The 57,671-nt window shown below is 56.3% G+C and carries 51 protein-coding genes (2 of these 51 cut by a window edge); 24 read left to right on the forward strand and 27 right to left on the reverse strand.

Annotation, left to right across the window (positions count from 1 at the left end; genetic code table 11):
• The 7 genes from QMZ18_RS34190 to QMZ18_RS34220 form a co-directional block, all read right to left on the reverse strand.
• Window positions 1-147, reverse strand: partial view of an AsnC family transcriptional regulator gene (locus QMZ18_RS34190; RefSeq protein ID WP_282610934.1) — the beginning only. 357 nt of this gene lie to the left of the window's left edge; the window shows 147 of its 504 coding nt (coding positions 1-147); it begins with the start codon at window positions 145-147; its stop codon lies off the left edge, out of view.
• Window positions 144-608, reverse strand: a complete 465-nt coding sequence (locus QMZ18_RS34195) for an Lrp/AsnC family transcriptional regulator (protein WP_282610935.1) — start codon at window positions 606-608, stop codon at window positions 144-146. The genes QMZ18_RS34190 and QMZ18_RS34195 overlap by 4 nt, the downstream gene beginning before the upstream one ends.
• Window positions 605-1,597: an Lrp/AsnC family transcriptional regulator gene (locus QMZ18_RS34200; RefSeq protein ID WP_282610936.1), complete on the reverse strand. Its 993-nt coding sequence runs from the start codon at window positions 1,595-1,597 to the stop codon at window positions 605-607. Before QMZ18_RS34200 ends, QMZ18_RS34195 begins: the two co-directional genes overlap by 4 nt.
• A 3-nt stretch (window positions 1,598-1,600) precedes the next feature.
• Window positions 1,601-2,761: a cytochrome D1 domain-containing protein gene (locus QMZ18_RS34205; RefSeq protein WP_282610937.1), complete on the reverse strand. Its 1,161-nt coding sequence runs from the start codon at window positions 2,759-2,761 to the stop codon at window positions 1,601-1,603.
• The gene (locus tag QMZ18_RS34210; protein ID WP_282610938.1) at window positions 2,758-3,069 is read right to left on the reverse strand and encodes a cytochrome c; all 312 of its coding nucleotides are present in this window, start codon (window positions 3,067-3,069) and stop codon (window positions 2,758-2,760) included. The genes QMZ18_RS34205 and QMZ18_RS34210 overlap by 4 nt, the downstream gene beginning before the upstream one ends.
• Entirely contained in the window at window positions 3,062-3,853 is a 792-nt protein-coding gene (cobA, locus tag QMZ18_RS34215; protein WP_282610939.1) for a uroporphyrinogen-III C-methyltransferase, read from the reverse strand. Before cobA ends, QMZ18_RS34210 begins: the two co-directional genes overlap by 8 nt.
• 61 nt (window positions 3,854-3,914) lie before the next feature.
• Window positions 3,915-5,669, reverse strand: a complete 1,755-nt coding sequence (locus QMZ18_RS34220) for a nitrite reductase (RefSeq protein ID WP_282610940.1) — start codon at window positions 5,667-5,669, stop codon at window positions 3,915-3,917.
• Window positions 5,670-5,805: 136 nt separating this feature from the next.
• Here QMZ18_RS34220 and QMZ18_RS34225 point away from each other — a divergent pair, with 136 nt between their 5' ends.
• From QMZ18_RS34225 to QMZ18_RS34305, 17 genes are all read left to right on the forward strand, one after another.
• Window positions 5,806-7,899 (forward strand): NosR/NirI family protein, encoded by a 2,094-nt coding sequence (locus QMZ18_RS34225; RefSeq protein ID WP_282610941.1) that lies wholly within the window; start codon window positions 5,806-5,808, stop codon window positions 7,897-7,899.
• A complete protein-coding gene (locus tag QMZ18_RS34230; RefSeq protein WP_282610942.1) occupies window positions 7,896-9,080 on the forward strand; it encodes an NnrS family protein in 1,185 nt (394 codons plus the stop codon). The genes QMZ18_RS34225 and QMZ18_RS34230 overlap by 4 nt, the downstream gene beginning before the upstream one ends.
• Before the next feature lie 93 nt (window positions 9,081-9,173).
• A complete protein-coding gene (locus QMZ18_RS34235; protein ID WP_282610943.1) occupies window positions 9,174-11,363 on the forward strand; it encodes a NosR/NirI family protein in 2,190 nt (729 codons plus the stop codon).
• Complete coding sequence (gene nosZ / locus QMZ18_RS34240) at window positions 11,356-13,260, forward strand: TAT-dependent nitrous-oxide reductase (protein WP_282610944.1); 1,905 nt, start codon at window positions 11,356-11,358, stop codon at window positions 13,258-13,260. The genes QMZ18_RS34235 and nosZ overlap by 8 nt, the downstream gene beginning before the upstream one ends.
• A gap of 2 nt (window positions 13,261-13,262) precedes the next feature.
• Window positions 13,263-14,525 (forward strand): nitrous oxide reductase family maturation protein NosD, encoded by a 1,263-nt coding sequence (locus QMZ18_RS34245; RefSeq protein ID WP_282610945.1) that lies wholly within the window; start codon window positions 13,263-13,265, stop codon window positions 14,523-14,525.
• Complete coding sequence (locus tag QMZ18_RS34250; protein WP_282610946.1) at window positions 14,522-15,424, forward strand: ABC transporter ATP-binding protein; 903 nt, start codon at window positions 14,522-14,524, stop codon at window positions 15,422-15,424. Before QMZ18_RS34245 ends, QMZ18_RS34250 begins: the two co-directional genes overlap by 4 nt.
• Window positions 15,421-16,245, forward strand: coding sequence for an ABC transporter permease (locus QMZ18_RS34255; protein ID WP_282610947.1), 825 nt, complete (start codon window positions 15,421-15,423; stop codon window positions 16,243-16,245). The genes QMZ18_RS34250 and QMZ18_RS34255 overlap by 4 nt, the downstream gene beginning before the upstream one ends.
• Window positions 16,242-16,787 (forward strand): nitrous oxide reductase accessory protein NosL, encoded by a 546-nt coding sequence (locus QMZ18_RS34260; RefSeq protein ID WP_282610948.1) that lies wholly within the window; start codon window positions 16,242-16,244, stop codon window positions 16,785-16,787. Before QMZ18_RS34255 ends, QMZ18_RS34260 begins: the two co-directional genes overlap by 4 nt.
• Window positions 16,784-17,719 (forward strand): FAD:protein FMN transferase, encoded by a 936-nt coding sequence (locus QMZ18_RS34265; protein WP_282610949.1) that lies wholly within the window; start codon window positions 16,784-16,786, stop codon window positions 17,717-17,719. The genes QMZ18_RS34260 and QMZ18_RS34265 overlap by 4 nt, the downstream gene beginning before the upstream one ends.
• 25 nt (window positions 17,720-17,744) lie before the next feature.
• Entirely contained in the window at window positions 17,745-18,128 is a 384-nt protein-coding gene (locus QMZ18_RS34270; protein WP_282610950.1) for a cytochrome c family protein, read from the forward strand.
• Window positions 18,097-18,612, forward strand: coding sequence for a hypothetical protein (locus QMZ18_RS34275; protein WP_282610951.1), 516 nt, complete (start codon window positions 18,097-18,099; stop codon window positions 18,610-18,612). Before QMZ18_RS34270 ends, QMZ18_RS34275 begins: the two co-directional genes overlap by 32 nt.
• Window positions 18,613-18,738: 126 nt before the next feature.
• Entirely contained in the window at window positions 18,739-19,191 is a 453-nt protein-coding gene (locus tag QMZ18_RS34280; protein ID WP_282610952.1) for a cytochrome c, read from the forward strand.
• Between the two features lie 13 nt (window positions 19,192-19,204).
• The gene (locus tag QMZ18_RS34285) at window positions 19,205-20,575 is read left to right on the forward strand and encodes a cbb3-type cytochrome c oxidase subunit I (protein WP_282610953.1); all 1,371 of its coding nucleotides are present in this window, start codon (window positions 19,205-19,207) and stop codon (window positions 20,573-20,575) included.
• Window positions 20,576-20,580: 5 nt separating this feature from the next.
• Window positions 20,581-21,402, forward strand: coding sequence for a CbbQ/NirQ/NorQ/GpvN family protein (locus QMZ18_RS34290; protein ID WP_282610954.1), 822 nt, complete (start codon window positions 20,581-20,583; stop codon window positions 21,400-21,402).
• Between the two features lie 8 nt (window positions 21,403-21,410).
• Window positions 21,411-23,354, forward strand: coding sequence for a nitric oxide reductase activation protein NorD (locus QMZ18_RS34295; protein ID WP_282610955.1), 1,944 nt, complete (start codon window positions 21,411-21,413; stop codon window positions 23,352-23,354).
• The gene (locus QMZ18_RS34300; protein ID WP_282610956.1) at window positions 23,351-23,908 is read left to right on the forward strand and encodes a cytochrome c oxidase subunit 3; all 558 of its coding nucleotides are present in this window, start codon (window positions 23,351-23,353) and stop codon (window positions 23,906-23,908) included. The genes QMZ18_RS34295 and QMZ18_RS34300 overlap by 4 nt, the downstream gene beginning before the upstream one ends.
• Window positions 23,909-23,961: 53 nt before the next feature.
• Entirely contained in the window at window positions 23,962-24,183 is a 222-nt protein-coding gene (locus QMZ18_RS34305; RefSeq protein ID WP_282610957.1) for a hypothetical protein, read from the forward strand.
• Window positions 24,184-24,188: 5 nt separating this feature from the next.
• Here QMZ18_RS34305 and QMZ18_RS34310 read toward each other — a convergent pair whose 3' ends face one another.
• The 4 genes from QMZ18_RS34310 to QMZ18_RS34325 all read right to left on the reverse strand — a co-directional run bounded on the left by QMZ18_RS34310 (window position 24,189) and on the right by QMZ18_RS34325 (window position 28,920).
• A complete protein-coding gene (locus tag QMZ18_RS34310; protein ID WP_282610958.1) occupies window positions 24,189-24,764 on the reverse strand; it encodes a DUF4202 domain-containing protein in 576 nt (191 codons plus the stop codon).
• Window positions 24,761-25,468 (reverse strand): Crp/Fnr family transcriptional regulator, encoded by a 708-nt coding sequence (locus tag QMZ18_RS34315; protein ID WP_282610959.1) that lies wholly within the window; start codon window positions 25,466-25,468, stop codon window positions 24,761-24,763. The genes QMZ18_RS34310 and QMZ18_RS34315 overlap by 4 nt, the downstream gene beginning before the upstream one ends.
• 379 nt (window positions 25,469-25,847) lie before the next feature.
• Window positions 25,848-27,440, reverse strand: coding sequence for a solute:sodium symporter family transporter (locus QMZ18_RS34320; protein WP_282610960.1), 1,593 nt, complete (start codon window positions 27,438-27,440; stop codon window positions 25,848-25,850).
• A 664-nt stretch (window positions 27,441-28,104) separates the two neighbouring features.
• Window positions 28,105-28,920 (reverse strand): HAD family phosphatase, encoded by an 816-nt coding sequence (locus QMZ18_RS34325; protein WP_282610961.1) that lies wholly within the window; start codon window positions 28,918-28,920, stop codon window positions 28,105-28,107.
• A 42-nt stretch (window positions 28,921-28,962) separates the two neighbouring features.
• On the opposite strand from QMZ18_RS34325, the gene QMZ18_RS34330 reads away from it, so the two are divergent.
• Window positions 28,963-30,114 (forward strand): sugar-binding domain-containing protein, encoded by a 1,152-nt coding sequence (locus QMZ18_RS34330; protein ID WP_282610962.1) that lies wholly within the window; start codon window positions 28,963-28,965, stop codon window positions 30,112-30,114.
• A 27-nt stretch (window positions 30,115-30,141) separates the two neighbouring features.
• On the opposite strand, the gene QMZ18_RS34335 is transcribed toward QMZ18_RS34330, so the two are convergent.
• From QMZ18_RS34335 to QMZ18_RS34405, 15 genes are all read right to left on the reverse strand, one after another.
• A complete protein-coding gene (locus QMZ18_RS34335; RefSeq protein ID WP_282610963.1) occupies window positions 30,142-32,481 on the reverse strand; it encodes a glycoside hydrolase family 65 protein in 2,340 nt (779 codons plus the stop codon).
• A gap of 16 nt (window positions 32,482-32,497) precedes the next feature.
• Window positions 32,498-33,481: a carbohydrate kinase family protein gene (locus tag QMZ18_RS34340; RefSeq protein WP_282610964.1), complete on the reverse strand. Its 984-nt coding sequence runs from the start codon at window positions 33,479-33,481 to the stop codon at window positions 32,498-32,500.
• An 828-nt stretch (window positions 33,482-34,309) separates the two neighbouring features.
• Entirely contained in the window at window positions 34,310-34,942 is a 633-nt protein-coding gene (locus tag QMZ18_RS34345) for a tyrosine-type recombinase/integrase (RefSeq protein WP_282610965.1), read from the reverse strand.
• A 401-nt stretch (window positions 34,943-35,343) separates the two neighbouring features.
• Window positions 35,344-36,003 (reverse strand): phosphoglycolate phosphatase, encoded by a 660-nt coding sequence (gph, locus tag QMZ18_RS34350; protein WP_282610966.1) that lies wholly within the window; start codon window positions 36,001-36,003, stop codon window positions 35,344-35,346.
• Between the two features lie 79 nt (window positions 36,004-36,082).
• Window positions 36,083-36,994, reverse strand: a complete 912-nt coding sequence (locus tag QMZ18_RS34355) for an NAD(P)-dependent oxidoreductase (protein ID WP_282610967.1) — start codon at window positions 36,992-36,994, stop codon at window positions 36,083-36,085.
• A gap of 33 nt (window positions 36,995-37,027) precedes the next feature.
• On the reverse strand, window positions 37,028-37,741 hold the full coding sequence (locus QMZ18_RS34360; RefSeq protein ID WP_282610968.1) for an HAD-IA family hydrolase: 714 nt from the start codon (window positions 37,739-37,741) through the stop codon (window positions 37,028-37,030).
• Window positions 37,741-38,598, reverse strand: a complete 858-nt coding sequence (locus QMZ18_RS34365; protein ID WP_282610969.1) for a class II fructose-bisphosphate aldolase — start codon at window positions 38,596-38,598, stop codon at window positions 37,741-37,743. Before QMZ18_RS34365 ends, QMZ18_RS34360 begins: the two co-directional genes overlap by 1 nt.
• A gap of 118 nt (window positions 38,599-38,716) precedes the next feature.
• A complete protein-coding gene (locus QMZ18_RS34370; protein WP_282610970.1) occupies window positions 38,717-39,271 on the reverse strand; it encodes a VOC family protein in 555 nt (184 codons plus the stop codon).
• A gap of 32 nt (window positions 39,272-39,303) precedes the next feature.
• A complete protein-coding gene (locus tag QMZ18_RS34375) occupies window positions 39,304-40,863 on the reverse strand; it encodes an FGGY-family carbohydrate kinase (RefSeq protein WP_282610971.1) in 1,560 nt (519 codons plus the stop codon).
• The gene (locus tag QMZ18_RS34380) at window positions 40,860-41,486 is read right to left on the reverse strand and encodes a hypothetical protein (protein ID WP_282610972.1); all 627 of its coding nucleotides are present in this window, start codon (window positions 41,484-41,486) and stop codon (window positions 40,860-40,862) included. The genes QMZ18_RS34375 and QMZ18_RS34380 overlap by 4 nt, the downstream gene beginning before the upstream one ends.
• Window positions 41,483-42,577: an ABC transporter ATP-binding protein gene (locus tag QMZ18_RS34385; protein WP_282610973.1), complete on the reverse strand. Its 1,095-nt coding sequence runs from the start codon at window positions 42,575-42,577 to the stop codon at window positions 41,483-41,485. The genes QMZ18_RS34380 and QMZ18_RS34385 overlap by 4 nt, the downstream gene beginning before the upstream one ends.
• A gap of 22 nt (window positions 42,578-42,599) precedes the next feature.
• Complete coding sequence (locus tag QMZ18_RS34390) at window positions 42,600-43,481, reverse strand: carbohydrate ABC transporter permease (protein WP_282610974.1); 882 nt, start codon at window positions 43,479-43,481, stop codon at window positions 42,600-42,602.
• A gap of 19 nt (window positions 43,482-43,500) precedes the next feature.
• A complete protein-coding gene (locus tag QMZ18_RS34395; RefSeq protein WP_282610975.1) occupies window positions 43,501-44,562 on the reverse strand; it encodes a carbohydrate ABC transporter permease in 1,062 nt (353 codons plus the stop codon).
• Between the two features lie 85 nt (window positions 44,563-44,647).
• Window positions 44,648-46,168 carry an extracellular solute-binding protein gene (locus tag QMZ18_RS34400; RefSeq protein WP_282610976.1) on the reverse strand — a complete coding sequence of 507 codons (1,521 nt, stop codon included), beginning with the start codon at window positions 46,166-46,168 and terminating at the stop codon, window positions 44,648-44,650.
• 306 nt (window positions 46,169-46,474) lie between these two features.
• The gene (locus QMZ18_RS34405) at window positions 46,475-47,344 is read right to left on the reverse strand and encodes a MurR/RpiR family transcriptional regulator (RefSeq protein ID WP_282610977.1); all 870 of its coding nucleotides are present in this window, start codon (window positions 47,342-47,344) and stop codon (window positions 46,475-46,477) included.
• A 495-nt stretch (window positions 47,345-47,839) separates the two neighbouring features.
• On the opposite strand from QMZ18_RS34405, the gene QMZ18_RS34410 reads away from it, so the two are divergent.
• Genes QMZ18_RS34410 through lpdA form a run of 6 tightly spaced genes read left to right on the forward strand, consistent with a single transcriptional unit; the run spans window position 47,840 to window position 55,822 of the window.
• Window positions 47,840-48,823, forward strand: coding sequence for a thiamine pyrophosphate-dependent dehydrogenase E1 component subunit alpha (locus tag QMZ18_RS34410; RefSeq protein ID WP_282610978.1), 984 nt, complete (start codon window positions 47,840-47,842; stop codon window positions 48,821-48,823).
• On the forward strand, window positions 48,744-49,862 hold the full coding sequence (locus QMZ18_RS34415) for an alpha-ketoacid dehydrogenase subunit beta (protein WP_322097608.1): 1,119 nt from the start codon (window positions 48,744-48,746) through the stop codon (window positions 49,860-49,862). Before QMZ18_RS34410 ends, QMZ18_RS34415 begins: the two co-directional genes overlap by 80 nt.
• A gap of 14 nt (window positions 49,863-49,876) precedes the next feature.
• Window positions 49,877-51,097, forward strand: a complete 1,221-nt coding sequence (locus QMZ18_RS34420; protein WP_282610979.1) for a transaldolase family protein — start codon at window positions 49,877-49,879, stop codon at window positions 51,095-51,097.
• Between the two features lie 11 nt (window positions 51,098-51,108).
• On the forward strand, window positions 51,109-52,332 hold the full coding sequence (locus tag QMZ18_RS34425) for a dihydrolipoamide acetyltransferase family protein (protein WP_282610980.1): 1,224 nt from the start codon (window positions 51,109-51,111) through the stop codon (window positions 52,330-52,332).
• 36 nt (window positions 52,333-52,368) lie between these two features.
• A complete protein-coding gene (gene tkt, locus QMZ18_RS34430; protein ID WP_282610981.1) occupies window positions 52,369-54,375 on the forward strand; it encodes a transketolase in 2,007 nt (668 codons plus the stop codon).
• 1 nt (window position 54,376) lies between these two features.
• Window positions 54,377-55,822, forward strand: a complete 1,446-nt coding sequence (lpdA, locus tag QMZ18_RS34435) for a dihydrolipoyl dehydrogenase (protein ID WP_282610982.1) — start codon at window positions 54,377-54,379, stop codon at window positions 55,820-55,822.
• A 427-nt stretch (window positions 55,823-56,249) separates the two neighbouring features.
• Here lpdA and QMZ18_RS34440 read toward each other — a convergent pair whose 3' ends face one another.
• On the reverse strand, window positions 56,250-57,671 hold the 3' portion of the coding sequence (locus QMZ18_RS34440) for an IS66 family transposase (RefSeq protein ID WP_282610983.1). The gene runs 90 nt beyond the window's last position; only the last 1,422 of its 1,512 coding nucleotides appear in the window; its start codon lies off the right edge, out of view — the gene reads right to left on this strand; it ends in the stop codon at window positions 56,250-56,252.

The raw sequence follows: 57,671 nt of genomic DNA on the forward strand, positions 1-57,671 counted from the left end.
ACGCATCTGAAGCGCCGTCAGGCGATCAATGACCTCGGCCTCATCAAGGCCGAGACGGGTCGCGATTTCTCCATAAGGCTCGGCAACGAAGGGCAATCCCGACTGTGTCGCCTCGACGATCTTACGATCAATTGTGTCCAGGCTCATGCGACCATCCTAAATCCGATATAAAACTCTTCGAGTTTGGGAAAACGCAGAACGGAGAGTCCGCTTGCCTGTTCGATCGCACGCGCCGCTGCATCAATCCCCTCAGGCGTCTCCGTCGCCAGCACGAACCACATGTTCAATCGGTGTGCACGTTCGTAGTTATGGGCGACTTCGGGGCGCGCGTTGACCTGCGCCGTCACTGCTTCGAAGCGCACACTTGGAACTTCCATCGCGCAGAGACAAAAGGCGCCGCCCATGGCTGCTGCGTCGAAAAAGGGTCCAAAACGTGTAATGACGCCAGCCTTGCGAAGACGCGCGAGGCGCTCAATCAATTCATATTCATCCAAATCCAACGCAGCAGCAGCCTCGGCGTAGGGCCGGGTGCAAATAGGAAAGCCCTCCTGCAATGCATTGATGATCCGCCGGTCGGTATCATCTGGCTTGTGATCCGGAGATTTCACGCCGCGGCTCCCTTATCACGTAACACTCTCGCACCGGTCTGTTTGAAACAGCGAACACTGAACAACACCTGGTGCGGTACCGAACGAAGGCCGACTTCGTCACAGGCCCGGTCGAGCACGGCCATAGCCTCCGGGCGGCTGCGCGCGTGGATCATGCAGTAGAGACTGAAGGGCCAGGTATTTGGAACTGGTCTGCGTTGATAACAAAGCGTAATGCCAGGCACCGCGGTCAGTGCAGGTCCGACATGCGCAACCTGTTCTTCCGGCAGCTCCCAAACCACCATGGCATTGGAACTCCACCCAAGCGCCCGATGACGCACAATCACACCGATCCTGGACAAAACGCCTGCCGCGGCGAGGGCGCGGATACGTGCCAGTATCTCACCTTCAGTTCTATCAAGTACCTTGCCTACCGCGGCAAAGGGTTGGGCTACGAGATCCAGACCGTTCGACAAGACCTGCATGATTTCTCGGTCACCATGAGTCAGCGCTGCGCTATCAATTCTATCTGGTAATGGCGGAAGGCGGCCTGAACCGTCGAGGGCGAAACCAAGGTTGATGTTGAACGGGCGCACGAGCGGAAGATCGAGCACTTCCAGGCCAGTGGCCTTGCGAACGTTATTGAGGATCGCATCCACGTACGCCCGGTCCGGCCCTGTCGCCACGAACCAGATGTTCCAATGATGCTCACGCAAATAGGAATGATTGACCCCCGGTTCTGCCCCGATCATCGCGGCGACCTGTTCAATCCGATCCTCGGGCACTGCAATCGCGGCAAGGGTGCTGGCGCCAACGGTATTCGGGCGGCAGGTTGCGCCTATCCGGCTGATTGCGCCTGCAGCAGACAGCTTTCGCAAGCGGTCGAGAACATCCGCCTCTGAGATTTCAAGTTGCCCTGCAATCTCGGCAAAGGGTTGCGGAATCAGGGGAAAGTCGTTCTGCCAGCGATCGAGCAGTTGATGGTTGAGGGACTCAAGATGAATATTCATGCCTCACAGTCCCGTTCGGTGCGCACGTGCGGTGAAGAAGATACCCGAAGGACTCTCGGCCGAAATCTCACCGAGTTTCTTGAAACTGGCCGTATCGTAGACATCTATACGCCCGGCATCGCGAACCGAGACCCAAACTTCATGGCCGCGCGGCGTGAACTCCATATGCAGAACCGCTGGGCCGGGCTTGAGACTTTTAATGACTTCCCCTGATTGCGTATCAATGATTTGGACGGTGTCGTTAAGAGGGTGTGCGAAATTCACCCAGACTTGACGCCCGTCAGGTCGGGCCACCGCAAAGACCGGTTGCCCGTAGGTATTGGTTCGCCCAACTTCCTCCAGAGAGCGTGCGTCGATCCAAAGAACCTCTTTGCGTCCGACGGCGGGCAGAACAAATCGTTCGCCCGCTAATGCCCAACCTTCCAGATGCGGCATCTTATATACGGGAAGTGCTTTTTCACCTTTTCCGTAGCCTTGCAAGATGCGCCGTGGCATCGGTGACGACTCCCAAAGGTCGAGAGCCGTCAGGCCGTCCTCTCCAAAAAGCCCCGCGATGTAACGCCGGCCATCGGCCGTAATTAGAGCGTCATAAGGGTTTTTGCCGATGTTTTTTATCCGGGTGATTTCGGGTTCGTCCCCTGTGGAGAAATCGGCGATCCAGGTTTCCCCTTCATCCCAGAGTGTGAAGACAAAGCGCTTTCCAGGCGCATCAACCAAACCAATCGTCTTCGAGCCGGTGGGAATGTCGGCAATGAGGTCCATAGTTTCGACGTCAAATACCCGCACGCCACCCGGTTCATAATTCGAAACTGCGACCAGTCGTCCATCGTCTGAAATGGCACCACCAATCGCGTTTCCCGACTGCACCACACGCCCGACAAGAGATTGGGTCAGGAGGTCAATCTTGCTCAGGCCGCCGTCGCGTCCGAATACAAACGCAAAGCGCTGATCCGGCGAAAAAACCACCGATGCATGGGAGAGGTCGCCGAGCCCTTCAATCCGACCGATCCTTGCGCGTTCGGACTGATCGACGATCAAGAGAGAACCGCTTGCCCGCTCAATCACAACGCCCAGATCCCCAGTCGCACGCAAAGAGTCGGCCTTCGCTGGCGCCAAGCCAGCAGCTAGAATTAGGAGCAGAAAGAGAGAGAAGACTCTTGTCATTCGGCGTTTCCTTTAAGTAAGAACTCCGCAATCCACCGCGCTTCCGGTTCGCTGAGTAATGGTCGCCACGGCGGCATCGCCGTTCCGGGCACACCATCAAGCACAATGTCGGTCAATACTTCTGCAGACCTGCCGGCCAGTGTCTCGGCGCGGAGATCGGGACCGAGACCGCCCTTCAAGGTCAGTCCGTGACAGGATCCGCAATCCTGCAGTACAAGCCGTTCCAGCTCGGATGCACGCTCCGGCGTGAGGTCGCCCGCCACAGCCGGTGCGGTCATCATTAGAATAAGAATGGCCGTTTTAGGCATTGACCGCCTCTCGAAGCGGTCCATAGGAAAACACAGACATGACCTCGGCTGGGCAGGACCGATAGAGCGAAACCACAGAGCCGATCACAAACAGCATCGGGCCTTCAAGTCGTGCCGCGGCAATCTCCACGGCGATCGTTTCCAAGCGGGAAAAAATCCGCGACTCTCTGGGCGTTGTCGCATTTGCGATAGCCATCACTGGCAATGACGTGGGCAAGCCCTGTTCCAGTAACTTTGTTGCGATTTCACGGATGTTTGCCGCCCCCATGTAAACCACCAGCGTGGTTTGAGGATCTGCGAGTCCGGCCCAATCCAGATCGAGCGGAGAATCGCCACGGCAATGCCCGGTAACGTAACGTACGCCGGTGGCCAGACCGCGATGAGTCAGAGGCACTCCGGTAACCGCCGCAGCCCCTTGTGCCGCGGTAATACCGGGAATGATCTCGACCGGAATGCCGGCGGCGTGAAGCGCTGCAGCTTCCTCAGATCCGCGGCCGAAAATAGAGGGGTCGCCTCCCTTTAGGCGGACGACTGTCTGTCCCGCTTGCGCCAGCTCGACAAGGATTTCATTGATTCGTTCCTGCGGCACGGGATGGGACTTGGGCGCCTTACCGACGGGGATGGCGTGCGCCGACGTAGGGATCAAAGCCAGAATTTCATCGGAAACCAAACGGTCGTACACTACGGCATGGGCCAGTCCCATCGTACGAACCGCTTTCAGAGTCAGTAACTCAGGATCGCCCGGACCTGCACCGACCAGATAAACCCGCCCTTGATTCTTCATTGCGCCCTCCCTGACAGCCGTCAGACGGAAGGGTGACCGAAGCCACCCTTCCATTAACCGATCAGTAAACGTCTTGACGTGTGTTGAAGACGTTGAACTTGCCGGTTGGTGTGACCAGACGCGGGTCCTTGATCACGTGCTTGAGTTCAAGCGTCTTGTCATCGACGACGACGAGTGCCGATTCGAGATCGCGGCCGTTCCATACAGAGAACCAGATCTCGTTCCCTTCCTTATTGAACTCACCTTGAACGACACGCGGCTGACCTTCGGCGATGCCGGCCCACTCAACGATCGGAAGGACCTTGTATTCAGGCTCTTCCTGGTCGAGTTCATCGACCTTGAAGACCGCAACCGAAGCGGAAATCTCGGCGTCCGGATTCAAGGGCGCATCGACGTAGAGGTGATTCGAGGTCGGATGGGATTTCACGAACAGCGACCCGCCACCGAGGGCAAAGAGCTGTTGAACCATCTTCCAGGCATTATCCGGATGTCCTTCCGGATCGGTTCCAATCAAGGCGACCGTCTCGTCACCCAGATGAGAGGTTGCCCAAACCGGCCCGTAAACCGGATGATTGAGGTTCGCGCCACGTCCCGGATGCGGCGTCTCACCCTCACTTTCGACCAGAGCCGTCAGCGCGCCTTCCTTGGTGTCGATCACCGCGATCTTGCCGCGTGCGTTTGCCGCCGTCAGGAAGTAACGTTTACTCGAATCGAGCCCGCCATCGTGAAGGAAGCGTTCCGCCTCGATTTCCGTGACCTTCAGGTTTTTGATGTCGGAATAGTCAACCAGCAGAATTTTGCCGGTTTCCTTTACGTTCACAATGAACTCGGGCCGATAGTGCGAAGCAATAATCGCTGCCACCCGGGGCTCCGGATGATACTCTTGGGTGTCGTAAATCATGCCGCGGGTGGAAACGACTTTTTTGGGCTCCAGCGTATCGCCATCCATGATCACGTACTGCGGCGGCCAGTAGCTGCCGGCGATCGCATACTTGTCTTCCCAACCCTTCATTTTAGAAGTTTCGACCGAACGCGCCTCGGCACCGACTTTGATCTGAGCGACCGTAGCAGGCTCTTCCATCCAAAGATCGATCATGTTGATCAGGGCATCGCGGCCGATTACGAAGAGATAACGTCCTGACGCCGAGATACGCGAGATATGCACCGCGTAGCCGGTTTCAATGATCGAATGAATTTCATAGCTTTTACCGTCGATCAAAGCGATCTGGCCGGCATCCCGCAACGTCACCGAGAAAAGGTTATCGATGTCGATATCGTTCATCTTCTTGGTGGGTCGGTCCTCGGGCTTTACCAGAACCTTCCAGGTCTCGAGCATCTGCGGCATGCCGAACTCAGGCGGAGCCGGAGGCTCGATCAGCAGATAGCGCGCCATGAGATCGATCTGATCTTCATTCAACTCACCCGAGGTGCCCCAGTTCGGCATACCACCCGGTGAGCCGTATTTGATGAAGTCGTGCAGGTATTCGTAGCCGTTCTCACGCGTGATATCGGTGGTTAAGGGTTTACCCGTGGCCCCCTTGCGCAGAACGCCGTGGCAGCCCGCACAACGTTCGAAGTACATTTTGTTGGCGGACTGAAACTCGGATGGCGTGATCACAGGGTCGCCAGGCTTGCGTCCCGGAATCTCCACATTGATCTGGCCGAGGGTGGTCATACTTGGCTGGTATGCCGATGCCGGGGTGTCTCCGTGCCCTTTAGGTTTTTCCTGAGCCGAAATCCCGGTCGCGGTAACCGCCATCGGAAGCGCGACACTGGCGAGGAGTGCGAACCTCCGGATTTCGCGAAAGCTATTCATGCCGGTTTTCTCCGTTGCGCTGGTGAGGCGATTTGGAGCTTGCCCAGTGCAGCCGCAAGCCGCCTTGACTTTCGTTAAGGCAATCCGGCCGGCGCAGCGACAGTGTCTGGACGAACAAAAAATATCGGAGTGTCAGATGCAGCGCCCTCTGGTCCGGCTGTCTCTTTTCCTTACGCTCCTCGCAGCCGCGTCCTTCTCATTCGGGTCTAAGGCCGTTGCGCTTGGCGGGCTGTTGGGTGAGGACACCATCTCGGTGACGGCGCCTGACGCGGCGCAGGCTGCCCAGCTCTTCGACAGCACGGCGCCGCTGCGGCTGTTGCGCGAGGAAGATGCCATACCCGGCTGGTCGGTCACGTCGTCCAGCGGTCCGGTTGGTTACATCGCCTCAACCTGGGAGATTGCACGTTCAGTCGGATACTCCGGCCGCCCGATCGATATCCTGGTCGGGGTCACTGCAGACGGCCGGATCGCAGGTGCGGAGTTGGTGCGTCACAACGAACCGATTCTGACACTGGGCATTTCAACCGGAGACATCGCCCGTTACGTCGACGCCTTTTCCGGTGTCGATCTAACCGCGAGTCAAAGCACAGATTTTGATACTCGCGTTGATCTTCCGGACATTATTTCGAGAGCAACCGTCTCCACGGGTGTTATCAGGGACGCGATCCTGCGCACCGCACGCACCGTCGCCCTGCAACGCGGTTTTGTTGGTGGAAACGGCACAGCGATCGACCGCGTCAACTTTAAAGAACAATCCTGGAAGGCACTGCAAGCAAGCGGTGCCCTATCTCATACCAGGGTCACGCTGGACGAAGCCCGCGCAACATTAGCGACCGCCAAGGTTCCCCTGCCGGAAGGCGAGGCCGCCTTCCTCGATCTGTGGATCACGATCCTGGACCCTCCGAGCATCGGGCGCAGTCTTCTGGGACAACGCCCCTTTACACGGACAATGGCCGCAATCCCACCTGGCGATGCCGCACTCTTCATCGCGTCTCGTGGCCTGCATTCCCATAGAGGCACGGCCTGGCGCCGTTCCAGTATCTTCGAACGCGTTCAGGTTATCCAGGGCAACGATGTCATTCCACTGCGCGCGGACGGCTACCTACGGCTTGACCGTTTGGAGACCGAAGGCGCACCGAACTTCAAGGAGCTCAGCGTCTTCTCCCTGCCCGCCGACCGGTTCGATCCAACTCGTCCCTTCAGGATCGAAGTCACAGCCAGCCGCAAGACCACCGACGGCGGCGAAGTCGAGATGCGAATTCCACTGGACTATCAATTACCCGCACGTTTTCTGCTCAAAAGCGCAGTCTTGCCGGAAAGCGAACCGCTGTGGGTGTCCGCTTGGCAGCGCAAGCGCTTCCAGGTCGCCGGGGTGGTTCTGATGTTGGCTACGCTGGCCGCAATCCTGTTCTTTCAATCCGCCTTCGTACGCCGCCCCGCCCTCTGGCGATGGGGGCGGATCAGCTTTCTCACGGTCACCTTAGTGTGGCTTGGATGGATTGCCGGGGGACAGCTCTCGGTCGTTCAGGTTGTTGCCTTTCTTCATTCGCTTTTAACCGGGTTCCGCTGGGAAACCTTTTTGATCGAACCGGTGATCTTCATTCTCTGGGGCTTCGTCGCGCTCGGTCTGCTGTTCTGGGGGCGCGGCGTTTACTGCGGGTGGCTCTGTCCCTTCGGTGCATTGCAGGAGCTCACAAACGAAATTGCCCAGCGCCTGCAAGTGCCGCAGATCGAAGTACCCTTTGTCGTGCAGGAACGGCTCTGGGCAATCAAGTACACGCTCTTCGTCGCTATCCTCGGTCTCTCATTTTATTCAATGGAGCAGGCCCTGATTGTCGCCGAGGTCGAGCCCTTCAAGACCGCCATGTCCATGCGGTTCCTCCGCGCCTGGCCGTTCGTGCTGTTCGTAGTTGTCCTTCTGACGGCCGGCCTCTTTATCGAACGCTTCTACTGCCGCTATCTCTGCCCGCTTGGGGCGGCACTGGCGATACCTGCCAAGCTGAAACTCTTCGACTGGCTGCGGCGCCGTTCGCAGTGTGGCAGGGAGTGCCGACTCTGCGAGCATAAATGCACTGTCGGCGCGATCGACCCGATCGGACGGATCAATCCGAATGAATGCGTTCTCTGCTTGCGTTGTCAGATGATCTATCACGACCCCAAGAGCTGCACGATCCTGAAGCGGCGCGCCGCGCGGACCTCACGCACAACATCTCCTGAAAGCCCTGTATGATCACGGTTCTGCGTACGCTCTTCGGCGAAGGTTTTCGTGTTTTCTTTCTCTCCGCCGGTCTTTTCGCCGTCATCTCGATCGGACTCTGGTTGGGCTGGCTGGGTATTCATGCGGCGGGCGGCATGGTCACTGCCATGCCTTTCGCTGCCGCACCGCATCTTTGGCATGCCCATGAAATGATCTTCGGTTACGCAGGTGCGGCGCTCGGCGGCTTTTTCCTAACCGCCGTGCCCAACTGGACTGGCGCAAAGGCGGCACGGCACCTTTTCATTCTCACCGCATCAGGCCTTTGGTTCGCAGGCCGCCTCGCGATCTGGTGGTCCGGGAGTCTCGATCCTTTCGTCGTCGCTATGGTCGATCTCTCCTTCCTACCTCTGCTCGCCAGCAAAATCGCGACCCAGTTGATCCGGCGCCCGAAACCGCAGAACCTGTTGTTTCTTTTGCTGCTCGCGATCGTCTGGAGCGGCAACCTGATGATCCATCTGGAATGGATCGGCCTGCTCGATGACAGTGTCTGGCCGGGCTTGCGCCTGGGATTGCTGGGCACGACCGCCATGATCACGGTGATCGGCGGCCGCGTTACCCCTGCCTTCACGCGCAATGCCATGACCAAAGCGGGGATTGAAACCGGGTTACCACGCGCGCACCGGATTGCGGATTTTACCGGGATCGTTACCGCAATCCTGTTGCCGCTGCTGCTTGCCTTTGACGCGCCTGACACCGTCGTTGCCGTATCCGCTCTTCTTGCCGGACTTGCACAGGCCATACGCCTGGCTGGATGGCGCAGCAGTTGGGCTCTTACCCGGCCAATACTCTGGAGCCTCCACTTGGGTTTCGCCATGCTCGCCGCCGGTTACATCGCGTTGGGTCTGGCCTACCTCGATCTCTTCAGCGAAGTCGCGGCATTGCATCTACTCGGTATTGGCGCAGTCGGCGGGATGACGCTCGCGGTCATGAGCCGAGCTATCCTCGGTCATGCCGGAATGCCGCTGATTTCGCCGCGCCCAATCACCCTCGCCTATGGACTGATCGCGGCTGCGGCCATTCTGCGCGCCGCTGGATCTCTCGGCGGGCTCGCCTGGTATAACGCCGCGCTGTTGATATCAGGAGCCCTCTGGATCGCGGCCTTCACCCTCTTCATTGCGGTCTTTCTGCCAATCATAATCGAACCGCGCGCCTAAGGCGAAAAACAAGTCTGTCGAGCTCTTGACGCAAGTCAAGGCATGTTGAGACATAAACAGACAGAGTGCGGGCGTTTTAATGGAGAAAGCTCCATGCGTTTGCGTGCCTGTCTGATTGCTGTTCTTTCCTTCGCGGCATTATTGCTTGCGGAGTCTGCCGGCGCGACGGCGGCGGGACAGGCAGAGGTCTCTCGTTTCCTCCCGACGTTGGAGCCCGATACGCTGCTGCCCGGCGCAACGGCGTTCGGCACCCTGCGCAATGACGTGCCGGTCGTTCCGATCCTGAAGGATGGTGACACTGCCGGTTGGGCGTTCCTGACTTCAGATTTTGTCGGCACGACCGGCTATTCGGGCAAGCCCATCCATGTGGTCGTCGCGGTATCGCCGGACGCCGTGGTCACCGGCGTACGGCTGGTCGAGCACTCTGAGCCAATTGTGCTCATCGGCATTCCCGAAGCCAAAGTTCAGCGTCTGACCGAAAGTTACGCAGGGTTGGACCTGAAAGCCGAAGCCGCTGCCGGCGGATCAGCCCACGATCTCGACATTATCTCGGGTGCGACCGTCACCATCATGGTGATCGACGATTCAATCGTGCGGTCCGGACTCAAGGTGGCCCGCGCACTCGGTCTCGGCGGCCTCGCGCCGGAAGTGACCGGCCCGCGGCGCACGGTCGACACTGATCTGCTGGAACTCCAAGACTGGACAACGCTTGAGGGTGACGGCTCGATCCGCTCGCTGACATTGGATGTCGGACAGATCAATGCAGCCTTCGTAGCATCAGGTGACGAACGGGCAATCTCCAGGCCGGAAAAAGCGCCGGAAACCGATAGTTTCATTAGTATGAAGGCGGCCCTTGTCAGCGTACCTTCGATCGGTCGCAGTCTCTTAGGCGATGCGGAATACTCCAATCTCACAAAGTGGTTGAATGACGGCGAGCAAGCCATTCTGATCGCGGCGCACGGCCGTTACTCCTTTAAGGGGTTCGGATATGTCCGTGGAGGAATCTTCGATCGAATTCAGCTCATTCAGGGTGACAATTCCGTCCGCTTTTTCGACCGCCAACACCGTCGCCTGGGCGCCATCGCCGCCGCCGGCGCACCCAGCTTCACAGAACTCGATCTCTTCAAAATTCCAGCCGAGTCGGAATTCGATCCAGCGGCCCCCTGGCGCCTGCAGCTTTTGGCCCAACGAGCAATTGGGCCGGTCGAAAAGAGCTTCCTGACCTTCGATCTCAGCTACCGCCTGCCGGAAAAGTATCTCGTCCCCCTCGCTCCCGTAACCCTCGAGGCACCCGAAGAGGAAGCCGCCGCGAAAGCGGCACTGTGGCAGCGTATCTGGCGTGACCGGCAAATCGAGATCGTAGGGCTGGCGCTCATGTTGCTGGTTCTGACCGCCGTGTTCTTCTTTCAATTGCAGGCAACACGCAACGAGCGAACGCTCTTCTGGTTCCGCATGGGTTACCTGACGGTGACCCTCGTCTTCCTCGGTTGGTACGCGAATGCGCAGCTTTCGGTGGTCAACCTCATGGCCTTGGCAGGTGCGCTGAAAGCCGGCTTTACCTGGGACGCTTTTCTGCTCGACCCCATGATCTTCATTCTGTGGTTCTCGGTCGCAGCCTCATTGGTTTTTTGGGGGCGTGGTGCCTACTGTGGCTGGCTTTGTCCTTTCGGCGCGTTGCAGGAGCTGTCCAACCGGATCGGGCGCCTGTTCAAGATTCCCCAGTGGGAAGTGCCGTGGGGTCTGCACGAGCGTCTTTGGCCGATCAAATACGTCATCTTCCTCGGGCTGTTCGGTGTATCCCTTGCCTCGATCCCGCTGGCTGAGACCTACGCTGAGGTCGAGCCCTTTAAGACCGCGATCATCTTAAAGTTTGCCCGTGAATGGCCCTTCGTGATCTTTGCCGTCGGCCTACTGGTGGTCGGGCTTTTCGTCGAACGCTTTTACTGCCGTTATCTCTGCCCGCTCGGCGCTGCCCTCGCGATTCCGGCCAGGGTCCGCATGTTCGACTGGCTGAAGCGTTATCACGACTGCGGGAACCCCTGTAAAACCTGTGCCAATGAGTGTCCCGTGCAGGCGATCCATCCGACCGGCGAGATCAATCCGAACGAATGCGTCAACTGCCTGCATTGCCAGGTTCTCTATCAGTCCGGGACCAAGTGTCCGGTCGTCATCAAGAAACTGAAACGTCACGCGACAATGGTCGCGCGCAACAAAGAGAGTGCCGCAGCGCTGGACCGCGCCTTCGGCTCTCCTGTTCCGAAGAAGGAGGGAACCAATGTCTGATACAACGAAATCCTGGTCCATCAATCGGCGTCATCTGCTTGGCGCCAGCGCAGGAGGCGCCCTGTTGGCCGCGGCCGGCAGCAGTGCCATGGTGGCAAATAGCGGCCCGGCCCGCGCGGCGGGCGGTAAGTTCGCGCTCGCACCCGGCGAGCTCGATGAATACTACGGCTTCTGGTCCTCTGGTCAGAGCGGCGAGCTGCGTATCCTCGGTGTTCCCTCCATGCGCGAATTCATGCGCGTTCCGGTCTTTAACCGCTGCTCTGCGACCGGTTGGGGCCAAACCAACGAGTCCCTCAAGGTTTTGACCGAAGGGCTTCTGCCCGAGAGCAAGGCCTTTTTGAAGGCACAGGGGAAGGTCACCTACGACAATGGCGACCTGCACCATCCGCACATGTCCTTCACCGACGGGACCTACGACGGGCGTTTCATTTTTGCCAACGACAAGGCAAACACGCGGGTCGCCCGCATCCGCTGCGACGTCATGAAATGTGACAAGATCATCGAGATCCCGAATGCCAAAGACATCCACGGCCTGCGGCCGCAAAAGTTCCCGCGCACGGGTTACGTCTTTGCCAACGGAGAGCATGAAGCCCCGCTGATCAACGACGGTATGATCCTCGACAAGCCCGAAGAGTACGTGAACATCTTTTCCGCCATTGACGGCGATGAGATGAAGGTCGCCTGGCAGGTGATCGTCAGTGGTAATCTCGACAACTGCGATTCCGACTATCAGGGCAAATACGCTTTCTCGACCAGCTACAATTCGGAAATGGGTATGAACCTTGCCGAGATGACGGCGAGCGAGACCGACCACACAGTGATCTTCAACATCAAGCGCATCGAAGAAGGCGTCGCCGCAGGCGATTTCCAGATGTTGAACGGTGTCCCGGTGCTCGACGGGCGCAAGGGTTCGAAGTACACCCGATACGTCCCGATCCCGAACAGCCCGCACGGCTGCAACGCGGCCCCTGACAAAAAGCATGTTGTGATCAACGGCAAGCTTTCGCCGACTGTCTCGGTCATCGATGTCACCAAAGTCGACGCCTTGTTCGAAAACGACGCCGACCCCCGCTCCTGTATCGTCGCCGAACCGCAACTGGGTCTTGGCCCTCTGCACACGGCCTTCGACGGGCAGGGTAACGCCTTTACGACTCTGTTCCTCGACAGCCAGGTGGCCAAGTGGAACATCGAAAAGGCCATCCAGGCCTATGCGGGAGACGATGTCGATCCGATCATCTCCAAGGTCGATGTCCACTATCAGCCGGGCCATAACTCCACGTCCATGGGCGAGACTGCCGAAGCCGATGGCAAGTGGCTGATTTCGATGAACAAGTTCTCAAAGGACCGCTTTCTAAACGTTGGCCCCCTGAAGCCCGAGAACGAGCAGTTGATCGATATCTCAGGCGATGAGATGAAGGTAGTACACGATGGCCCGACCTTCGCCGAACCTCACGACAGCATCATCGTCCACCGCTCTAAGGTGAACCCGGCGATCGTCTGGAACCGGGACGACCCGGTGTTTGAAGACGCCCGCAAGCAAGCCGAGGCCGACGGCATCGATCTGGAAGAGGGTGCTGAGGAACCGATCCGTGACGGAAACAAAGTGCGGGTCTACATGACTTCAGTTGCGCCCAACTTCAGCCTGGAGAAGTTCACAGTCAAGCAAGGCGACGAGGTCACGGTCTACGTCACCAACCTGGACGACATCGACGATCTGACCCACGGCTTCTGCCTCTCCAACTTCGGGGTTGCGATGGAGGTTGCTCCACAGGCAACCGCATCGGTCACCTTCGTCGCCGAACGTCCCGGTGTGCATTGGTATTACTGCCAATGGTTCTGCCACGCCCTGCACATGGAAATGCGCGGACGCATGCTCGTGGAACCACGGGGAGTCTGACCATGAAACGCCTCGAGCTCATCCTCGCACTGTCGTTTTGCCTGCTGTCGCCCCTAGAGGCAGCGGAGCGATTGGTGCCGGCTGAGCCCGGAGCTCTGACGCGGGAACTGGCGCGGGCTGAGGACGGCGACGTCCTCCGGCTTGCGCCAGGCCTGCATTCGGGATCCATCGTCATTGAACGCCCCCTTACTCTGGAAGGCAGCGGTCAAGCGGTGATTGATGGCGAAGGTCAAGGCAGCGTTATAGTTATCACCGCACCCGATGCGGTCGTGCGCGGCTTGGTCATCCAAGGTTCCGGCTCCTCGCACGAAACTATTGATGCGGGCGTGAGTCTCGGAAAAACTGCTCTGCGTGCCGTGGTCGAAGGCAACCGCTTACTGGGCAATCTCTACGGCGTTGACATCCACGGCGCACAAGATGCCCTGGTCGCGAACAACGTAATCGAAGGCCGCCGGGATCACCGGGTCAACGATCGCGGCAACGGCGTCTATGTGTGGAACGCTCCTGGCGCCAGGGTCGAAGGCAACGATGTCCGCTGGGGCCGAGACGGCATCTTTGTCAATACTTCGCGCGAAAATATCTTCAAAAACAACCGCTTCCGCGAACTGCGCTTCGCGATCCACTACATGCATGCCAACGACAGCGAAGTCACCGGCAATATCTCGATCGGGAACGATCTCGGTTATGCGGTGATGTTCTCCAAACGTGTGAAGATCATAGACAACATCTCCATTGGAGACGCCGAGCACGGTGTCATGCTGAACTACGCCAATAGTTCTGAAGTCAGAGGAAACTTAGTTCGCGACGGCGGCAATCGCTGCGCTTTTCTCTACAACGCCCATAAGAACCGGATTGTCGGCAACCGCTTTGAGCGTTGTGCGACCGGCATTCATTTCACTGCAGGCTCCGAGCGCAATGAGATCACCGGGAATGCTTTCATCGGCAACCGCACACAGGTGAAATATGTCGGCTCCCGCTGGCTCGACTGGTCAGCAGGTGGGCGCGGCAATCACTGGAGCGATTTTGCCGCCTACGATCTCAACAGTGACGGCATCGCGGATACCCCCTATCGGCCTAACGACCGTATGGACCATATCCTCTGGACCCAACCGGCAGCAAAACTCCTGCTGGGCACGCCTGCGGTACAGCTTGTGCGTTGGTCGCAATCGGCCTTCCCTGCACTGCTGCCCGGCGGAGTCGTGGACAGCCGCCCCCAGATGCAGCCTGTAGAGATCCCAATTCCCGCATTCAGAGGTGCGTCATGAGTAAAGACGCTGTCCTGCAGGTCGAAAAACTCTGCAAACGCTATGGCAATAGCGATGTGCTCAAAGCCATTAGTCTCAGTGTCAGACCAGGCGAGCGGGTCGCACTACTGGGCCATAACGGTGCAGGCAAGACGACGCTGATGAAACTGATTTTGGGACTAACTACCGCCAGCTCCGGCGAAATATCCGTGGCCGGTTTGGCACCAGGTTCGGTGGAAGCAAGAAGAGCTGTTGCCTACCTGCCTGAAGCCGTCGCTTTCCACCCTGCACTCAATGGCCGGGAGCAACTTAAGCTGTTTGCACGGCTCGCCGGCGAACCAACCCACGTCGTCAACGCACTGCTGGAGCGGGTCGGACTTGACGAAGCAGCGGACCGTCGCATTGGCACCTGGTCGAAGGGCATGCGCCAACGCCTGGGCCTTGCCCAAGTCCTGTTGGGGCGCCCACGCCTCGCCTTGCTTGACGAACCTGCGAGCGGGCTGGATCCAATTTCCCGCCATGATCTCTACAGCATCATCGACGAGATGGCGGCTCAGGGAACGGCGCTGCTGATATCGTCTCATGCCTTGACCGAGGTCGAAGCCCGGACCGACCGCATTGCGATCCTGCGCAAAGGAGAGCTGGTCGCCGATGACACACTGGCGCATTTGAGCCGGCGGGCAGAACTGCCAATCCGGTTGCGGCTGACAGCGAAAGGTGATGCCGCAGCTGAAATTCACGCACGCCTTGGCGGCGCGCGAGTTAACGGCGCTTCGGTTGAGCTGATTTGCCATCCCGATGAAAAGATGGACCGCCTGACGAGAATTGCCGCTCTCGGCGGCCTCGTCGGGGACCTCGAGATGACTCCGCCAAGCCTTGAAGATCTCTATCGGCATTTTTCAGGGAAGGATCGGCCGTGATTAACCGCATTCTAGCAGTGTCGGCAACCGAACTCCGCATCTCCCGACGCAATCTCTGGGTCCTAACGGCCAGCATGATCATGACGTTATTCGCACTGGCGCTGACCTTTGCCGGGGCCGCACCGACCGGTGCGCTAGGGGTTGACTTGCTTACCGTCTCTGTCGCCTCCATGACCACGCTCTCGGTATATCTGGCGCCCCTGCTGGCATTGATGATGGCATTTGATGCCATCGCCGGTGACGTCGAGCGCGGCGGGCTCGCTTTGATGCTGACCTATCCCGTATCCCGCGGCGAGCTGTTGATAGGCAAGTTCTTGGCGCACCTGGGCACGCTTGCCTTTGCAATGACGACTGGCTTCGGTATCGCCGGCATCGCCGCAGCGCTTAGCGGAGGTGCCGGAATCGAGAGCATCGTTGCATTGATTAGGCTGATCGGAACGTCCGTCCTGCTGGGCGGCGCCTTTCTCGCGCTGGGCTACATGGTATCGGCCCTGGCCGGCAGCGCCGCCGGCGCGGCGGGCCTGGCAGCGGGACTTTGGCTCATCTTTGTGGTGCTCTACGACCTCAGTCTTCTGGGCGCGATTGTCTACGATGATGGAGGTTTCTTCACCCGCTCGGTTTTTCCCTGGCTGCTCGCCCTCAACCCCGCCGATGCCTTCCGCCTTTGGAATGTCGCCGCTGCTGAGGGCGTGGCCCTTGCAACCGGTATGACCGGCGCCGCAAACGCGCTCCCCGCCTGGGTCGCACCGGCATCGCTTATTTTATGGCCGCCGCTGGCCCTGGCTTTGGCCCGCGGTGCCTTTGGGAGAGTCGAACCATGAGACGTCGTTTCCTTCTCTCTGTCCTCCTAGCGCCAATCGCACTGGCGGCCTGCCGTGAAGAAGTTGCGGTGATTCCCGACCCGGTCGCGCTGACCGAGAATGCACTCAGCCATTACTGCCAGATGTGGGTGGCGGACCATGGAGGTCCTAAGGCTCAGATACACCTGGAAGGCCTCTCTGAACCCATCTTCTTCGCCCAGGTTCGCGATGCGCTGGCGTATCTGCACAGTCCCGAACGCGACGCCCCTATCACGATCGTCTACGTCAGCGATATGGCGAAGGCGGAAAGCTGGGAAAAACCCGGCTCGGCCAATTGGGTTGCAGCGCGATCAGCCGCCTTTGTGGTCGGCGCGGATATCAAGGGCGGAATGGGCGCGCCCGAAATTGCCCCCTTCGGCAGCGTTACGGCTGCCAAGGATTTTGCAGAGCACCGTGGAGGAACTGTCATGTCGCTGGATGAAATTCCAAGCGAAGCAGTTTTGAACGCCGTCGATTTCGCTCTGCCCGGCGAGAATGAGGCCCAAAGGGAGAGAGTGGAATGAAACCAAAGCTATCCCGTCGCCGCTTCCTGAGCATTTCTGCCGCAGCAGTTGCCTTGCCGCCCTCCGCGCTTGCCGAAATTCCAACAGCAAAGTGGCGCGGAACGGCCCTCGGCGCGAAGGCATCGATGACTCTGGCAGGCTTGGAAGCTGCCGCCGCCCAAGATATTTTTTCGGCTGTACAGTCGGAGGTCGCACGCCTGGAAAGCATTTTCAGCCTCTACCAGGAAGAGTCAGCATTGGTTCGCTTGAATCGTACCGGCGTGCTTGAGGCACCACCCGCCGAGCTGCTTGAGGTCTTGAGTCAGTCGGACACTCTGTATCGGGTCACAGAAAGAGCGTTCGATCCTACCGTGCAGCCGTTATGGCATCTCTATGCGCAACGTGCAGCAGAGGGGAAAAAGCCCAGCCAGAAAGAGCTTTCCCAAGTTCAGCAACGCACCGGCTGGGCCCGGCTTCGCTACAGCGCAAAATCAATAAGTTTCGAGCGCGCCGGCATGGGACTTACCTTTAACGGGATTGCCCAAGGTTACATCGCCGACAAGGTGGCAGCCTTGTTGCGCGCGCAAGGCCTACGCCAGGTGCTGATCGATATGGGGGAAATTGCCGCGGTGGGCAGGCATCCCGACGGACGCCCCTGGCAGGTAGGAATTGCAGCACCAGGCAATGAGGTCCTGCGCCAGCTTCCCTTGGAAGATCGCGCCCTTGCCACCTCCGCACCGCGAGGCACTCTGCTCGATCGCAAAGGGCGTGTCGGACACATTCTTGACCCGCGAAACGGCCAGATCGCCGATAGCTGGAATCTCGTCTCGGTGTCCGCCGAACGTGCAGCAATCGCAGATGGGCTCTCGACCGCTTGCTGCCTGTTGTCTCGCGCAAGCATTGAACGGGTGCTGGCTACACAGCCCGGCGCCAAACTTGAAGCTCTTGTCTGATCTGAAGACCTGAATGGGAGATGTCATGATGATCTTGAAAACCGCTGCCCTGACCGCTCTGCTGGCCGTCCTGGCGGCTCCTGCCTTCGCCGAACCCGACCTTGCGAAAGGCAAAAAGGTGTTTAACAAATGCAAGGCCTGTCACGCGGTGGGCGAAGGCGCAAAGAATAAGGTCGGGCCACCGCTCAACGGAATAATCGACGCCGAGATCGCCTCGGTCGAAGGTTTCAAGTACTCCAAGGCCTTTATTGCGAAAAAAGGCGAAGGCCTGGTTTGGAGCGAAGCCGAACTGGACGCCTACCTGATCAAACCCAAGAAGCACACACCGGGCACTAAGATGAGCTTTGCCGGCCTGCGCAAGGAAGCGGATCGCATAAATGTCATCGCCTACCTCAAGACGTTCGAGTAACACCCTGAAAACACTTTGCGGTGCCGTGCTGCTGTCGCTCATCTTTATGAACCCAGTGGCCGGCGCCGATTTTCACGAGATCTTCGAAACGCGGTGCATGGAATGCCATAACCATGCCGGCGATTTTGCACGCGAGCAGTTGACCATTGTGGATGGCGTTCTGCGTGGGGCAAGCGGACGGGACATAGCGCCCTTTCTTAAGAAGCACGCCGGTGGCCTGTCGCCCGAGGAGACCCTGCTCTTTATCGAAGTGTTCATGCGCCAGATCGAATCCGAAGGCGCGTATCAGGAACGCTGTCTCTTCTGCCACGACACGGCTCGCAAGCTCGCTCTCTCACAGCTTATTCTTCGAGACGGACGGCTGACCGGGCGCTACTCCGAAATTGACATCGCATCATTCCTTCAGGGCCACGCGCGCCTGAGTGAAGGCGAAGCTGCAGAGATGACCGACGCATTGGGCGCCATCCTGCAAGGCGCACGCTGAACGCTGCTTTTGTAAAGTTTACGCAAATACGAAGAGAGTCTCGCCTGCTTGACTTTCGTTAAGGTCGGAACAGAGCTCTCCCGTCATGCTCCCGACACTGGAAACGACTCTCAGAGGGAGAGCGCGATGCGCGAAGTCATGACCAAGTCTATGGCCCGGAATATCTTTTACGGCGGGTCGTTATTTTTTATCGTCATCTTCGTGGGCCTCTCGATCCACAGCCACATTTATATCGTCGAAACCTCGACCAACAAAGCGACCCTGAGCGATAGCGTAGCTATGGGGAAACACGTCTGGGAAGAGAAAGCCTGCATCAACTGCCACACCATTCTCGGTGAGGGTGCCTACTTCGCACCTGAGGTCGGCAACGTGATGACACGCTGGGGCGTGCAGGATGACCCCGAGGCTGCGTTCGAGACGCTGAAGGCCTGGATGGACGGACAGCCCACCGGCATCGAAGGGCGGCGTCAGATGCCGCAATTTAACCTGACAGATGACGAGGTCCGCAACCTGGCAGATTTCCTGCTTTGGACCAATACGATCCGCACGCAGGACTGGCCACCGAACGACGCGGGTTAAGGAGACTCACCCAATGAAATATCAAACGCAAAAAATTGCGCAAGCGTACTTCCTGGTCGCAATGGCGCTCTTCGCGGTGCAAGTTTCCGGCGGCCTTCTTGCCGGCTGGATCTATGTTGCCCCCAACACATTGAGCGAACTCCTGCCCTTCAACATCGTGCGCATGCTGCACACCAACAGCTTGGTCGTCTGGCTGCTTCTTGGCTTCATGGGCGGCGCGTACTTCCTGATCCCGGAAGAGTCCGAACAGGAGATTCACTCGCCCCTGCTGGCTTATCTGACGCTGATAATTATGGTCGTCGGTACTCTGGGCGTCGTCGTGACCTACATTTTCAACCTCTTCGAGGGCAACTTTCTGCTCGGCAAGGAGGGACGCGAGTTTCTCGAGCAGCCGGTCTGGGTCAAAGTCGGCATCGTCGTTGCCGCGCTGATCTTCCTTTACAACATCAGCATGACGATTTTGAAGGGTAAGAAGACCGCCATCACCAACGTATTGCTGATCGGTCTCTGGGGCCTGGCGCTTCTGTTCCTCTTTGCCTTCTACAATCCATCGAACCTTGCGCTCGACAAGCAGTACTGGTGGTACGTGATCCATCTTTGGGTCGAAGGCGTTTGGGAACTGATCATGGCCTCCATCCTGGCCTTCCTGATGCTGAAACTCACCGGCGTGGACCGCGAGATCGTCGAGAAATGGCTCTACGTCATCGTCGCGACAGCGCTTTTCAGCGGCATTCTGGGAACCGGCCACCACTACTACTGGATCGGAACTCCCGGGTACTGGCAATGGATCGGTTCGATCTTCTCGTCGCTCGAAGTCATTCCTTTCTTCGGCATGATGGCCTTTGCCTTCGTCATGGTCTGGAAAGGACGGCGCGATCATCCTAACAAAGCGGCGCTCTTGTGGGCACTCGGCTGTGCGGTGCTGGCCTTCTTCGGTGCCGGTGTCTGGGGCTTCCTGCATACGCTGCACGGGGTGAATTACTACACCCACGGCACACAGATCACAGCGGCTCATGGCCATCTTGCCTTCTTTGGAGCCTATGTCTCCCTGAACCTGGCTGTCTTCACCTACGCCTTCCCGATCCTGAAGAACCGGGATCCCTACAATCAGGTTCTCAATATGGCGTCTTTCTGGCTTATGGCCGGGGGCATGACCTTCATGACCTTTGTGCTGACCTTCGCCGGAATCATTCAGACCCACCTGCAACGGGTCATGGGTGAGAACTTCATGGATGTTCAGGATCAGGTCGCGATCTTCTACATGATGCGCTTCGGTTCAGGTATCGCCGTGGTACTCGGGGCCTTGATCTTCATCTACGCGGTGCTGGTGCCCCGTAAAGAAGTGATCGAACCCGGTCATGTTCAACAGGCTGCCGCGGAGTAAGGGCCATGGAAGGATCCAAAATGATTGACGGATCCACGAAAAAGGAGGGGGCAGCCGCCCCCTTCTACCTGCCTCAAAGCGACGAATGCGAAATTTTCGCGGCGGCGCACAACAACGGCCTGCCTCTGCTGCTTAAAGGACCGACCGGCTGCGGCAAAACCCGATTCGTGGCGTATATGGCCGCGCAGCTCAAGCGGCCGCTTTATACGGTCGCCTGTCATGACGATCTCTCGGCTGCCGATCTGATCGGGCGCTATCTGCTTAAAGGTGGTGAGACGGTCTGGGTCGACGGGCCCCTCACACGTGCCGTTCGCGCCGGTGCCATCTGCTACCTCGACGAGGTGGTGGAAGCCCGCAAGGATGTGACGGTTGTGCTTCATCCGCTGACCGACGACCGGCGGATTCTGCCGATCGATCGTACCGGCGAGGAGTTGGAAGCCGCCTCGGGCTTTATGCTTGTGGCCTCCTATAACCCCGGCTATCAGAACATTCTGAAGACACTGAAGCCTTCCACACGGCAGCGTTTTCTGTCGGTCGAATTCGATTTCCCGGCACCGGAGCAGGAAATCGCGATTGTCGCGGCGGAGAGCGGTCTGAGCGCCGAGCGGGTTGCACCGCTGGTGCGCCTTGCCGGGAAGCTGCGTGGACTGAGAGGTCAGGACCTGGAGGAAGGTGTCTCCACGCGCCTGCTGGTCTACTGCGCGACTCTCATTCATCAGGGTATGCCGGTTGAGCGGGCAATTCTGGCAGCCATGATCGAACCCTTAACGGACGACGAGGATGTAAAACGCGGGCTCCTGGATCTGGTCACCGCCGTCTTTGGGTGAGGTACGCGATGACCGGAATCGCCTTCGAGCCATGGGAACCCGAGGAATCGGTCGGGAAACTGTGGCACGCATTCGCCAGCCGCCTGGATGCGCCGGAGGTGCATGAGGGAGCCGCGGTCGGCCTCGACGAGGTCGGCGGGCGGCTGGCAGTATTTTTTCGTGGACTGGGCGGAGCAAACTCAGTCGAGATCAAGCCGGTTGCGCCGGAATCCAGCCGGCACCGGCTTTCTTTGCGCCGCCGCTTCGGCGCCACTGAAGACCGGGTCTTCAGGTCCAGCTTCGATGGTGAAGCCCTGCGCCTGCCCGCCCGGATCGCCGATTTTCCCCAACGCGAAGCCAACCTCTCCCTCTATTTCTGGCTGACCGCCTGCGCCGCCCATGCGCCTGCCCCCATTACCGAACAAGATCCGCTGTGCACGGATCTTCGGTCTCTGGCCGCTGCCCAAAAGATGACGCGCGACACCCTGGCGGATTGCGACGGGCTGCGCCCCCTTTACAATGATCTGGCGCGGGCCTGCCTGAGTCTGCGCAAAGACCGGAACCTGCCGCCCTGGGAAGCAGCAGTGGAAGCGGTCATCGAGGCCTTGCTCGGCGGCGAAGTAGACCTCGACGCGCGGGCCGCGCAACTGCTGCCGGCGCTGCGTCAGGCTGATGCGGACCTCTCGGGTTATCAGGCCCCGCGCGGTTACCGCCCCTACATGCCGGTCCCGCTCTGGCCCGATCTTCGTCCGCTGGTTCGTTCCGAACGCACGGAGTTGGTGACACCTGAGACGGAAGGTCCGCCGCAGGAAGGCCGCGAAGGTACTTTCCGCGCCCGCCGCAAAAAAGCCGATCAGGCCGAGCGCCGGGACAGCCTTATCCTACACCGCTTTGAAGCCGTTCTGGCTTGGGCCGAGTTTCTTAATCTCAATCGCCGGGTCGAAGACGACGACCTGGACAGCGCGAAAAAAGCCCTCGACGACCAGGATGAGATTGGCCTCGGTCAGATTTCCAAGGCGCCCGCGACACGGCTGAAGCTGCATCTCGATCTGGCCCCTGAAGACGTGAACATTGAACGCCTTTCGGGCAAGTTCATCTATCCGGAATGGGACACGCGCAGCGGCAGTTACCTGGCAGATCATTGCCGTGTTCTGGCCAGCGATGCGCCACCTAGCAGCGAGCCCGCATCCTTTGCCGAGGACCCCCGCGCGCAACGGCGTATCCGCGCGGTCAAGCGCCAGTTCGAAGCTCTGCGCCCGCGCCGCATCGTTTTACCTGCCCAGCCGGATGGCGACGACCTGGACCTCGAGGCGGCGGTGCGCGCGCAGGTCGAGCTGCGCGCCACGGGCCGGGGTTCGAACCGGATCTGGCGCGCCACCCGCCCGGAAGCCCGGGATCTGGCCGTCTCAATTCTGCTCGATGTTTCCCGCTCCACCGAAAGCGCTGTCACCGGACGCGCGGTCATCGATATTGAGCGCGAGGCTCTGACCGCCCTCGCCTGGGGCCTGACGGCCTGCGGCGACGACTGCGCGATCCACGCCTTTTCCTCGCTGCGCCGGGACAGGGTCTATCTGCGGCGCTGCAAGGATTTCAGCGATCCCATGAGTGCGAATATCGAAGCGCGGATTGCGGGCCTGCGGCCGGGTTTCTACACGCGGCTCGGCGCAGCCGTCCGCCATGTCTCGGCGGATCTTGCCAAACAATCCCGCCAGCGCCGGTTGCTGCTGGTAATCACCGACGGCAAGCCCAATGACCTGGACCACTACGAAGGACAGCACGGCATTGAAGATAGCCGTATGGCGATCCGTGAAGCGCGCCGCGCCGGGCAGGCGGTGTTCGGCGTGACCGTGGATGCCAAGGGCAAGTCCTGGTTTTCGCGGATCTTCGGGCGAGGCGGTTTCGCCGTCATTCCTGATCCAGACCGGCTGACATCGGCTCTACCGGAAGTCTACCGGCATCTGGTCGGGGCATGACCGAAACGCACGAAGACGATCTCCTGGCTGAGTTGCCGGGCGATCTGATGATGTGGGTGCTAATCGTCAGCGAACTGCTGGTTTTCGGTGCCGGTCTCGCCGCCTTTCTGGCCGTACGCATCGGCGACTCACCAGGTTTCGCCGCAGCGCAAGATCACCTGGACCGTGCTGCGGGCGGACTCAACACAGCTGTCTTGGTAACCAGCGGGCTTTGCGCAGCGCTGGCCAATCGGCAACGCCGTGCAGGCGAACGCCGGGCAGCCCGGCTCTGGCTCGCGGCAGCCGGGGCCCTCGGTTGCCTCTTTCTTTGGGTCAAAGCGATTGAATACATCGATAAGGTGGCCGCCGGGATCGGCACCGAAACTCATCCCTTCTTCACCTTCTACTACCTGCTAACGGGATTTCATGCGGCGCATGTCGTGGCCGGCATCGTAATTTTGGGTCTGATCGCCTGGCAGGACAGCCCACGCAATTTGGAAACCGGCACGGCCTTTTGGCACATGGTCGATCTGATCTGGATTCTGCTGTTTCCCGTAATCTATCTGTTGAGGTGACGATGTCGCTATTGCACGACAGACTCATAAGGAGTTGGGCTTGGCTCTTGATCATGAGCCTTGCCAGCACGGTTGCCGCCTTCTCGGTTTCTGCCGGGCTGGCCGGTCCTTTCGCTGGCAGCGTGATTCTTCTCCTGGCGTACCTGAAAGCGAGGGTCGTTCTCGCTCAATATCTGGGTCTGTCCGCAGCGCCGTTTTGGTATCGCGGTTTCAAGCTCGTGATCGGCGGCTACATGCTGCTGCTCCTGTCCCTTTACGTAATCCCCAACCTGTGATGCGGTCAGACGGCCAGCGCCGGCGCCAGCTCCTCAGGTAAATCGAATTCCGCTGCAACGCGTGCCCGTCCTTCAGCCGACATCTTGCGGGCCGTCTTTGAAACAATACGGAAAATTTGCTCGGATTCCCGGCCTTCAGCGAAAGCGGCGAAGTACCAGCGCAGGAACACCAAGCAGATCACGTCTTCGAGCATTTGAACCTCGGAATCGCCCTTAAGATTCTCCTTTTTTAGCAGGCTTACGACCCGGGCGCGTTCATCGCCATGGTATCCGGCCGCAGCCATAAGTCCGGCCAGGCGGGCACCATGACCAGCAGCTTGTGCCTTACGCCAGGCAAAATAACCCGCGCGGCCCTCTGGATAGGCGTCACGCGGTGTTTTCCAGCGTTCGATGTGCTGACCACGTGCGGCAACTTGCAAGACTTCCGAGGCTTGTGGGCAGATCCGCCCCAACTCCGAAGACATCCGACGGCCGTAGAGAAGCGCTGCTGGCCGCAGGTCTGCTCCGTCTTCTTCCAGAGTGGGGTCGGCCGAGTTTGCATCGTCAATGGCACTGAAAACTGCTGTGAGTCGTTTCGTCACTGTGCACGGCTCCAGGCCGTTGCACGATCTTCCTCGACGTAGGCGCGAAGGCGCGCCACATCTGAAATGGCGGCATGGTTCTGAGTGATCTTCACACCTGTTCCTCGCAAACGGGCAAAAGCACGCGACAAGCTTTCCGGTTTCATGCCAAGCCGGCCGGCTATCAGCACCTTGTCGTAGGGTAGTGTGACCGCACAAGGCCCCTCCGGTACTGGGCACAGTTCGAGCAGGAATTCCGCCACCCTCTGCGCACCGGTTTGCGCGGTCAGTTGCTCGATCTGACCGACGAGGGCATGAAGGTGCTTGAAGGTCGAAGCCAAAATTGCGGTGCAAACCTCTGGCCGCGATCTCATCATATCCAGGATGATGGAAGCGCGGACCTGCATCACACGACAGTCGGTCACAGCCTCGGCGGCCACCGGGTAAACGTCATTTCGGAACGCGACGGCCTCGCCGAAACTCCGCCCCTTTGTAAAGACGCCAACCACCGCTTCGGCACCATTTTGAGACACTCTGAAGAGCTTTACCCAACCCTCCAGAACAATGAAGACATGATCCGCGGGCTCGCCCTGCAAAAATATCGTGGCGCCGCGATCATAGTTCCTGATCTCTGAGCGCGACAGAATCGTCTCGGCAACATCCTCTGGAACGCTGGCTAAAAGTACGGATCCCCTTGCGATCCGGCCATCATCGTATCGCTGCATAACTCACCCCGTATGTCAGTGTGAGACAATCCTATCTTAAGGCACAGCTTACCTCATTGAGGTGTGTCAACTGAGCGTCGAAAAAACATTGGAGTTACGGGCGAAATTCGGTATTACGGGCGAAATTTATGTGGCTCTCCAGTCTGAGTACTGCTGTTTGAGCTGCCACGGACCCTTTCCGCGCGTTCGCGATCATTTTACCTCCCAGAGCAGTGTTTTTTTGCATTATCGCGAAATCAAAGCCGTGCGTGAAATGATGCCATTTATTCTCGGCCGAGGATAAAATCGCACGAGCAGGGACTGGCTGGGCAATTCGACCCATTCTATTTCGAGGTCTACCAATCCGCAAAACCCCTTGAGTGCAGTCCGCAGCCTTACATCATACGAACACAATGTAGGTCGAAACGACCACAACGACGATAACCATACCGGCGGGCTTCGCGAGCGACCATCCGGCCAGGTCAACCGCGCCCGTATCTTTCAGCACGAAGGGTTCCTCGCGCGGGCTTGAGCGGCCGATCGCCAGCATGATCAGCGTGTTCAGCACGAACAGTATCGCCATGACGTGCAGAAAATGCGGGTATCCGTCGGCGCCGATCAGAGGTTTCAAAATAAACTGGCTGAAGATGTAGAGGCCAACGCCCGAAGCGAGAGCTATCTTCGCCGCCCGCGCCGGGACGTACTTGGTGAGATAACCCACGACAACGATCGTCAGGATCGGGATCGAGTAGGCACCGTTGACCTCTTGAAGATACCCAAACAAACCACTCGGCGCGTTGGCGATGAAAGGCGCGACGAACATCGAGAGAAGCGCAAGCAAAACTCCGAACTTCTTGCCGGCACGCACCGTCTCAGTGTCGGTGGCATCGTGCTTGATATGCGCTCGATAGATATCGACACCAAAGAGTGTGACCGAGCTGTTGAGCGCGGAATTGAACGAACTGAGGATCGCACCGAACAAAACCGCGGCAAAGAACCCGAGCAGCCAATTTGGGAGAACCGTCGAAACCAGTTTTGGGTAAGCGGTATCGGCGACCTCAAGTCCTCCTTCGAAGATCTGGTAGGCAATGATGCCGGGCAGGACGACAATCAAAGGACCGGCAATTTTCAGGCATGCTGCAAGTAGCAGACCCTTCTGCCCCTCCTTCAGGTTGGTCGCAGCAAAAGCGCGCTGAATGATCGCCTGGTTGGTCCCCCAATAGAACAGCTGTACGAGCATCATTCCTGTGAAAATGGTCGCCAGAGGGATCGACGATTGAGATCCGCCTGCTGCTATGAACTTGTCTGGGTTGTTTTCGACCAGCGACGAAAGACCGTCGAGAATACTACCGTCGCCGATATAGGCGAGACCGAAGGCGGGCACCAGCAGTCCGCCGGTGAAAAGGCCAACGGCATTGATCGTGTCGGATACGGCGACAGCCTTGAGTCCGCCGAAAATGGCGTAGATTGAGCCAATGATCCCAACCGCCCAAACCGTCAACCATAGCGCCGTGGTATCACTTACGCCGAGTGCTTCCGGCACGTTGAATATCGAACTGAGCGCCAGCGAGCCTGAATAGAGAACTATGGGCAAAAGCACGATCACGTACCCCGAGAGAAACAATGCTGAGGTAATGGTCCTGACTTGCCGGTCGTAACGGTCGTGCAAAAATTGCGGAATGGTCGAAATGCCGCCTTTAAGGTATCTCGGAAGCAAAAACAGGGCGGTAACCACCATCGCGATCGCAGCCAGCGTTTCCCAGGCCATCACGACAAGGCCCTCGTTGTAGGCTTGACCGGTCAAGCCTACAATTTGCTCGGTCGAGAGATTCGTGAGAAGCAGGGACCCCGCGATCACCGGCGCTGTCAACGATCGGCCGCCAAGGAAGTAGCCATCCGAATGCTCTTCGTCAGTACCTTTCGTCCAAAAATACGATAAAATACCAACCAGCGCCGTAAATCCGACGAACGTTACTACCGTGAGAACACTCATGGCGTGATCACTCCCCTCGACATTTTTTATCTCCCATACGGGATTTCTTTAATCGTATTGGATCGCAACCGCATTAATGTCCATATGAATGTTGATGCAGCATAAGTATGCAGCCGATGTACTTATGCCGCCGCTCGCTTAACCGCGTCGGACGGCGTGGTTTTTGGAAGAAAAACTCAATCTGTCTCAATCGGTTGAATTCTAATTCACGCTTGAACGACAGCGCCGGCTGGACAAAGACATTGATTGTCGAATGCCTTCACCGTCATGAACCGAGCAAGAGAAAACTGGTCGCTCACAACGAGCGATTTCAGATCGGGTTCGCTCGTCGATGGCCTCTTCAGAGCACAGACAGTTTAGCGCCACTGCCGCGCTGGTTTCTTTGTGCCGGCTCCAGCAGGGAAGCAAACTTCCGTTAAACGTAATGAGTCTCCGGATGCGATCCGGATCTCTCCGGTCACAGCATTCAGTATCGGAATCGGAAGTTCGAACCTGACGCGGCATGTAGACTCCATCAACATTGGCGCACAATTTGCGCATACGAAACCCTCAACATCCCGCGCACCTCAATACGCGAGATATCACACGTCCTGGACGCACATCGATAATGTCGCTGTCTTAAACAGTCAGAGCTGAAATGCCTCATTCATGGTCGGGTATCGCGTCAATTCCGCGGTACAGAAAGCCGGTCAATGCGGTTTTGGAAGCTGTCAATATCGATCATTCCTAGGTCCGTGACGATTTCATCGGCGAGCTCCAAATTGCCCGAGTCACGATTGTCGTCAACGCCGACACAGTAGAAACCCCCACGCTTCGCAGCTAGAACGCCGGAAGCCGCGTCCTCGAAAACAACGCATTCTGGAACCGATAGACCAAGCTTTTCGGCGGCACTGAGAAATATTTCCGCGTCCGGTTTACCTTTTTTAACATCGTCACCTCCGATGACCACGGCGAACGCATCCGAGATTCCCGCCTTTTTCAAAATGTAGCGGACGTTCACGCTACTTGATGCCGCTGCGAGCAAAAGGCCACGTGCTTCGCACTGCCGAATGAACCGAACCGACGTTTCAAAGGTTTTGAAACACCCTTGTTCGATGAGCTCAAGATAATACTGATTTTTGAGTTCCGCAGCCTGGGTCACCTTTTCCGGGGGCGCATCGCGCATGACAGCCTGCGCTCCCTCCAACCTTCGAAGCCCGTCAACCTGCTCGCGATATTCCCTCGGCCCGAACGGATAACCGTACTCTTCAAACATACGTTGCCAAGCCGAGAAATGTGCCGGCACAGTGTCAACGAGGACACCATCCAGATCAAAGATAAGACCTTTGAGAGCCATTTGGCATAAACCTTCTCTGAGGGGGAAATCAGCCGCTGGTTCGCATCCCAACGCCATACAAAAAATACCGGCGCCGCAACAAGCCGTCAAAGAAACAGAATATGCATAAAAATCTCGCATAAATATTTTGATGAAGCTATCCAATTGAGATAGGTTGATTTTTCCGACTCGGTGATCGAGAGAGCGATGAAAATCAAAGATCTATCCCTAGACGAGCGCGCCCAGCGGGTCGCCTATCTGCGCGCGCGACATAACATGTCTCAGACGGAGATCGGCCGTGCGCTGGGCGGCTTATCGCAGTCGCATGTCTCGCGACTGCTCACGCACGCGGAAAAGAAACGCTACCTGGTCATCGAACAGCATCTCGATGAGGACAAGATCCCGCCCGAAACGCTCCGGGAGATGAGCGAGTTGTTGTCGCCGCCAGGCTTGAGTCGCGCGCTGGAAGACTTCGCAAGCGCTACCGGTGTGCGTATTCCCAGCGTCCGGGTATTCGACAGCGGTCCGGGTACCACGCCGGACGCCATGCGCATTCGCCGCAATCGCTTTGCGCGTACCGCGTCCGGACGGCTTGACGAGCTCCTACAGGGGGCACAGGTGGTCGGCGTCGCGTGGGGGCGGACGATCCGGGCGCTGGTGGATGGGCTCGCATCGATGCGTAGAGTCAATCATGATGACAATAGCGTTCAGTTTGTTCCGGTGTGCGCTGAATTGGTGGCCCTGATCCAAAAGGGCTATTCGTCGAGTCGTCTCGCGGAACTGCTTGACGACGCTTATAACCACGGACGCGGCGATCCAATCCAGATGACGGGCTTTCCGGCTTACATCCCGCGCCACTACGACGAAGAAGCGCAAGCCTCGATCAGGCGGTTCGTTTCGGACTCTCCCAATTACGGCAGGGTCTTCACGGGTTCCGAACCACTGGTGGATCAGATGGATACCCTGATCACAAGCGTCGGGTCCTCTCGGGCACCTGTTCTTGGCAGTACCGCTGAACTCGTACTGGCAGGCGGAATCGCAGAAAAACGTTTACGCGAATTGGTGGTTGGCGATCTTGGTGGCATTCTCATTCCGAAACCAACATTGCGGGAAAACGAAACGCGCCTGGTGACCGAACTCAATGCGATGTGGACAGGTATAAAAATCGAGCATGTCAAAGCAATCGCTGAACGTGCGGCGGGCGCCTCGTCGCATACTGGCGTGATCGTGGTGGCGCTTGGCGCACAGAGGGGCGAGATGCTCTTTGAGGTCGTTCGCAACGAGTTGACCAACGAATTGATCCTCGACACCGACGCCGCCGACAAGCTGGAACAGCTTATTACCAACGAGCTGGCATAGGTCGCGGTCAAGCATCCATTCGACAGATCAAAGAGACACGACTCTTTCCTGTCCCCCTATCAGCGTCATAGTCTGACTTGAAACCTCAATTGTTTCTTTGTGATCCGGGCTTGACGCAAGGAGGAACCGGGCCTGTTCATGAGCGATCGAGACCTTGAGCCGGTGGCCTTTCCATCGGATTTTGAAGCAAAGCTCCTTCCAATGCTTTGGAAGCCAGGGCTTGAAAGTCATTCTCCCCTGATGCACACGGAACCCGCCGAACCCGCACACCAATGACTGCCATGTTCCACCTGCCGAAGCGATATGGATTCCATCCTGCGTGTTCCCCTGATTGTTCACGAGGTCCACGAAAGCCGAGCGGGCGAAGTAGCGGTGAGCCGACGACATGTCGCCAACCTCGATTCCCATGATCGCATGTATCGCTGGGCTTAAGGATGACTTGTGCATTGTCCTGGCCTCATAGAATTCGAAGTTCGCTCGTTTTTCTTCGGCGGTGAATTCATCCGGCAACAGATAAGTGAGCATGACCACATCCGGTTGCTTCAACAGCATCGTGTTATTCAGCGTGAAATGGTCATGGCCGGCTGGATAGCGCGGCATCCCGTTCTCGTCCCATTCTGCAATCGGGAGATCTTCGAGTTGGAAGTACCCGGCAAACTGCTCAATGAGATTTCGAGCTGGATCGAAAGGGATGCGAATCAATCCCGCAACCTTGCACCAATGATCGACCTCTGACTTGCACAGACCGAGTTTCGCTACCAGGGCAGAAAAGGCTTCCGTGTTTCGAACCAAGAGCTTCGAATAGGTCTCTGCCGCCTGCATAAGATGCCACTGCGCCATCCGGTTGGTGAAGGTGTTGTCGTCGACATGCTCGTGGAATTCGTCCGGGCCGATTACACGATTTAATTCGTAACAGCCATCAGCATCGTTGAACTCCAGACGGCTAACCCAGAAGCGGCTTGTCTGAAAGAGAATTTCAGCCCCGTACCTGCACATGAAATCCCAATCGCCGGTCGCAGCAACGTAAGTCAGAACACCGTAAGCAACGTCGGCGGTAACGTGGATCTCCTCTTCACCTGTCCAGATACGGTGCGCACCCTCGGCAGTCCACTTCGGCGTAGTTTCTGCACCAGTGTCTGCTGACTCCCAGGCGTACTGTGCGCCTGCGAAGCCGTTATCCCGGGCATTTTGTATCGCACCGGGCAGAGTGTGATAGCGGTATCCTAGGAGGGCTTTTGCGGTCTCGGGTTGTGTGTAGATGTAAAAGGGCAGGAGAAATATCTCGGTATCCCAGAAGACGTGCCCTTTATAACCTTCTCCTGACATCGACTTCGCGCCGATGTTGACTCGCGGGTCCTTTTCATTGGCAGCGATCAGCAGGTGATAGATGTTAAAACGCGCAGCCCGGGTTGCCTCGACATCACCAACGATGACGCAGTCGCTATCATCCCATTTCCAGAGCCAAGCTTTGACGCTGTCGTTTAGACAATCGTCGAAGCCTTTTCCCCGCGCCGTTTCCAGCTTGGCCAAACAAGCGCCCTGTAGCTTCGTTCTGCTTAGATCGCGGGAGGTAAAAATAGCGGCTAACTTGTCAAACCTGCATATCTGGCCGCGCTTGCCTTCGACCTCAAGAGTCTGCGCCACATACTCATATTTGCGCAAACCGCGACCAGGTGTGCCGTCTCCCGAAAAGTCCAGAGCGGCAGCGCATCCGATCGAAATTTCGCTATCAAGGGTCACCGTCTCAAGATAAGCCAGCTCTTGGTTGGCAATTCCGGCCATGACCTTTTGGTGGCGACTCTTGGCCCATTTTTCCCACTTCACTTCACTGTGGAAATCCATCGCCTCCGTGTAGACCGGCAAGCGATCCAGATTGTATCTCTCGCCCTCGATCGCACTCTCGACTGAGAGAGTTGCATCATAGTTCTCAAGGGTAATCTCAAGCCGAATGCCACAGAGATGCTGATCGGCGAAACTACAGAACCGCAAGCTCTCTAACCGGGTACGTCGGCCTTCACCATCTTCCAGAAGCGTATTTCGGTAGAGCAGGCCTTGCCGCAGGTCCAAGGCGCGGCTGTGCTCGACAACTTTGCAGTTCCGAACATCGAGGTGACAGCCGTCCACAGTTACGGATAACGGCAACCAGGAGGGAGCGTTTACGAGGTCGATCACCGATGAGTCGTGATGATCGTAGACACCGGCGAGATAGGTTCCGGACAATTCGCCCTTATGCCCTTCTTCCAGCGAGCCGCGTGTTCCCTGATACCCATTTCCGATCGTAAAGATCGTCTCGTGAAAGTTGGCTTTTTCGGGATCGAACCCCGTTTCCTCTACCAGCCAGTCGTCACTGCTCAATTGCGCTCGCATGGCTTGGTCCCGTTTCTTACTTGCCGTAGGTTTCGGCAATCTGGCGTTCGGTTTCTTCGAGGTTCCGATAGACGGCCAACTCATTACTGCTGCAGCGCTGAGCGCCCGCGGCATTGCCGTATTGGCAGGCCTGCACATAATCGCTGGTCTTGAGGTATCCAAAGGCAAGGCCGCCGGCAAAGGAGTCACCACACCCGGTCGTGTCGACGACATGCTCGACAGGGACGCGTTTAACCAGGTGCTCCTGCATTCGGCCGTTATTGTCTTTGAAGTAAACCACACAACCATGCTGATCGAGCGTGACGTAAAGTGCCTTCACGCCACCATCGAGGCAGTGCCGGGCGAACTTAGGCAATTCGTCCATCGTCAACTCGCCGACGGCCTCCAGACGACCGGGTTCATACTCGCCGGAAAACCAACTGCAGCTCGCCTCTTCCAGGTTCATTTTGAGCAGATCGATGTAGGGCAACCAGCGATCTCGGTCGACCCAGAACTTATGAAACCGGTCACCATGTTGCGAACAGCCACTCGTCGGGCCGTGGGCGTCGAAAACAATCACACCACCGCTGTTCGTCTTAATGTACCGGAGTGTTTCGAGTGGAACTTCGAAATCAGTGATGGGAACGAAGACGAAGGCGTCGCAGTGCATCAGCCCCTGGAGGTCCTCCGGCAGAACCGGGTTCATGAAACCGGTCTGTTTCTCGATACGCTTGTTTTGATCCACATAGGTCAGATTGATGACGTCTCCCTGGTCGGCCTCAGCCGTAACACGACTGACATCCATATGCGGAAACCCGGATAGCAGACTTCGGATTTTCTCGAGATCCACGTATCGCACATGACTTATGGGCGTGATCGTCGAACCAATGGGCGCAAGCGTCGAGAGAACGGCAGCCGTATAAAGGGCACAGCCATATTTCTCTACAGTTTCTCCATGATGAGTCGTGATCCGGTCACGCGGGATTGGGCCGACAACGGCTACATTCATTTTTTCCAGCATGTCTTTGCCTGTCCTGCAATCGGCCCTTTGCGGACGCATTTTTCTGCCACGGAGTTGTGTAGATCGCGTTTCGTCACACCCTCCCCGTGCCGGCACATCTATCTAGAGCTTTTCCCTGATTTTGCATCGCGGCGATATTTCAGATCCGTTTTGCAGAACGATACTTTCCGCCCTGGCTCATATCCATAAAAATATCAATTCAGCATATTCATGCCGAACCCGCGCAGAGGTGGAATGATGAAGAGTGCGCTTTCAGCAAACGATCGATCCCGACTTGAAACAGAGGCGATCTCAACCACCTGATCCGACCGGTCATGCTGTGAGCATACGGTTATTTGGCCTGACCTGCACGGCGATCGCCCCGCGTTTATGCGGGGTTTGTGTATTTATTGATTTTGCTTGTGTTTGGTTGCGGGGGCAGGATACCAACGATACTTACGAAACCTGTTTTCTGCGATTGCCTGAATTCCAACGTCATCATGCACCTTTGGTCTCGGAGCCCTTCCCCAAGCTCGCCTTTGCTCCCAGCAATGCTCATCGCCGAAGCGGAACTACTTCACCACTGACACTCCAACAACGGCCGTAGAGTTCTCAAACCACGACAAGCGGTCGTTCGTTGACGCTGCAGCGAACGACCACTTTGAGCCCCTTCAAGTCCTCCGGTGCGGTGCGCTGATCTCGAAACTCGGGCGGGAAGCGGAAGTTCGCTACATGTGCGAGCCAGTCATACAGTAAAGTTGAAAGCGGACATTCAGACGTCCCCAAAACTGGTCTTTCTCCGCGCCGCCGCATTACCGCTACGGGGCGACTTAAGGTCGGCCCGTCAACTCAGATCTCGACAGCATCCGCGATTGCGAGTGCGTCCTCAAGTTCGACGCCAAGATATCTCACAGTGCTGTCCATCTTCGTGTGGCCGAGTAACAACTGGACGGCTCGAAGATTCTCCGTCTTTCGATAGATCTGGGCGACCTTAGTTCTGCGCATCGAATGCGTACCGTAAGCACTTGGGCCAAGGCCGATCGATTGAACCCAGTCTCGCACCCGCCGGGCGTACTGCCGTGTCGAGATATGTAGAGTGTCATGAAATCGGCCCGGCCACAGATGCTCCTGTCCAATCATCCTTTGGTCATCCAACCAGTCCTCGAGGGACTTTCTAGTACCTTCCGTAAGCTCGAAGCGCACAGGCTTCTGCGTCTTATATTGCAGAATCGACGTTCGCTCTTTGACTTGGCCAGCGGCGTAAACATCGGTGACCTTGAGACGAACGAGATCGCAACCCCTTAACTTGCTGTCGATGGCGGTGTTAAAGAGGGCAAGGTCTCGTCGGTTTTCTGCGATCTCCAGACGCACACGGATGGCCCAAACGTGCTTTTGCAGGAGTGGGCGTTTCTGGCCGACGATGCGGCCTCTGTTCCAGGCTGGTCGTTGCGGGCGAATTGCAGGCAGATTTGTAATTTGCATGGCGTATCCTACATTCCGCCACGCCCTGCCACATCGCTAACCCGAGGTTGCGAGCTGACTATAGTGCATTTTAGAGTAATCCATCCGCGGACAACCTGGATGATGGACGGAATCTCGTTCCAGAATGGCGATCCATCAGGTGCGGCGAAGAGGCGCCAAGCAGTTTTTGACGTAAGACTGCACTTGGTCTTTTGGGCCGCTGCTTTTACCTGGAAAGCAGCAGGGGTATCCCTGATGTCTCGCAGATATTCGCGGTATTCTACCAGTAAGAGAGGCGATCAGAATGAGTTCGCGCGTTTTCATTATGGCACCAGATCGCCGTACCGGAATCGTTCGCTTGGGCGCTTTCAAAAACCCCGAACAATAGCGGTTTCATTGGCCCCTCCGGCCTGCCGCGGCAATCAGGATTGGTCTTGTGCGACCTGCATATCAATCAGACTCGGCAACTTCTCAAAATGATCAAATGAAGCAGCGTGGGTGAGCTGATCGATCGGCGTCTTGCGATAGCCGTTGGCGAATAATAGAAATGGAATCGATGCGCGTTCTGCCGTTTCCGCGTCGACCTCGCTATCTCCCACGTAAAGCGCTGGTTTACCGCCAAGCCGTTCGATCGCAAATTCAAGGGGCTCGGGGTGTGGCTTGCGATTTTTCAGACTGTCCCCGGCAACAATCGTGTTGAAGTCGTCGTATAGCTTCAGGTGTTGAAGGACCGCGATACAGGGTCCCATCGGCTTGTTTGTGCAGACAGCCAAACCGTAGCCTCTTTCTTTCAGTGCATGAAGTGCCCCGGTCACACCCGCATAAACCTCGGTGAACTCATAGGCGCTCTGATAGGCCGCCATGAAAGTCGCTAGATGGGCGGCCTGATCTTGGACCGGTATATTGCGCGCCACGCACATCTTTTCGACAAACACACTTGCCCCGTTACCGATAAAGGAGCGTGTTTCTTCGATCGAGAGAAGCGGACAGCCGGCTGCTGTGAGGATCTGGTTAGCGATATGCTGCAAGTCCGGCGCGCTGTCGATCAAGGTCCCATCAAGGTCGAAGACGACTGATACCATTCTCCAGGGCCTTTTGCTGTTTAGCGCAGACATAGACGGAACAAGATCATCGTCTCCAGGCGGATTGCATTTGATTTGCTCATTCCCGTTTTGACCCCGACATTGTTTGAGAAGACGGACCGGACAGGTCACCGTACAAGTGCAGCATCGCGGTACAATCTTGCTCGGCACGTCCCCAGGGAAAAGACAGTGCGAAAATCTGCTGAGCAGCCGATCCAAGTGGTGTCGGCGCCCCAGCCGACTGGGCAAGGGCGAGACCAAGCCCAATGTCTTTCAATCCAAGGCGGAGAGGGAAATCAGGGCTGACATCTCCCTTCAAAACCTTTTTGGGGAAATTGGTGTTGATCTGTCCGCGTCCTGCCGGTGTGCTTTGTAAGACATGAACGGTCTGTGTCAGGTCCAGATCCAACATACGTGCAAGGTTCAGCGCCTCGGCCGTCATGACCATGCCCACCATGCTCATATAATTGTTGACCAGTTTCAGCTTCAGGCCGGCGCCCAAAGGCCCGGCATGAATGACTTCTTGTCCAAGGCATTCCAAAACACACGAGACTTCTGCGATGTCTTCCTTGCTGCCCCCGGCCATCACCAAAAGCTGGCCGGCTTGAGCTTCTTTCGGCGAGCGGCCTACCGGCGCATCCATCAAACGGACCTCATGGGCTGCGAGGTCGGAGGCAAGGTCAAGCAAGGCCGGTACCGACCCGGTACTCATATCGATAACGATCGTACCGGGCCGTAGAGTTTCTATCGCGCTCTGCGAACCAAAAATCGCGTCCCGGACATGGCGGCTTTCTGGGAGCATGGTGATAATGGCCGTTGCACCTTGCGCTGCATCCGCAGGTGAACTCGCTACCCGGCAATTGGAAACCGCGTCAAAACGAGCGCAGGCCTTAGAGCTGATATCATAGACCGCCAGGTCGAAACCGGCCAAGGCGAGCCTCAGCGCCATGGGCGCACCCATCGTCCCTAAGCCAATAAATGCAAGTTTCATAGTTTTTCCTGCAGCAACTTTCGCGTCGCCAGGTCAAATCAAAAGACTCTCCAGGTCCGGCAATTCAAGAGCGGACGCCCCTTCACCCAATTCGGAAACGACCTTGGTTGCCGCGCGGAAATCCTCCTGTTCGGTATAAGAGGATTTTGTCACAAGACATCGAATGCCGGCGGCATCGGCCGCAGTGAGGCCGATATGACTGTCCTCGACGACGAGGCATTTCGCAGGGTCGAGTTGAAGCCGGTTCACGGCCATGAGGTAAATTTCCGGATCAGGCTTCTTTGCCTTGACCATGTCGCCGGCAAAGACGGTGACATGGGGCGCAACATCGGCCCCGAGCAGGACGTCAACGATGCTTTGGACCGCGCGCTCGTTGGAAGTTGAGCACACCGCGATGGTGACGCCTGCATCAATGGCCTCGCGCATGATGCGTGCAATTCCTGGCCTAAGGGGCAGTTTGCCGTCCGCGATCAAGGCCATGAACAAATCTGTCTTCAGCTTATGGAGGTCCTTGATGAAGCCATCACGATCGCGCTCGGCAACCGGCCAGCCGGTCTCATCGAAGTGGCGCCGCATCCGTTCCTTACCGCCGGCCGTGTGGAGTAATTCGCCATAGCGTTCAGGAGACCAGGAAACCTTAAGGTCTTTTTTGGCAAAGGCTTCATTGAAGGCGACCCGGTGTCCGTCTCGTTCGGTATCGACCAGAACGCCGTCACAATCAAAGAGCAGGGCCTGCAGCCGTCCCATCAGGCTTTTCCTTGCGAGCCGAAGAGCGCAATCATTTCTTTGACGCCCTTTTTCATGAGCTCGTACTGAGCTTCAATGAAGGGAATTGGCTCTCCCAGGTCAGGCTTCTGCTTTCTAAGATCGGCGAAACCGTCGATGAATTGCAGCTTGTGCATCGTTGAAATATTCACCTTCGCGCAACCGGACTGGATGCATCGGCTGAACTGCTCGGTGCTTAACCCGGTACCGCCATGCAGTGCGATTGGAATGTCGACCGATGAAGTAATTTCTGCCAGCCTGTCGTAGGCAATCTTCGGCTTACCCTTGTACACACCATGGGCTGTACCGATAGCCGGAGCGAACACCGCCAGGTCCGGGAAGTGCTGACAGAACTCTACACACTCGTCGACGGCGGCAAGAATCGCCTCGTCTTCCGCCACGAACTTGTCATCCTCCGTGCCACCAATCGCTCCAATTTCGGCTTCAAGGCCGACACCTGCCGCCATCGTCAGTTCATAAGCCAATTTTGTTTGGCTGATGTTCTCTTGAAATGGCAAGGCGGAGCCGTCAAACATGACGGACGTCCATCCGGCATCGATACAGCGCCGAATGACACCCAGGTCCTTGCAATGATCAAGGTGGAGTGCAACAGGTACGTCGACGCTGTCAGAAAGGCTTCTCACCCAATCCGCGATGGGCTTAAACCCCCACAGTCTGATCGTTTTCACGGACAGTTGGACAATGATCGGCGCGCTCATCTCCTGCGCCCCGTCCACCACGGCACGCGCACTATTATAGTCAATTACATTGAAGGCCGCGATGCCATACTTCTCGGACCGGGCTTGTTTCAGCATCGGTTTCATCGGCGAAATCGCCATTTTGTGCCTCCGTCAACAGGTCATGGTCTCGGCCCCAACTGACGAGGCCAATCCTGGATTTGCATTAACGACTCGGTGAGCATGTGGGCCGGTAAACCTCTACCGGCCCACAGCAGCTTCAGATCAGCGTTTCGGACCCGAGCGCCGGGTTGAAGAGGCGCATTTCGCCATTGGCCTTGGCAGCATTATCGAAGTCAGTACCGTTTGGTGCTGAGACGATCTCTAGCTGAAGCCCCCAGGGCGCCATGAAGTAACACCAGGTCAGACCGATATTTGGCCCTTCTTCATAGGAGGTAGGCTCGCCCAGGACTTCGACATCGTTTTCCTTCAGGAAGGCGATTGCGGCATCCATGTCATCGACATAAAACGCCAGGTGATGGCCTCCGACATCGCTGTTCTTGGGGGGTGTGTCGTTCTGATCCGGTGAGACATATTCGAAAATCTCGAGATTGGTGCCGTTACCAATCCGCATGTAGCGAAACTCGGTGATAACCGAGCGTGGGTGCACGCGCAGGTGCTCCGTCATCCAGTCGCTGTCATCAACGCGAAAATTGGTAGCTGCGGTATAGAGTGTGACGCCTCCAAGAATTCTCTCGAAAAAGTCACAAGCTTCGTTGATATCCGGCACTGTGAAGCCGATGTGCTCCATCCCGCGCATTCCTGGCATAGGCATTTTCTTGTTCTCCCTGTTTGGTTTGCTATTCGTTAGAAATACTTTGCCGAGAAATCGGCCAATTTTTGGTACTGACCACCGGCTGCGATCGCCTCGTACATACCTCGCCAGATTTCGTGCTGTTCTCCATAGAGGCCGCTCAGGCGTTCGTTTGGAAGGAACTCCGCTTCCACTTCGACCAACTGATCCACGGCTTCTTCGATCGAGGAAAACGCACCGGATCCGAATGCGCCGAGAATAGCCGCACCCAAAACGGTGCACTCCCGCTCGGTTGTGACACGGGTCGGCATCCCGATGATGTCTGTCATGATTTGCACAAAGCCGGCACTTTTCGTGCCGCCTCCAGTCAGGCGCAGCTCAGAAATGCCACCCTCGACATCGCTTTGAAAGGCATCGACGACCATCCGCATCTCGTTGGCACAGCCTTCGAGAAGCGCACGGATCATGTCATGGCGTGTGTGATAGAGGCCAATTCCCAGAAAGCCTCCGCGAGAGGCGGCATCGTAGTAGGGCGTTACCTGACTGCTCAGGAATGAATGGAACAACAATCCCCGCGCGCCGGGCGGTGAGGCTGTTGCACCATCCACCATCAGGGCAAAGGGGCTGCGGCCAAGTGCGTTACCAGCCTCGACCTCGCGCCGCCCCATATTGTCGCGCCACCATTTCAGGCAGGCACCCAGGCTGAAAGCAGCGCCTTCGATATCCCACGCGCCTGGCACCCCGTGGCCGCCCCACCAAAGGTTTTTTCCTTTGATCCGGTCAAGCGAATCAAGATGACCAACCATCACCCCCGAGGTGCCTACGGTAAATTCCGCCATGCCTTGCTTGATGATGCCCGCGCCGATCGCAGCACATTGCTGGTCCCCAGCTCCGCGGCAGAGCGGCAGACCTTCGGGCAGTCCCGTGAGCGCGGCGGCATCTTTGGAAAGTTTTCCGGCCATACCCGACGGGATACCTACTTTCGGCAGACGATCCCGGGTGATGCCGCACAGGCCGAGAATCTGATCACTCCAATCGAGATTGGCAATGTCCATCATTCCGTTGAGTGTCAAAGACGCCGGATCGGTGACCCAGTCCTCTGCACCCAGCTTGTGAAGGAAATACTCCTGCCCGTTTGCAAACCACCGCGTGCGTTCAAAGAGACTCGGTTGGTTGTCGCGGAACCAGGCAATCTTCGCCGCAGACCACAATGGACTAAGCTGCATGCCGGTCAGTTTTTGATGCGCGTCGGGAGATATCTCTTTTTCGAAGCTTACCTGGTAATCGGTCGCGCGCGCGCAATTCCAGACATAACTGTTGCAGAGCGGCTCCTTGTTTTCATCCAGCATCGCAATCGTACCGCGTTGGCTAGACAGGCCCAAAGAAATGTAGGCATCTGGAGGCAAATTTGCCGCCGCTGTCGCCTGAGAACTTGCAGCGCATATTCCCTCCCAAACCAACTTCAGGTCTTGTTCGCTCCAACCTGGATGCGGCGAAACACAGGGATACTCTTTGTAACCGTGGCCCAGGGTCTTGCCACGTTCATCGAATATCATGACGGTACATCCAGTGGTACCAGCATCAACCCCAACAAAGGCCCGGACTGGACTCATAGTGTATCTCCTCCTGTTTCAGTGCCTGCCGTCCAATTTGTTAACAGAGCGAGGAAAGTCAGCCGACGCTGCCTGACTTCCGGGCTCAACTCGGCGAGCAGTTTTTCTTTGTAGGCTGGAACGTCTTCGGCACGTTTGAGGACTGCTTCCGGCTCGAGAGCAAGCGCAGTGTCGCCCTTTCCCGCCCAGTTCATGTTACCAGGCACACCCTGTCTGATCGGCCCATCCGACCATGTAGCATCAAGTTTCAGCTCACCATCTGGGCTTTCCCAAACCACGTATTGGTGAAAGTCAGTAACACCGCCTTCGAGGCACATTTGCTTGAGTTCAATCGGCATGCTTTTGCAAGATGGAACCCGGGATGTGAAGTCACCTCGAACAGTTTCCACAGCGGCTTTTTGCGACAATCGTCTTAGAAGATCGCGCAACAATGAATGCTTTCCCGAACACGAGCCTTCGCCGAATTGCACGACTTCCTCGGCACTGCGCCCACCACGACTTCCATAAGGAACCCGTCTCACAGCGTGAAAGACGTCGGCTATCGTCGAATGTTCTGAAAGTCCGTTTCTTTCCAGGAATAGGGAAACGTAGTCAGCGCTTTCTTGTTCGCTTGACGGGGTCATTGCGGGATTACCTGCCCGTCTTTCGCATCGAAGAAATAGAGATCTTCTGATCCGAAATTCAAATAGCACGGGGTTCCGACGGTCCCCGCAAAAGACGTGTTTGCCTTCGCACGAACACGGCTTTTGCCGATTTCCACTTCAACAAGTACATCCGCGCCTAACAATTGCCGGGAATAGACCTCACCACGAATGCTGCCCAATGACTCATCAAGCGAGACTGTGGCCTTGTCGGGCCGCACGCCGACCAATAAGTCTTTCTTGCCAGCTGCTCGTAAACGCGCTGAATTTTTTGGGTCCACTTCTATCGTGTAACTTCCAAAGGCAAGGGCTGTTTCTCCTTCTAGGCTTGTTACCTGCATTTCCATTAGAGACATCTGCGGTTCACCGACAAATGTTGCGACCCAAGAATTTGCTGGATTGTCGTAAACTTCCTGCGGTGTACCAAATTGCTGAAGCACACCATCGTTCATCACAGCAATCCGATCGGCCATTGTCAGTGCTTCGAGCTGATCGTGCGTGACGTAGATTGTTGTGACTCCAAGCGTAAACTGAAGATGCTTCAATTCACCGCGCATCCGCGCTCGAAGCTTTGCATCTAGATGCGCAATGGGCTCATCAAACAGAAAGACTTGCGGCTGACGAACAATAGCGCGTCCGATGGCGGTTCGCTGTTTCTGTCCTCCGCTCAACTCCTGCGGGCGGCGTTCTAGGAGCTGGTCGATTTCCAGAAGCTTGGCAGCTTCGGTAACGCGTCGCTCTATTTCCGCTGCCGCGACTTTACTCTGCTTTAGAGGATTTGCGATGTTGTCGAAGATGGTTTTATGGGGATAAAGCGCGTAGTTTTCGAACACCATTGCGATGTCTCTGTCTTTGGGAGGCAAGTCGTTGACAACTTTGTCACCAAAAACAATTTCACCAGAACTGATATGCTCCAATCCGGCAAGCATTCGCAGAGAGGTAGACTTTCCGCAACCGGATGGTCCAAGCAATGAGACGAACTCGCCATCCTTTATTTCCATATTGAGGTCTTTGACGGCAATCGCGCCGCCACCGTAGTCTTTCCAGACGTTATTAAATGAAACTGCAACCATTTTCGGACTTCCCTTGCGCCTCTTATTCTTTCACTGCACCCATTGTCAGGCCCGCCACAAGATAGCGTCTAACAAGAAGGCCAAGAGGGATCATTGGCGCAGTCGTCACGATGCCAGCGGCCATAATTTTTCCCCAATCGATGTTTTGCGGCTGTACCAACTCTTTCGTGGCCGCAGGCAGCGTTTTTGCGCCGCCGCTGCCAATGATCGTGGCGAATAGAAAGTCATTCCATGCAAACAAAATACAAAGGATAACGAACGCGCCAATACCCGGCGCCACCAGGGGCAAAATAGTCACGAACGCCTGAAACCGATTTTGACCATCAACTTGTGCTGCTTCCTCGATCGCATAGGGGACGCCATCAAAGAAGCCTTTCAGCATCCAAATCGCGAACGGAAGATTGAAAGTCGTGAAAGCAAGGATCAGGCCCGGCAAAGTGCCAACGAGATCTACTGATCTAAAAATGGCATAAAGGGGTACGATCACAGCGACAATAGGTGCCATCCTGGTTGAGATGATCCAAAACAGCAGATCTTTTTTGCCGCGAAATTCGCTCCGTGACAGGCTGTACGCACACATCGATCCAAACGTTACCGCTATTACGGCGGACCCGATCGATGCTACAAGGCTGTTGAAAAGATATGTTCCAAAGCCGTTCTCCGTAAACAGTGCAACATAGTGGGTTAGGGTCGGTGAGAAGTCGAAGAAAATCGTAACTCCTGCCCAGTCTCCCGGCTTCGGTACTGAGAAGGCATCCAGCAGGTCTTTCAGTGAAGCTACCAGCATGATGAAGAGTGGAAGTAACGACCAAACCAGATAAAATGTCAGGAAGATCGGACTGGCCCATTTCAAGACCTTTACAGCCACTCCTTTGTCGTAAGAGATCAGTTCCCGTGACGCCATCTGAGTATTCCCCCTTAAACTAGCCGTCGGTATCGCCTGAGAGCGCTTTTTTGCGCGCAGGGTCTTCGAGGACCTTAACGAGGATCATTCCCAGGATAATCGTCACGATCAGCAGGGTCAGGGCGATCGCGCCGCCTCGACCCAACTTGAAGAACTTGAATGACACATCGAAGAGATACACCGGCAACAGGCGTGTGGCATTTCCCGGCCCCCCGCCCGTGAGGGCCAGGATTGCGTCGATAAAGCGGAAATTGTCCATAAACCGCAGAAGAACGGCGATCAGCAGGAACGGATAGATATTGGGCAAGCTGACGTGGAAGAAGTTACTGATCGACCCGGCGCCATCGACCATATTAGCCTCTAGCTGGTCCTGAGGCACACGCTTCAAACCCGCCAGCGTGATGAGCGTGATCAGGGGAGTCCACTGCCAGACATCGACTAGGATAATTCCATAGAGTGCAGTATCAGCGCTCCCCAGAATCGAGGTTTCATCCAAAATTCCCAAGCTCTGGAATATCCAGTGGTACCATCCGAACGTACCGTTGTAGAGATAGTAGAACAGGAGTCCCGCAACGACGGGCGAGACCATCATCGGCATGAGAAAGAGGGTTACCAGAATTTTCTCGTGCCGAGAGTTGTTAAGAATAACGGCAAGTGAGACGCCGGCGACGACTTGGATTGAAAGGCATATTGCACTGTATTTCAGAAGCAATCCCCAGCCCTGTAAATATTTAGAATCATTAAATAATCTGGCAAAATTTTTGACACCTACAAACACATCGGATGCGTTCCCAAATCCGACCTTGTGGAAGCTCATGTAAATGAGCCAAAGAAAGGGATAAATCGTAATTGCAGCCAGCAACAAGACGGCCGGCATGGCGAGATACACGTAGAACATCCGGCTTGGCTGCGGATTGTAGATTTCCGGTTTCTGGTCGACCGTGGCGAAACCCCAGTCCTGGTCCGACAGCGCGGGATGGCCTTCCGATGAAGCGCGAGTAGTCATTTCTTCTCCAAGCCGGGTTTGGAACAAGGGAAGCGGAGTTGAGAATGCAATGGATGCATCGCTGCCTGCCTCCAACTGCGCCTAGCACGAGTCACTCGCACCCAAGCGTGACAAGTATAAAGGAGGGCGCCGGGAGTCGCGCCCTCCTTTGACCAATCTTCTAATGAAGATTGTCGATCTGAGATTTGATGTTGTTGCAAGCCTCCTCCGCCGAGATTTCCTCGGACAGACAGCGTTGAGTCTCTGCAGCCATAATCGTGTGGTACTCGTTGGCTTCCGGGACCTTCGGGCCGAGAACGAAGTTCGGGTCCTTAATACCGATATCGTAAACTGCATCGAAGGTCAGTGCATTCGGCATGCTGGATGGGCGTTTGCGCGCGTCGGCAACACCCGGCATGTCCATAACGGATTTACGCGTCGGTGTGCCGCCCAATCCGGTCAGGACGTCGAACTGTATCGCGCCCGATGTCGCGTAGACGCAAAACAGATAGGCGGCCCGTTGAACGTCTTCCGATGCGTTGCCGTTGATGCCGATACCGCCGACCCCGCAGTTCGTTCCGTTCACTGCCGGGCCACCATTCAGAATCCAGCTGGCCTCGCCTTTCGGACAAGGCGCATAGGCTGTTCGACCGCCTGCCGCCTTGGACGTTTTCTCATCTTCGATAGAAGCGGCGAATTCGTGATACTGCACTTGCATCGCGATGTTGCCGGACTGGTATACCGTGTTCAGCTCAAGCGTGCCATTCGCCAGGTTGTCTGGGTGACATACGTCGGCTTGTTCCTTGAACTTCTGCATGAGAAAGACAGACTGTTCGTCGCCCCAGTTTGAGGGTGGTGGTGATTTGCTGCCAAGCTTGTCATCGATCTCCCAGTCCAGCCAGCGACCGTGTGCAAAGAACATGCGCTGCACATCCAATTGTGTCGTCCAAGCAAAGGAACCCTGGTGTTGCGCATAGCCGTATGGAACATCGGCACCGGCGTCACGTTTGCGCTTTAAGAACTCAGCGAAATCGTAGACGTTTTTCCATGTGGAGTTTTCGTTGAACTCCATCCGGTAACCGTACTCTGCTTCAAAGTCCTTGGTATTCTGCTCATAGATATCCTGACGGAAGAAGGTACAGGCCACCGCCGCATCGTAAGGCAAGGCAATCAGGCGATCCCGGTCGTAAAACCGACCGCAAGCATCGAGGAAATTCTCGAACCATACGCCATCACCATATCCTTCGGGATCTTGTGGCAGAGTCTCATCACCGATCAAGGACGTAAGGTCAGCATAAAAATCAGCAAATGGTGATCCGATCGGCTTGTCCTGAACATAGCTGATGGGAAAGTCTGCATTACCACTTTGCAGATCAATTCCGACCTTCTGCTGAACGGAAGGCAGGCCGTCCGTAATAATTTCGATTTCAATCCCGGTCAGTTTATAAAACTCTTGGATCTTGTCTCGGATCGCAAAGGAAGGGGGCGTGTTCTCGGACATGAATACGAGCTTCGATCCTTCGTACTGCTTCCATTTCGCATCCAGTGAAGATTGTGCTTGCACGGGTCGGCGCGAAATCACGGTGCTCAGCCCGACGACAAGTGAACCAAGCCCGAGCGAGGCTACGCCGCCACCGCCAAGTTCTAAAAACTTCCGCCTTGATACAGTCTTATAGACAGCATTCTTCGGTACATAAAACATAGGTTCCTCCCATCTGCCGCCAGTTGTCGTTTTTGCGACTGGCTTTGTGATTGGTCGCGACTGTTAAGAGATGATCTATCAACGTCGCTTACGGAAATTATTTTCCAAAATTAATCCAAAATCAAGCTTTTGGTGAAAATTTTTACCAATTTTGTTTTTTTCGATGACGCCCACTCTAATTGCAAGGGAATTTGTCAAGCGCCTGCAGTCCAGAATCGGCGCCGGCGCTGCGGAATCCAGGGTTTGCTTGGCCTGCTCGTGGGAGCTGAGGCCGGGGCGATGGCTGGTCGGTTCAGGAACAACCGTTCAGCTATTTTGTAAAAAATATTCCTTCAGTGTCGATGCAGTTTCTTCAAGCGACCTGGGTGCCGCGCCCTTGGATTGGAAAAGAACACCGAGATAGATCATGTAAATGATGTAAATTTGGCAAATCCGACCCTCAAGAAAATCCCCGTAAAGCGGGATTTGTGGTGTATCCGGTGTCCAGGTCCAAAGAGAAATCTCTGCCGCTTTGGACACGGGCGACTCCAGATTGCTGGTAATCGCGATTGTCATAGCGCCCTTTGTTCGAGCGACTTTAAGTGCACCAGCTACGTCTTCTGTCGTGCCGGTATGAGAAACACCAATAAATGTCGCTTGGTCCGTGGAAGTCGCAGCAACAACTTGCTGAGTATAACCGTCTCTATGACATGTTGCTTTGACACCAGCCTTCAAGAACAGGTGCACAGCCTCTTCACATACCGCCACGGCGCCCCCCACACCCAGAAAAACAACTTCACTTGAGCGAAGAACACTCGACACCACGCGCTGAATATCCTCATAAATTAAGTGTTTTTGCGTTTCAGTCATCGCAGAACTGAGGGCGCCGAGCAGTTTGAAGCTTATATCACTGAGCGGGTCGCTTTCATTCATCTCAGCAGGCAGGTTCACAAACCTGTCTGTTGAAATGCTCTCCGACGCCAACGCCAGCTTCATATCCGCAAAGCCCTTGTATCCGAGCGCCCTCGTAAAACGGCTGATCGTTGCTTCGCTTATATCAAGAGTATTGGCAAATTCCGTGATCGACATCTCCAATCGCTTTGATTGATGCTCCTTGAGATAATCTGCCACCAGTCGTTCAGACTTGCGCAACTGCCCGTACTTCTCTTGGAGTCTCAACGCGATACCCTTGGTCATGTGCCGATCTCCTGCACTTTTATCCGCTTTCACTCTGCCGTCTGAAATACGACTCATAACACTTCGAGGTTGAAGGAGCTCCCACGCTCGCCGCAAGACATAGGACGGTCAGGGCCAGGATTTGCGCTCCCGCAGCCCTGACTATGAGCCATATCAAACAAGCACAGACAAGATCCTAATGAAAGAAAATTTCCTTCACTTAACCTCATATTCCCCAAACCGGCAGGTTGCCTCTTTACTGCCTTGCAAATCGACAAGCCGTTCCTTTGCTAACTCATTGGCAATACACCGTGAATATGTAGCCATTCTCAACAAAGAAAGAACCTGTAGGTCGTGCCGCTGAGATAGTGCCATCGGCATATCATATGTCCAACCAAATGCACCAGAGCGCTGGCTCAAGTTTGGTGAAAATTTCTTTACTATTATATTTTTCCCGTGATATGTCTTTTTTTAGCAAGCTGAATAATGCCGATTTAATCGTGGGAGATCGTCCATATGCCTAACAAAAGAAGGGGGAACACTCCGCCGAAGGAGGTTCTGGAAGAACTTTTCACAACTGCTTACAGAATCAGAAACTTCGAGACCGAAGGCATAAAACTCTACCGGCAAGGACTCGTGCGGGGATATTTTCACCCATATTTGGGGCAGGAAGGCATAGCAACCGGCGCATGCACCGCTCTGGAAGAAAGAGACTACATAGCTTCCACCCATAGGGGCCATGGGCATTGCATAGCTCAGGGCGCCAATGTCGACGGAATGGTTGCAGAGCTACTCCAGAAGAAATCCGGCTACTGTAAAGGCTATGGCGGTTCGATGCATATCGCCGACATCAGCAAGAACAACCTTGGGGCAAACGGCATCGTCGGGGCAAGCACGCCACTGGGTGTTGGCGCCGCGTTGGCCAATCAGATTAGAGGTTCCGACGCCGTCACGATCGCGTTTTCAACTGATGGAGCAAGCAACAACGGAACATTCCTGGAATCGCTCAACCTGGCAGCCATTTGGAATTTGAACTTCATTCTGATTATAGAAAACAACCAGTACGCAGTTTCTACGACCCTGGCGGAAGCCACGAGAGAAACGGAGCTTTACAAAAGAGGGGAAGCCATAGGCGTCGAAAGCCACCGGATCGATGGAAACGATAGCCTCGTTGTCTACGAGACTGTCACCGACGCAGTGAAAAAGTGCCGGTCCGGTCTTGGTCCAATTCTCATCGAGGCTGTTACCTTCCGCCATAGCGGTCATCACGTGAATGATCCCGGAAAATACATGCCTGAAGAAAAGCTCAAATACTACAAGGACAGAGATCCGGTAGACCGCGCACGCGACAATTTCATCAAAATGGGAAAAGCGTCTGCGGAAGAAGTCGCGACAATCGAAGCGAAAATCGGATCTGAATTTGAAGCTGCAGTCGCTGCTGCGAAATCCGCTGACGAAGTGTCAATCCAAGAATTCCGCGAATTCGTCGAAGGCTACTAACAAGCTTAAAGAAATAAGTCGGGATAAACCTGAAGGGAGGAGCACGATGTCAGGTCGTGAACTTATGTACAGGGAAGCGCTGCGCGAAGCCTTGTTTGAAGAAATGGCACGCGATGATGAAATTTTCATCATCGGCGAAGGGATTGCCGAACGCGGCGGTTCATACAAGGTGACAGAAGGATTGTTGGACAAATACGGTGCCGCAAGGGTCCGGGACACCCCGATTTCCGAAGCAAGCATGATTGGTGTTGGTGTCGGAGCAGCCATTGCAGGCGGACGCCCCATCGTAGAAATCCTATATGTCGATTTTGCCATGCTTGGCATGGATATGATCGTAAACCAAGCAGCCAAATTTCGCTTGATGACGGGCGGCAGCGGGCGCGTTCCTTTCGTCCTGCGTACACAGGGCGGCACTGGCGGCGGTGTCGCAGCTCAACACTCACAAAGCCTGGAAGCTCTATTCTATCACATCCCTGGTCTACGCGTCGTAATGCCCTCCACACCTGTCGATGCGAAGGGTTTGCTGAAATTCGCGTTGCGCCAGCCAAACCCCGTAATGTTCTTGGAACATAAGCATTTATACATGACGAAAGGTGATGTCCCTGAAGGCGAACTGATCACGGAGTTTGGGGTTGCCGATATCAAGCGCGAGGGCAGCGATGTCACGCTGATTGCATGGTCGAACATGGTACCTCGCACCCTTGAAGCGGCAAAAGAACTCGCTGATATGGGTATATCTGCGGAAGTCCTGGACCCACGTACTTTGGTGCCTCTCGACCGCGAGGCCATTCTAAAATCGGTCGCAAAAACAAATCGCTGCGTGATCGTGCAAGAGGCCGTGCGGCGCGGCGGCATCGCATCCGATATCTCCTCCATCATTCAGGAAGAAGCATTCTACAGCCTGGATGCGCCTGTCCAAATCGTTGCTGGAATGAACACACCGATCCCATTCAACTTGACATTGGAAGAGGCATCCGTTCCGCAAAAGGATGATGTCATCGCCGCCGTCCAAAGCGTTTTGCATAGCAAGGCCGCATAGAAAGGAGACGGAGCATGTCCAAACACATTCTTGAAGAACTTGCTCAGACAAATCCCGACTGTGAAATCTGGTGGGACAGTTCGCCTTTAGTCTATCAACAATGGGCTGAATCCGTCCTGAGCAAAGCGTCGGCGAACAAAAAGACCGAATGGGCGGAACAACTTGACCGATTGTACAATCCAGAAACAGCTTCCACGACTGGAAAGATGGGTTTTCGGGGCGTAACGACCAATCCGCCTCTCTGCTTACAGGCCATCCTTTCAGACCCGGATTACTGGGTAGAAGAAATCCGTCAGACGATCCTGCAATACCCCAGCGACGACGTTGAAGGTATTTATTGGAAAGTTTATCTGGAGACCGTTCGTCGCGGCGCGGAACTCATTCGCCCGGTCTTTGAAGAGAGCGAGGGAAAGTACGGTTATCTCTCGGGGCAGGTTGACCCACGCTTTGTAACAGATCTGGATCGGATGCGCGCAAACGCTGCTGACCTGAAGGCTATCGCCTCCAACATCATGGTCAAAGTGCCCGGCTCTAAGGAAGGCTATCAGTTGATTGAGGAGTTGACCGCCGAAGGTGTGTCGACCAACAACACAACGTCTTTCACTGTCCCACAGTACAAGGCCTGTATGGATGCGGTCTCCCGCGGGCTGGAAAAAGCGCGTGCAAACGCTGTCGATCTTAGCCGCTGGCGTTCCGTGATAACGCACATGTCTGCCCGGCTGGGCAATATCGGTGACCTGCTGTGGCAAGCTGAAGAACGCGGTATCGAAATTTCGCCCGAAGAAATCACTCTTGGCGAACTCGCGGTACTGAAACGTGCCTACAGACATATCCAGGAGACGGGTCATCCATCTAAGATGCTGATGTGCTCTATGCGCGTGCATCACAATGCAGCGGATGGAACAGCTTCCAGCTGGCATATCGAAAAACTCGCCGGCGGCGACTTCGTTTACACATGCCCGCCCAGTTACATCGCTGCGCTCATGGAGCACGAAGACAAGATCCCGCCTTTTGATGCCGATGCGGTCAACGAAGACATATCCGAAGCCAGTCTGAAAAAGCTGCTTGAATTGCCCTATTTTCGTCAGGCCTACGAGTTTGACGGAATGGCCAGCGAAGAATTCAGTCGCTTTGGCGCCTTCATTCCCACCGCTTCGGAATTCGCCGTCGCCACCAGAAAAACAATAGACTTCGTCGCACGTGTCTACGCCGACACGAAACGGCAAGCAGCCTAGGAATTGTCGGTATGGCCAAACCAATTGTGATGCCGCAAGTCGGTCAGGATCTGACAGAGGGCGAGCTCATCGAGTGGCATGTCCAAGTCGGAGATATCGTCAAGAAAGGCGACATCCTCGCTGTCGTGGAGTCTGAAAAGGCCAGCTTCGAGGTTGAGGCCTACGAAGAGGGTACCGTCCTGAAACGCTTTTACGAACCAGGCGACATGGCCATTGTACTGGAGCCCTTGTTGATGTTGGGGGAAAAAGGCGAGACAGTCGAAGAAGCCTCCAATGCTGCGCAGGGCAACGAAGTCAGCCGCCCCAACAAGAGCGAAGAATCAGTTCAATCAGCCGATAATGCTACAGGTGATCGGCCCGCCTCGACGACCCGGTCATCTCCTTTGGCCCGGCGTATTGCCGCTCTTAATAAACTCGACATTTCGAGCTTGAAGGGAACCGGTCCGAAAGGTGCTATTGTCAAACGAGATGTTGAGGCCGCGCTTAAATCGGCTGAAATTTCTCCTGCCTCCACGAAGGTCGCGATTCCGCCTTCGGCATCGCAGCCGCTTCCCGCGCCAACGTCCGATGAAGACGTTGAACAACCCTTCAACAAGATGCGACAGGTGATTGCGAATAGGTTGCTCGAGTCAAAGCAAACGATACCGCATTTCTACCTGATGGCTGAGGCCGATATAACTGATTTGCAAATCCGAAGAAAAGCGCACCTCGACATAACCGGCGGGAAGATATCTCTCAACGACGTTATTGTTCATGCGACGGCCCTTACCCTTCTCGAATATCCGGACCTGAACAGCTTTGTGTCCAACACCGGTGTGCTGAAAAAAGCGCAGGTCAATATCGGCGTCGCGGTCTCGGTTGAAAACGGGCTCATGGTACCGGCCATTGAAAACACGCCGCACAAGAGCCTCGAAGAGATTTCGTCTCTGATTCGGGACTATGCGGCCGCAGCCCGGCGCGGCATAGATAAATCCCCGGCGAAAAGCACCTTCTCGATCTCCAATCTGGGTATGTACGGGGTTGAAGTTCTGCCGATCATCAATTTGCCGGAGGCCGGTATATTGGGTGTTGGCCCTACCCGTCGGAGCGTGATGGAACACCGGGGCGGCTTCCAGGCTCGCGATATCATGTCGCTTTCGCTGGCGGCTGATCACCGGGCCGTCGATGGCGCATATGGTGCGCAGTTTCTCAAGTCTCTCGTCGAGACGATCGAAGCGTACAATGAGTTTGTTTGAGATCTCACTTCAAAGATGCGAAGCGGGCAAACAGACATGACGGAGCTCATCGCGCACTCGGATCTTGCAAATGCCATCCGCGCATTGTCGATGGATGCCGTCGAACAGGCAAAGTCGGGGCATCCCGGGATGCCAATGGGCATGGCCGACGTCGCAACAGTGCTGTTCAGTCAATCTCTGAAATTTGACGCCGCGCAACCGGACTGGGCCGATCGCGACCGTTTCGTACTGTCTGCCGGCCATGGTTCGATGCTGCTATACAGCCTGTTGCATCTTTGCGGATACGAAGACTGGGGCATAGACACACTCCGTCAATTCCGGCAGCTCCGCTCAAATGCGGCAGGTCATCCTGAATTCGGACACGGCGGGGGCGTTGAGACGACGACCGGTCCACTAGGGCAAGGATTGGCGACCGCTGTAGGCCTGGCACTCGGCGAAGCCCGGGACAACGCTCAATTCGGCGATGACCTGGTCGATCACCGCACTTACGTCATTGCAGGCGACGGTTGCCTCATGGAAGGCATATCGCATGAAGCGATCTCCTTCGCCGGTCACCACAAGCTCTCAAAACTGACCGTCCTGTTCGACGACAACGCTATTTCCATTGACGGCGAGGTCGGCCTGACCTGCAGCGATGATCAGATGAAGCGGTTCGAAGCGTCCGGCTGGCATTGCCAGGCCATTGACGGCCATGATCCTCAAGCTATCGTTGAGGCCTTACGCCATGCCGAGACTACGCCTCTACCCTCAATGATCGCCTGCCGGACCGTCATAGGCTTTGGCGCAGAAAACAAGCAGGGAACGGCTGTAGCGCATGGAGCCCCGCTTGGTCCCGAAGAGATTGCAGCGGCGAGAGTAAAGTTAAACTGGCCCCATGCTCCTTTCGAAATTCCAGAAGATGTTGCAAAGGCGTGGAAGACGATTGGTGGGAAAGGAGCAGCTGAACGCAATGCCTGGCAAACTCGATTGGAAACCTCTGACGAGTCGACCCGATCTTCATTTGCCGAGCATACTTTGACCGACCTGCCAGAAGGCTGGGAGTCTGCTCTTGAAAACCATGCACAGAGTATAGCAGTCGACGCCCCTAAAATGGCGACCCGACAGGCTTCAGGAAAAGCGCTTGAAATCCTTACTTCGGCTATCCCAAACCTGATTGGAGGCTCAGCGGATCTGACCGGATCGGTCAATACCAAGACGTCCCGGACTCTCCCGTTAACAGCGGATAAATTGGAAAATCGCTTTATCCACTACGGTGTCAGGGAACACGCGATGGGTGCCATTATGAACGGGCTTGCCCTTCATGGCGGAACGATTCCATATGCGGGCACATTTCTGGTCTTCGCAAACTACATGCATGCATCGATCCGCCTGTCGTCCCTCATGGGGCTGCGGGTCATATATGTACTCACTCACGACAGTATCGGCCTCGGGGAAGACGGCCCGACCCATCAACCGGTTGAGACGCTCGCGATGCTGCGCGCCACCCCGAACCTCGACGTATTCCGACCCGCAGATGCTGTCGAAACCGCAGAGGCCTGGTCGCACGCGCTGAAGCGGACCGGCGGGCCGACAGCTATTGTCTTGTCACGACAAGGTTTGCCGGCACTGCGTGAAAGCGGCGAAATTCGTGGATACGGTGATCGGGGCGGATACTTGCTTCGCCCTGCAAAAGGCGGCAAGGACCGGGATGTTACTTTAATCGCGACTGGGTCGGAACTTTCGCTGGCTGTCGATGCGCAAACCAGGCTTGAGGAGTGCGGTGTTCAGGCAGCCGTTGTATCGCTGCCCTGCTGGGAGCTTTTCGACAGACAGTCCAATGAATATCGCGCCGAAGTTCTCGGTGTGGCGCCACGTATTGCGATTGAGGCGGCCGGTGAACTGGGATGGCACAAGTATGTCGGCCTCACCGGTGGCTTTGTCGGCATGAAAGGCTTTGGCGCCTCCGGTCCCGCTACTCAGCTGTTCGAGCATTTTGGAATAACCGTCTCAACCATCGAGACAGCGGCCAAATCCGCCCTGAACCAATCCGAGAGTGTATCCTGAAATGGCAAGACCAGACTATGACCTGATCGTTATCGGCGCGGGACCAGGAGGGTATGTCGCCGCAATCCGAGCGGCGCAGCTTGGCATGAAAGCTGCTGTTGTCGAACGCGAACATCTGGGCGGCATCTGCCTGAACTGGGGCTGCATTCCAACCAAAGCCCTTCTGCGGTCGGCAGAAGTGCTCGAACACACACAGAATGCAAAAGACTTTGGCATCGACGTTGAAGGTGCGGTCGAAGCCAATGTCGGTGCGATGGTGGCGCGCTCCCGGAAGGTGTCCGCACAATTGAACGGTGGTGTCGGTCACCTTCTGAAAAAGAACAAGGTGGATATCATCTGGGGTGAAGCAAAACTGCTTGCACCCGGCAAAGTCGCTGTGGCTGCCTCAACGAAAACCGCGGTCGAGCCCTCTCATCCTGCGCCGCGTCAGACCAAAGGTTATGGCACCTATTCAGCGAAGGGCACAATCATCGCGACGGGCGCGCGCCCTCGCGTGCTTCCCGGCCTGGAGCCGGACGGCGAAATCGTCATGACTTACTTTGAAGCAATGGTCCCCAAAACTGCGCCGGAATCCCTCCTGGTCGTCGGGTCCGGAGCAATCGGAATGGAATTCGCATCCTTCTACGCGGCCATGGGTACCAAAGTCACGGTGGTCGAGCTTTTGTCAGAGGTGTTACCTCAAGAAGATCCGGAAATAGCGAGACTTGTTCGGGACGCCTTCAAGAAGCGCGGCATTGAAGTGCTTACCTCAACCAAGATTGGCCAGATCGAACATGTTGATGGCGCCGCAAAGGTGCAGTTTGCCGATAGTGCCGGCAAGACAACGGAGCGGAAGTTCGACAAGATCATCTCAGCGGTTGGCGTAGTTCCAAACATTGAAGGTCTTGGCCTCGAAGCCCTCGGCGTGGATGTCACAAAGATCGGCATTACGACGAATGATGCAGGGGCGACAAGCTGTCAGGGGATCTACGCGATTGGTGATGTCGCAGGTGCGCCGATGCTGGCCCACAAGGCTGAACATGAAGCCGTGAACTGTGTTGAGGCCATCGCGAACGGAAGCAGCCATGCTCTTGATAAATCCCGTATTCCCGGCTGCACTTACTGTCAGCCTCAAGTCGCATCTGTTGGCCTCACGGAGGACGCTGCACGCGAAGCGGGACACAAAGTAAAGGTCGGCCGCTTTCCTTTTGCCGCAAACGGAAAGGCCGTCGCACTCGGTGAAAAGTCAGGCCTTGTAAAGACCGTTTTCGATGAAGTGACGGGTGAACTCCTCGGTGCGCATCTCGTCGGGCCTGAAGTCACTGAACTGATCCACGGTTTCGTCACAGCCATCGGCCACGAAACAACAGACGAGCATCTCCTACAGCTCATCTATCCGCACCCCACTCTGTCCGAAGCCATGCATGAATCAGTTCTGGATGCCCGCGGAACTGCGCTGCACATTTAAGCAGTCAAACAGTTGATTAAGCTGCGAACAGGGCAAACCGGCTAAACGGGTGGGTTTTTGTTATTGAGTTTTCTTATTATTTGAAACGCTCGCAACTCCTCGGGTGTGGCAGTATCTGGCGAACATCCCAGAAACCGGGTGAAACCCCGCATCGCGCGCAGACACATCGTCTGCGTCCTGGGCAGCAGCCCCTTGATCCACATGTCTTCCAGAAAGCGCTGGTGCAGAGCCAAAGCAAAGTGGTTGGTTATGAAAAACCTCCTGTCATCGGATTGAGAAGGACCCAATCGTCAAACAGGTTCGTCCGCCCACTAATTGCGCTGAGCTCGCTTCAGAACACATCACAAGCCACAAGCGGCAATGCCGAGAGAGCGGTTTCATCGTGAGCGTTTGGCGTAGGCGCTCTATTGAATTTTGCGCGTGGAGTTTAGGCTGTCGAGGCGGCGTAATTCCACGGCAGGAGTTGGTCGATCCTGTTGATTTTATGATCCGCGATGCGGCTGAGGACGTCAGTGAGCCAGGCCTGCGGATCGATGCCGTTAAGGTTTGCGGTCTCGATCAGACTGTAGAGAATGGCAGCTGACTTTCCTCCACCTTCGAAGCCAGCAAAGAGAAAATTTTTCCGGCCGATGGCCACAGGTTTTACAGCTCGTTCCGCCGGATTATTATCGATTTCAAGTACGCCATGCTCGAGATAAGGCCGCAACTTCTTCATGCGGGTCAGGGCATAGCGGATCGCCTTAGCGAGTTCGGATTTGCCGGAGATCTTGGCCAACTGTCCACTCAACCAAATCTCCAGAGCATCAAAGATCGGCTTGGCTTTTTCCTGGCGCAGTCGCACGCGCTCTTCAGGCGGCAGACCTCGGGCTTCTTTCTCCACGCCATAGAGCTTGACGATGCGCTTGATCGTCTCCTCCGCCATCGCCGATCCTTGGGCACGAAAGATATCGACGAACTTTCGCCTGACATGCGCCGTGCAGGCAACCTCCTGGACGGAACCGCCCCGATAGAGATCGTTGAACCCGGCATATCCGTCAGCATGCATCCAGCCATTATAAGCGGCCAGGTGATTGCCGGGGTGTTCGCCCTTGCGGTCAGAGCTGAACCGATACCAGGCAGCCGGCGGATCGCAGCCTCCCCAGGGCCTCTCATCTCGGACATAGGTCCAGATCCGCGCCGTCTTGCACTTTCCGCTTCCCGGTGCCTGTAGCTTCAAGGGAGTATCGTCCGCAAAGATCGCGCGGCCCGCAAGGACGTGACGCCCAATAGCATCAGCCAGTGGCTCCAGCAGTGACGCTGAACGGCCAACCCAGCCAGCCAAGGTGGAGCGGTTCAGCTCAAGACCGTCACGTTCAAATATCCGGCTTTGCCGATAAAGCGGCAGATGATCAGCGTATTTGCTCACAAGGACATGTGCCAACAGACCAGGGCCGGGGCGCCCGCGCTCAATCGGGCGAGAGGGTAATGGAGCCTGGACGATCCTCTCGCAACAGCGGCAGGCCATGCGCGGGCGCACAAAGCGTTTCACCACAAAGCGCCCGGGAACGTACTCCAACTCCTCGGTGATATCCTCGCCCAGGGTTTTCAAAGCGCCGCCACAATCGGCACAGGACTCTCCGGGTGACAGGACCGTATCCTCTCGCGGCAGATCAGCCGGCAAGGGCTTGCGCTTCGGCTTGCTTTTCGCTGTCGGGCAATCAGAGGCATCTGTTGACGACGGGGCTTCCCGAGCCGCCGCGACCTCCTCGTCTTCCAGGCGCAGTTGGAGCTGATCGAGCGTCTCGGATGTGACACCAAAGCGATGTTGCCGATGTCCGGCCAACTGATGTTCGAGCTTGGCGATCTTGAG

The sequence above is a fragment of the Pelagibius sp. Alg239-R121 genome (assembly GCF_947331435.1).
Lineage (GTDB): Bacteria > Pseudomonadota > Alphaproteobacteria > Kiloniellales > Kiloniellaceae > Denitrobaculum.

What these genes read in the sequence shown, in the direction of transcription:
- QMZ18_RS34365 (WP_282610969.1), bottom strand. Translation starts at nt 38,598, where the DNA reads ATGGCGATTTCGCCGATGAAACCGATGCTGAAACAAGCCCGGTCCGAG.
- QMZ18_RS34315 (WP_282610959.1), bottom strand. Translation starts at nt 25,468, where the DNA reads ATGCAGCGATACGATGATGGCCGGATCGCAAGGGGATCCGTACTTTTA.
- QMZ18_RS34220 (WP_282610940.1), bottom strand. Translation starts at nt 5,669, where the DNA reads ATGAATAGCTTTCGCGAAATCCGGAGGTTCGCACTCCTCGCCAGTGTC.
- QMZ18_RS34230 (WP_282610942.1), top strand. Translation starts at nt 7,896, where the DNA reads ATGATCACGGTTCTGCGTACGCTCTTCGGCGAAGGTTTTCGTGTTTTC.
- QMZ18_RS34400 (WP_282610976.1), bottom strand. Translation starts at nt 46,168, where the DNA reads ATGTTTTATGTACCGAAGAATGCTGTCTATAAGACTGTATCAAGGCGG.
- QMZ18_RS34265 (WP_282610949.1), top strand. Translation starts at nt 16,784, where the DNA reads ATGAAACCAAAGCTATCCCGTCGCCGCTTCCTGAGCATTTCTGCCGCA.
- nosZ (WP_282610944.1), top strand. Translation starts at nt 11,356, where the DNA reads ATGTCTGATACAACGAAATCCTGGTCCATCAATCGGCGTCATCTGCTT.
- QMZ18_RS34370 (WP_282610970.1), bottom strand. Translation starts at nt 39,271, where the DNA reads ATGCCTATGCCAGGAATGCGCGGGATGGAGCACATCGGCTTCACAGTG.
- QMZ18_RS34355 (WP_282610967.1), bottom strand. Translation starts at nt 36,994, where the DNA reads ATGAAACTTGCATTTATTGGCTTAGGGACGATGGGTGCGCCCATGGCG.
- QMZ18_RS34210 (WP_282610938.1), bottom strand. Translation starts at nt 3,069, where the DNA reads ATGCCTAAAACGGCCATTCTTATTCTAATGATGACCGCACCGGCTGTG.
- QMZ18_RS34280 (WP_282610952.1), top strand. Translation starts at nt 18,739, where the DNA reads ATGCGCGAAGTCATGACCAAGTCTATGGCCCGGAATATCTTTTACGGC.
- QMZ18_RS34275 (WP_282610951.1), top strand. Translation starts at nt 18,097, where the DNA reads ATGTCATCGCCTACCTCAAGACGTTCGAGTAACACCCTGAAAACACTT.
- gph (WP_282610966.1), bottom strand. Translation starts at nt 36,003, where the DNA reads ATGGTATCAGTCGTCTTCGACCTTGATGGGACCTTGATCGACAGCGCG.
- QMZ18_RS34235 (WP_282610943.1), top strand. Translation starts at nt 9,174, where the DNA reads ATGCGTTTGCGTGCCTGTCTGATTGCTGTTCTTTCCTTCGCGGCATTA.
- QMZ18_RS34225 (WP_282610941.1), top strand. Translation starts at nt 5,806, where the DNA reads ATGCAGCGCCCTCTGGTCCGGCTGTCTCTTTTCCTTACGCTCCTCGCA.
- QMZ18_RS34250 (WP_282610946.1), top strand. Translation starts at nt 14,522, where the DNA reads ATGAGTAAAGACGCTGTCCTGCAGGTCGAAAAACTCTGCAAACGCTAT.
- QMZ18_RS34380 (WP_282610972.1), bottom strand. Translation starts at nt 41,486, where the DNA reads ATGACCCCGTCAAGCGAACAAGAAAGCGCTGACTACGTTTCCCTATTC.
- QMZ18_RS34405 (WP_282610977.1), bottom strand. Translation starts at nt 47,344, where the DNA reads ATGACCAAGGGTATCGCGTTGAGACTCCAAGAGAAGTACGGGCAGTTG.
- QMZ18_RS34330 (WP_282610962.1), top strand. Translation starts at nt 28,963, where the DNA reads ATGAAAATCAAAGATCTATCCCTAGACGAGCGCGCCCAGCGGGTCGCC.
- QMZ18_RS34425 (WP_282610980.1), top strand. Translation starts at nt 51,109, where the DNA reads ATGGCCAAACCAATTGTGATGCCGCAAGTCGGTCAGGATCTGACAGAG.
- QMZ18_RS34260 (WP_282610948.1), top strand. Translation starts at nt 16,242, where the DNA reads ATGAGACGTCGTTTCCTTCTCTCTGTCCTCCTAGCGCCAATCGCACTG.
- QMZ18_RS34285 (WP_282610953.1), top strand. Translation starts at nt 19,205, where the DNA reads ATGAAATATCAAACGCAAAAAATTGCGCAAGCGTACTTCCTGGTCGCA.
- QMZ18_RS34375 (WP_282610971.1), bottom strand. Translation starts at nt 40,863, where the DNA reads ATGAGTCCAGTCCGGGCCTTTGTTGGGGTTGATGCTGGTACCACTGGA.
- lpdA (WP_282610982.1), top strand. Translation starts at nt 54,377, where the DNA reads ATGGCAAGACCAGACTATGACCTGATCGTTATCGGCGCGGGACCAGGA.
- QMZ18_RS34335 (WP_282610963.1), bottom strand. Translation starts at nt 32,481, where the DNA reads ATGCGAGCGCAATTGAGCAGTGACGACTGGCTGGTAGAGGAAACGGGG.
- QMZ18_RS34295 (WP_282610955.1), top strand. Translation starts at nt 21,411, where the DNA reads ATGACCGGAATCGCCTTCGAGCCATGGGAACCCGAGGAATCGGTCGGG.
- tkt (WP_282610981.1), top strand. Translation starts at nt 52,369, where the DNA reads ATGACGGAGCTCATCGCGCACTCGGATCTTGCAAATGCCATCCGCGCA.
- QMZ18_RS34390 (WP_282610974.1), bottom strand. Translation starts at nt 43,481, where the DNA reads ATGGCGTCACGGGAACTGATCTCTTACGACAAAGGAGTGGCTGTAAAG.
- QMZ18_RS34270 (WP_282610950.1), top strand. Translation starts at nt 17,745, where the DNA reads ATGATGATCTTGAAAACCGCTGCCCTGACCGCTCTGCTGGCCGTCCTG.
- QMZ18_RS34300 (WP_282610956.1), top strand. Translation starts at nt 23,351, where the DNA reads ATGACCGAAACGCACGAAGACGATCTCCTGGCTGAGTTGCCGGGCGAT.
- QMZ18_RS34305 (WP_282610957.1), top strand. Translation starts at nt 23,962, where the DNA reads ATGAGCCTTGCCAGCACGGTTGCCGCCTTCTCGGTTTCTGCCGGGCTG.
- QMZ18_RS34420 (WP_282610979.1), top strand. Translation starts at nt 49,877, where the DNA reads ATGTCCAAACACATTCTTGAAGAACTTGCTCAGACAAATCCCGACTGT.
- QMZ18_RS34410 (WP_282610978.1), top strand. Translation starts at nt 47,840, where the DNA reads ATGCCTAACAAAAGAAGGGGGAACACTCCGCCGAAGGAGGTTCTGGAA.
- QMZ18_RS34345 (WP_282610965.1), bottom strand. Translation starts at nt 34,942, where the DNA reads ATGCAAATTACAAATCTGCCTGCAATTCGCCCGCAACGACCAGCCTGG.
- QMZ18_RS34200 (WP_282610936.1), bottom strand. Translation starts at nt 1,597, where the DNA reads ATGAATATTCATCTTGAGTCCCTCAACCATCAACTGCTCGATCGCTGG.
- QMZ18_RS34290 (WP_282610954.1), top strand. Translation starts at nt 20,581, where the DNA reads ATGGAAGGATCCAAAATGATTGACGGATCCACGAAAAAGGAGGGGGCA.
- QMZ18_RS34320 (WP_282610960.1), bottom strand. Translation starts at nt 27,440, where the DNA reads ATGAGTGTTCTCACGGTAGTAACGTTCGTCGGATTTACGGCGCTGGTT.
- QMZ18_RS34385 (WP_282610973.1), bottom strand. Translation starts at nt 42,577, where the DNA reads ATGGTTGCAGTTTCATTTAATAACGTCTGGAAAGACTACGGTGGCGGC.
- cobA (WP_282610939.1), bottom strand. Translation starts at nt 3,853, where the DNA reads ATGAAGAATCAAGGGCGGGTTTATCTGGTCGGTGCAGGTCCGGGCGAT.
- QMZ18_RS34360 (WP_282610968.1), bottom strand. Translation starts at nt 37,741, where the DNA reads ATGGGACGGCTGCAGGCCCTGCTCTTTGATTGTGACGGCGTTCTGGTC.
- QMZ18_RS34205 (WP_282610937.1), bottom strand. Translation starts at nt 2,761, where the DNA reads ATGACAAGAGTCTTCTCTCTCTTTCTGCTCCTAATTCTAGCTGCTGGC.
- QMZ18_RS34245 (WP_282610945.1), top strand. Translation starts at nt 13,263, where the DNA reads ATGAAACGCCTCGAGCTCATCCTCGCACTGTCGTTTTGCCTGCTGTCG.
- QMZ18_RS34340 (WP_282610964.1), bottom strand. Translation starts at nt 33,481, where the DNA reads ATGCTGGAAAAAATGAATGTAGCCGTTGTCGGCCCAATCCCGCGTGAC.